We start from the raw sequence: 54,069 nt of genomic DNA, 5'->3' as shown, positions 1-54,069 counted from the left end.
CCTCGACCACCGGCCGTCCTCCCGGCACGCGGCGGCCGAACTCGGCTCCGCGCTGCGCGAGGCGGGCATCCGCGTCCCGCTCGCGAGGCACCATGGCGAACCACAGCCCGGCCGGGTCGAGTTGGGACCGCTGTCCCCCGGCGAGGCGAGCCAGTTGGCCCGGCTGGTCCGGACGGGTACGAAGCGCACGCTCAAGGCCGCGCGGGCCTTACGTGACATCGTCGACGCCTACCGCCTCGACCTGCCGGGAATCCAGGTCCGGGACGGTCACATCGCGCTCGGCAGCACCTCACCGGCCACCGCCGAACGCCTGGCCCGGCTGCTCGGGTGCCCTGTTCGAGGCAAGGTGCCACGCCCACGGCTGGTACGAGACGGACGTGACGCCCTTGGGCGGCGGCTACCTGGACCTGGCGACTCTGTGCCGCAATGTCGTCAAGGAACGGTCCTGCCGCCCTGAAGACGGCACGTTGCACGTCATGGTGAAGGGCGGCGACTGGGCGTTCGGCTGCCAGTTGGTGGACGGCGCACACGCGGCCATCGGCACATCTGCTGTCCCGGTGCCGCTTCGGATCTTCACCCCTCAGATCCTCGGCAGCGACGGCGGGAAGCTCTCCAAGAGCCTCCTGAACACGACTGTCGACGCCGGAGACCCGCCGGGAGGCAGCACCGCCGAGTGGCTGCTGAATCCGGCTGTGTGGCCCGGCACGCAAGCGGACTACGTGGAAGCGCTCACCGGTGTCGGGGAGCTGATGCTCAGCGATCCGAGGCACTTCTACCGGTCCTACACCACGACCGCATTGGAAACTCTGATGACCAGCCGCCGACCTGCCAGGAACCAGTCCCAGGCACATGGCCGTCCCCGCAGCATCCAGATCTACAAGCAGTACTTCGACCTGATCGCCGACGGTTCCAAGACCGTCGAAGTCCGGGTGGCCTACGACTCGATGAAACGGATCAAGGCCGGGGACCTGCTCAACTTCACCTGTCGCGGTGAAGAGTGCCTGACCCGAGTCAAGCGCATCGGCCGGTACGGGACGTTCAAGGAGATGTTCGGCACCGAGGACGTGAAGGCAGTCAACCCGAACGCCACCGCGGCCGAACAGTTGCGGGCGGTTCAGGCGATCTTCCCGCCTCACAAGGAAGCCCTCGGCGTCCTCACGTTCGAGATCGAGCGGGTGGACGCCGATGAATAGGCCCCGGCGGGTGCTGGTGGTCTGCAAGGGCAACCACTGCCGGTCCCCGATCGCGGCCGTGATCATCGCCGAGCGATCCGGGGGGACACTGGAGGTGCGCTCGGCCGGCACCCGCAACTGGCATGTCGGCAAGTCCGCCCATCCCCTGGCGGTGGAGGCCGCCGCCGCCTTCGGCTACGACCTCACCGAGCACCGGGGCCAGCTCCTGGACGAGGACCTTCTCTCCTGGGCTGACGACCTGATCGCAGTGGACGACGAAACCGCCCTGGCCGTCGAAGCGCCGGCCGGTCCGGGCCAACCGGTCTCCGTCCTCGGCGAGGGCATCACCGACCCCTGGGGAGGTGGCCCGGAGGACTTCGCCAGAACCGTCCTGAAGATCCAGGAAGCCACCGGGATGCCCCATACGGCCTGAACACCACCCCAAGCACTCCGGCCGTCCATTGTTCCTCGGGAAGAAGCGGTCAGCTGTTCCCCGTGAAAAAGCGGTCCGCGCTACGAGCCCTCAAAGATCACCGGTGTCCTGCTGGCACCCGGGCTGGTTCACCTCAGCTACGAGACCATGCTGGATGGAGACCGGGCACGGCGGAGTTCGCTCTGGCAGAAAATCAGGAGGCTGTCGGGGCGCCCGTGTCGTGATCCGCGTCGCCCTCCGGGTCGTCCCCGCCGGTCGCCGCGCTCTCCGGGGACGGGCTTCCCGGTGTTGCGGGGGCCGGCGGCAGGTTGTCCTCGTCCTCGTCGGCCTGTTCGTCCGGGGCGGCCTGGACGCCCACGCCCTGCGAGGAGGTCACGTTCTGGTCGATCGCGCCCCCGCCGCCGTCGTGGTCGCTGCCCGCCGTGCCCTTGCTGAAGGGGCCCAGCACGTTGAGCGTGCGATCCACCTCCAGCCAGGAGTCGGCGTTGGAGTTGTCGATGGTGATCAAGGAGGGCCCGTGGTGGGTCTCCATGCCGCCGTCCGGGGCGTCGGCCCAGGCGGTGCCGGTGGCCAACTGGCCCTGGCAGAGTGCCCCGAGTGCAATCACCAGGGCGGCCCGTGCCCTGGACTGGACGGTTCGTGCCATGTGTCCGTGTCCTTCTCTCGCTGTGGTTCACGTGGTGCCGGGGCCCCGTGGGGCGTGGGGGTGCGCCACGGGGCCCCGGCGTTCGGGCGGAGCGGATGCGGGCCGGGCGCTCCCCCCGCTCCCGGCGCGCAGTCCGCGTCAGGCGGTCACGGCCATGGGCTCGGGGGCCGGGTGATGCCTGCTGATGTTCTTCTCCAGCAGCTCCGTCGAACGCTGCACCCCGATCCCCTCGGCCGGGACGAACTCGGGGAGCCGCCCGTCGGACTGCTTGAGATCCGTCAGCGCGTTGTCGATCGCCACGTGCGCGGCGAAGAGGCAGGGGGTGCTGTAGATGGCCACCTGGCACTCCAGATCGGCCAGTTCGGAGAGCGAGAGCCGGGGCGACTTGCCGCCCGCGATCTGGTTGAAGAGCAGCGGCTTGTCACCGACCACCTTCCGGATCCGCTTGATCCATTCGACGCTGCGCACGCCGTCGACCAGGACGACATCGGCGTCCGTCTCTGCCAGCGCCTCGGCCCGGCGCAGGATCTCGTTCTCCTCCGTGGCGTCCGTGCGGGCGACGACCACCAGATCGCGCCTGCTCTCCAGTACGAGGTTGAGCTTCTCCAGGTACTCCTCCAGCGGAAGCACCTGCTTGCCGTCCGCGTGGCCGCAGCGGCGCGGACGCTTCTGGTCCTCCAGGATGACGCCGGAGGCGCCGATCCTCTCCAGCCGCTGGACCACGTGGCAGGCGACCTCGTGGTCGACGTAGCCGTCGTCGATGTCGACCAGCAGGTGGTGGGTGGGGAAGGCCAGCCGCAGCCGCTCGACGAAGGCCACCATGTCCGGCCACGCGATGAAACCGATGTCGGGGAGCCCGTAGTGGGAGGCTGCGAAGCCGAATCCGGATACGAAGAAACCGTCGTAGTGCCGGGCGACGACGGACGCCGAGTACATGTCGTAGATACCGATGAGCGGGGTGGTTCCCGGAGTTCGGACTTCTTCCCTCAACGCACTTCCGTAACGCACAGCGTCTCCTTGCCCATGGGTCGTTGGTTCGCGGATCGGTGCTCGGCGCATCGACGATGCGCCGAGTGACGGGTGATGTGGGCTCCGGTGATACCGGGACCGGACCGGAAGCCACCGGGCCACCGGAAGGTGGATCGGGGCTCGCGGGTGCCGGCGGTTCAGCAGCAAGCCGATGCGGCGAGTGCGGGAACACCGGAACGCAAAATCTTCCTCTGTACGAAGACGCGTATACCTATACAGACATGACCGTCTCTTTACCTATGGACACGCCGCACTTGACCTTGTGTACGACACTTCGCGGGCAAGTGCCGGACTTCGGTTGACGGTGTCAGGAAGCCGGGGCCGGTCTCCTCCGGATCATCCGGCACCGCCGGCGAACCGCACCTCCGGATACCGGGGCGACGGTCCGTCGAGGATCGGGGCACGGCGACCGCGCAGGTGGAGGTCGAAGAAGGCGAGCAGGAAGCGCCGCTGGATCTCGATGGCGCGCATCCCGTCGAGCGGCCCGACGACCTCGGCCAGTTGTTCGTCGGTCGCGCCGAGCCGGTCGGCGACCTGCGGCAGGAACGTCTCGTAGTCCGTGTACGAGAAGTGCCGGGTACCGGTCAGCCGGAGTCGGCGGCGCCAGCCCCGCAGCCGGGGCCAGATCTCGGACCAGCTCGGATTGTTGTCCGCGTCCTCGCTCATCAGGAGGAACGGTTTGCGCAGTCCCTCGGCCACCACCGGACCGAAGAGGCTGCCGTCGAGATTCGCGCCCGCCGCGATCGGTACCCCTGCCGCCATCGCCGACGCCGCGGTCGCCCCGCCCAGCGAGTGGCCGAACATGGCGGTCCTGGACAGGTCGAGGACGTCGCCGAGCCCGTGCGGCAGCGGATCCCGGCGGCCCCGTACGCGCCGCGACAGCTCCTCCAGTACGAAACGGGTGTCGGCCACCCGCACGTCGACCGCCTTGAGGATCGTCGGGTCGTCGTCCTCGTCCGTGAGGGGAGGCATCGCGTACTTCTCGACCCGGCCACCGGGGAACTCGACCTGCCCGGCGTCATAGGTGTGGTCGATGGTCACCACGATGTATCCGTGGCTGGCGAGTTCCTCGACCAGCGCCATGCTGGAACTGCGGTGCTGGCCGTGCCCGTGGGAGTAGAGGATCACCGGGCGCCGGCCCCCGCGCGGGTCCGCCGCCGCGCCGGTGCGGGCGTGGGTGTCCGGCAGCGTGGCGTACTGGGGAAGGAGGTAACCCGTCTGCTGGAAGACCTCGGCGGCCTGCCGGGTCATCCAGGGCGCCCTGGGCAGTCCGACGGCCGCACGGGCGGGGTACCAGAGCTGAACCATCAGTTCCCGTACCGGCCGCGCGGCGACCCAGGGGTCCCGACGGCTTCGGTCGCTGAAATGAAGCGCCACGGTACCCAGGCGGTGGGGACCGCTCGGCCGCGGAAGGACGAGCCGTACGGGCGGTTGGTCGTCACCCGGCACCCGGCGGGGCGATTTAGCGGCGGGGGAGGCGGCGGGGGCGGGGGCGGCGGCGGTCACGGCGAGACCCGCGGCGAGGGCGGTGCCCGCGGCCACCATCCGCCTCCTGCTGATCCCGGTGGTCCTGCTGGTCTCGCTGGTCCTGCTGGTCTTGGGAATGCTGCTCGGCAGGGACGGGGCCGGACGCTGCATGGCGGTCTCCTTCGTGGAAGGCGAGCCCGGGGCACGGGCTCATGGATGCCCTGCCGCAACGCTAGGAGCCGCACGGTCGGCGAACTGCTGTGATTTCTCACCGCTTTCGCTGACATTTGTCATCCGGCGGTCGAGGACCGGGGCCGGCCGGGGAGGTCCGGCCTCCCCCTCGAAACCCCTGCGGCTCAGCCGAACCGGTCGAGAAGGCACTCCGCATAGCCCTCCAGGCGCGCTGTGAGCACCTCGGGCGTCAGATCGGTCCGCCCGAGTTCCCGCCACGGGACCGCGACCTTCTCCGCGTCCGGCGCGTAGGCCAGCGCGTCCAGAAGCCGCCAGCAGAGGTGGTCGGCCCCGTTCCGGGCCAACCGGCCGCCCGCGCCCGCGTACTGCTCGGCGAAGCTCATGCCAACCGGAACGCCGTGCAGCAGCGCCAGCGCCGTCGAACAGTGGGCGACGTCCAGGTCCGCGGGGCCCCAGGAGGTCTCGACCCAGTCGACGACTCCGCTGATAAGCGGGTCCGCCCCGCCGCCGGTGAAGAGCACGTTGCCCGGGTGGAAGTCGCGGTGCAGGAACCGGGGCGTGTACGCCGGCGGCTCGCGGCGGATGACGTCGACCGCGCGCCGCCAGAGCCGCGTCCCTCCGCTCGTCCCGGGCACCCGCACCCGGTCCGGCGCGGTCCACGCCTCGTAGTCGCGCGGCCGGGTCGCGTCCGTCACCCGTACCCGGTGAGCCGGAGACCTGCCGTCCATTCCGACGCCCGCCTTTCACTCAATGGGTGACACGAGGGGCGTCGGAGGCTGGGCAGGATTCCCGGGCTTGGAACCGCCCCACACGGCCAGGCAGGTTCTCGTCCACGCACAAGAGAAGGAGCACACCTTGAAGCGCATGGAACTTCTGTCCACCCGCACGCTGATCGCGGCAGCCGCTTCGGTCCTGCTGATGGCCGGTACCGCACAGGCCGCCGCACCGGCGAAGTACGCGAAGCACACAGATGCCGCCGCCGTGCTCAAGAAGGCGGGAGTCACCTGGACGTCCAGCGGCAAGTGCTCCGACTGGAACAAGAAGTCGTGCACGTCGTTCACCCGGATCAACAAGGCGTCCGTCGCGGGCGTCATCGCCTTCAAGAAGATCAGCGGCTGCCAGGTGGTCATCACGGGAGGGACCGAGGTGGGCCACACCCCCGGTACGTACAGCCATCGCAACGGATACAAGACGGACATCTCCACCAAGGTCCCGTGCGTCAACAACTACATCAAGCGCAAGTTCGCGAAGGCGGGGAAGCGCAGTGACGGCGCCGCCCTGTACAAGTCCCCCGCAGGCAACGTGTATGCGAACGAGGGCAGCCACTGGGACATCACGCACCACAACAGCAAGGCATAGTTTCCGCTCCCGCCCCTGACGTGAGACGACGCCCGTCCGTCGGCGGGCTGACGGACGGGCGGACGGGCGTTGCGCGGCGGATGCGGATGCGGGGGTGCGGGGGGATCACCTAGATCGACTCCTGACTCGTGAGTAATCTTACTCAAAAGTAAATCCACGACCGCGCAGGGAGTCTGGACCATGGCCGATCGCTGTCTGCACTTCACCGGCACGGCACCCGGCCGCTTCCCGACCCGGCGGCTCGGCCTCCCGCGGCCCGCCCCGCTGCGCCGCCGGCCGCTGGAGACCCGATCGCCGGACGGGCCGCTGCTCCACCTCACCGCCGGGGACTCCGCCGTCACCGAGGAGTTCGGCGCACTGCTCGCGGACACCGGCCTGGAAGTCGCCACCCGCGCCGGACGTCCTGCGGGAATCGCGGTGGACGCGACGACCGCCTGGTTCGCCCAGCCCGCGTCGACGGCCGTCAACGGCCAGATCGTGCGGGTCTGCGGCCAGAACCTGCTCGGTGCGTGACCCCATGCCGCATACGAACATGACACTCGTACGGGCAGCTGTCACGTCTCCGTTCAAGAAGGCCGGCCGTCCGGGCGCCACCGTGCCCACCGACCGGGCGGTCCTCCCAGCCGCGCCGGCCGTCCCCGGCCGCCTCGCCTCGTACCGCCGGATCTGCGGGTTCTCCGAGCCGGACACCCTGCCGCTCACCTACCCGCACGTGCTGGGCTTTCCGCCGGCCATGCGGCTGATGGCGGCCCGGAGGTTCCCGCTGCCCGTCGTCGGGCTCGTCCACACCTGGATCGAGATCACCCGCCACCGGGTGCTCCGTCCGACCGATCGGCTCGAACTCACGGTGTACGCCGACGGGTTGGCCCCGCACCGGCGTGGCACGGAGGTCACGATGGTCACCGAGGCGCGGCTTGCGGGCGAACTGGTCTGGGAGTCCCGCAGCGGCTACCTCTCCCGGCACGCGACGGACGGAGCAGGCGGAGACGACGCGACGGACGGACCGAGCGGGACCGGTGCGACGGACGCACCGGGCAGACCCGAAACGGCAGACGGACCGGGCGGACCCGAAACGGCGGACGCACACGACCCGTCCCCGTCCCCAACACCGGACACATACCCGGCCCCGGAGCTGCCCGCCGTCGCCGAGTGGCGGCTGCCCGGTGATCTGGGACGCCGTTACGGCGCCGCGTCGGGCGACCGGAACCCCATCCACCTGTACCCGCTCACCGCCCGGCTCTTCGGCTTCCCCCGGGCCATCGCCCACGGCATGTGGACCGTCGCCCGCTGCCTGGCCGAGTCACCGCGCCCCGATGAAGTCCGGTGGGTGCGGGCCGACTTCAGGGCCCCCGTCCTGCTGCCCGCCACCGTCACCTACGCGGCGGGCCCCACCGGCTTCCAGCTGCGCGGTGCGGACCGCGTCCACCTCACCGGGAGGACGGTGACCGACGCGCCCGGACCGCAGGCGGGTTCGGGGGCTGCCACGGGCGGCCGTTCATAAGGTTCTCCAGACCCGCCCAGGCGAAGTTCATCAGGGTGGCCGCGGCTTCCTTCGCCGAGACGCCCGGGGTCTCGTTCGCCCACCCCGCGAGCGATTCCGCGGCCCCCACGAGCGCCTGTGCCAGCCCCGACACATCGCGGTCGGGGAGCGCCGGATCGTGGTGGGCCTCGCGCGCCGCGGCCCCGATCAGACCCGTCACGAACGCGACGATCTCGTCCCGCATCGCCGTGACCTCGGTGGCGAAGGGCTCCCCGTGCGTGCGCGCCTGGCGGTGCAGCACCGCCCAGCCGTCCGGATGCTCCGCGGTGTGCGTGAAGAACGCGCGCAGCCCCGACCACAGTTGCCGGTCGGCCGGAAGCCCCGGCTCCACACCCGACCGCACCGCGTCGGCAAGCGCTTTCGCCTCGCGCCGGATACAGGCGGTGAACAGCTCTTCCTTGGAGTTGAGGTACAGGTACACCAGCGGCTTGGACACCCCGGCCAGCTCGGCGATCTCGTCCATCGAGGCGGCACGGTATCCGCGCTGCCCGAAGGTCTGCACGGCGGCGTCCATCATCTGCTGCTCACGCACGGCACGCGGCATCCGTCTGCTCTTCACAGCACCCACGTCGACTTCCTCCCACCCCGCTGTGCCACTCCCCGGTAAGAGTACGGCGCGGGTCTCGCCGTCGTCGTACGGAGCGGGCAGCCGTCCCCGGCCACATGGCCGGTCGTCCCCGCGCCCGGCCCGTCGGCAAAGCACCAGCGGCAGCGCCCCGGAAAACGCGACGTGGCCTCCCCTCCCCCGATCGGAGGAGAGGAGGCCACATGGCGTCGGACTACGCGGCGACCGGCACGCGCTGCGGCTCGGTGTCATGCACCTCGGCGGCGTCGACCGGGGAGGACGAGGCCGAGTTGTACGCGTCGTGGTCGAGGATCTTCTCGCGGGCCGAGACGATCACCGGAACCAGCGCCTGGCCCGCCACGTTGGTGGCGGTGCGCATCATGTCCAGGATCGGGTCGATGGCCATGAGCAGACCGACGCCCTCCAGCGGAAGGCCCAGCGTCGACAGCGTGAGGGTCAGCATGACCGTGGCGCCGGTGAGACCGGCGGTGGCCGCCGAGCCGATCACCGAGACGAACGCGATCAGGACGTAGTCGCCGACACCCAGCTGGACGTCGAAGATCTGCGCGATGAAGATCGCCGCCAGCGCCGGGTAGATCGCGGCGCAGCCGTCCATCTTGGTGGTGGCGCCGAACGGGACCGAGAAGGACGCGTACTCCTTCGGGACGCCGAGGCGCTCGGTGACCTTCTGGGTGACCGGCATGGTGCCGACCGAGGAGCGGGAGACGAAGGCCAGCTGGATCGCCGGCCAGGCGCCCTTGTAGAACTGCAGCGGGCTGAGCTTGGCGACGGTGGCGAGCAGCAGCGGGTACACACCGAACAGCACCAGGGCGCAGCCGATGTAGATGTCGGCGGTGAACGTCGCGTACTTGCCGATCAGGTCCCAGCCGTAGTCGGCGATCGCGTAGCCGATGAGGCCGACGGTGCCGAGGGGGGCGAGGCGGATGACCCACCACAGGGCCTTCTGGAGGAGCTCCAGGACGGACTCGCTGAGGGTGAGGATCGGCTGGGCCTTCTCGCCGAGCTGAAGTGCGGCGATACCGGCGACGGCGGCCATGAAGACGATCTGGAGGACGTTCAGCTCGGTGAACGGGGTGATCACGTTGTCCGGGATGATGCCGGTGAGGAAGTCCAGCCAGGAGCCCGCGTGCTCCGGCAGCTTGCCGTCCTTCGGGGTCAGTCCCGTACCGGAGCCCGGATTGGTGATCAGGCCGATCGCGAGGCCGATGGCGACCGCGATCAGCGAGGTGATCATGAACCAGAGCAGGGTGCGGGTGGCCAGCCGGGCGGCGTTGTTGACCTTGCGCAGGTTGGTGATCGACACCAGGATCGCGAAGAAGACGAGCGGCGCGACGGCCAGCTTCAGCAGCTGGACGAAGATGTGGCCGACCTTGTCGAGCGTGGTGTAGAGCCAGTTGACGTCGTACGAACGGGCAAGCCACCCGAGGACGACGCCGAGGACGAGACCGGCGACTATCTGGGCCCAGAACGGGACCTTGGGTATACGGAAACCGGAGCCGGAGCCGGACGGGCTGTCGGTCGCGGCGGCGGACGCGGGATTCGCGGACACGGACACACTCCAGATGTGACGCATCGGGGCGCACGGGAACGCCGTGCGGGGGGACGGGGGTGCGGCGCCCGCGCCAGGGGCGGCGCCGCTGCATGGTGCCGGTTCAGACGTTGCGGCGACAGACCGCGGACATACAGCGGCAGAGATCGACGTGCAGGCGCTCCACGAGCGGGACGCTCGCGGCGAATCGATGGCGCACTGCTGTCTTCATGTCGAACACGTTAACACTTGAACTTTGAGATCCTCAAAGGTCTTCTTTGATCCCCGTTGAGCGCCGGCGCGGGCACCGAAGCGCCCGGCATGCCTGCGGGAACGACGAAACCCCAGCCCAGGAGCGGTAGCTCCGGCACTGGGGTTCGGTACGGAAACGGTGCGGGTGTGAGGAACCTTACGCAGCCCTTATGCGGCCACCACGTCGTTCCTCACCCGGTGAGCCCGGCAGGCCCGGTCAAGCCCGACACGCACGGTCAAGCCCGGCAGGCCCGGTCGTCACGGGGTGACGTGGTCCTCACGGGTCCGGTTCGCTTCGAGCCGCGCCTTGGTGCGGTCGACCGTGGACACGATCTGCTCGGACATCTCGTCACGCTGCTTACGCAGCAGCACGTAGCTGAGCGGCGCGGAAAGGACCAGGGCGAGGAGGATCACCCAGACGACGTTGGAGCCGTTCGTCCCGGAGGGCAGCAGGCCGAAGTGGACGGCCACGGCTGCGACGGCGAAGCAGCCGACGAAGATGCTGAGGCGCATCGCGGTGTACCGAATGGTCGCGCTCGGCTTGGCAGCGGACACAGTTGGCCCCTCTCTCTACGTACGACGGTCCTACGATCCTGCCCGACCAGTGAAGCATGCCCCGGAATCGATCACTTCGGAGGGCTGCGTCAAAAGGGGTCCGCCGGGTTCGCCGCGGACTCTCAGCCGAGCGGCAGCAGCATGATGATGTCGTCCCGGTCGTCCCCCTCGGCCACCCGGATCGCGTCGGGCACCCGCCCCACCTCCTTGTATCCGCACGAGCCGTAGAATCGGTCGACACCGGTGCCTCCGCGGCAGGTGAGCCGGATCGCCTCGATCCCGTCGATCCCCCGGGCGGCCTCCGCGGCGGCGTCCATCAGATCGCGTCCGTACCCCTTGCCCTGGTGGCGGGGATGGACCATCACCGTGTAGAGCCAGAGCCAGTGGGTCATCAGCCGGTGCGTGTTGAGGGCGAGGAAGGCCGTGGCGGCGACGGCACCCCCCTCGTCGTGGCCGACGAGGAGGCGGGTGCGGCCCTCGGCCATGGCGACGAGGTGATGGACCAGCTCGGGCCGGATGTCCTCGGTCGTGACGGGCGGCACGAAGCCGACCGCGCCGCCCGCGTTGGAGACATCGGTCCACAGCTCGGCGATACCGTCCCGCAGGTCGCGGTCGAACTTGGGGTCCAGCTCAAACGTAAGTGCCATACGGGAAGATTAACCATTACAGAACCGTCGCTACAAGGTCATGTCCAGCACACGGGAAAGCCCCGGCCGGCGGCCGGGGCTCTCGTACGGGGCGACGGGAGACGGAACGTCAGACGCGCATCGGCTGCGGCGACTCGCGCCGCTCGGCGTCCGGGCCCGGGTACTCGCGGATGATCTCGTACCGGGTGTTGCGCTCGACGGGCCTGAAGCCCGCGTCACGGATCAGGTCGAGCAGATCCTCGCGGCCGAGCTTGTTCGGCGTGCCGTAGTTGTCCGCGTCGTGCGTGATCTTGTACTCGACGACCGAGCCGTCCATGTCGTCGGCACCGTGCTGCAGCGCGAGCTGGGCGGTCTGCACCCCATGCATCACCCAGAAGACCTTGACGTGCGGGACGTTGTCGAAGAGGAGCCGCGAGACGGCGAAGGTCTTCAGCGCCTCGGCGCCGGTCGCCATCGTCGTCCGGGCCTGGAGCCTGTTGCGGACCTTGCCGTCCTTCATGTCCACGAAGTCGTGCTGGTAGCGCAGCGGGATGAAGACCTGGAAGCCACCGGTCTCGTCCTGCAGCTCACGCAGCCGCAGCACGTGGTCGACACGGTGCCGGGGCTCCTCGATGTGCCCGTACAGCATCGTCGCCGGGGTCTTGAGACCCTTCTCGTGCGCCAGGCGGTGGATGCGCGACCAGTCCTCCCAATGGGTGTCGTGGTCCACGATGTGCTGACGGACCTCCCAGTCGAAGATCTCCGCGCCGCCACCGGTCAGCGACTCCAGACCGGCCTCGATCAGCTCGTCGAGGATCTCGGAGGCGGAGAGTCCGGAGATGGTCTCGAAGTGGTGGATCTCGGTGGCGGTGAACGCCTTGAGGGAGACCTGCGGCAGGGCCTCCTTCAGCGCGCTGAGCGAGCGCGGGTAGTAACGCCACGGCAGGGTGGGGTGCAGCCCGTTGACGATGTGCAGCTCGGTGAGGTTCTCGCCCTCCATCGCCTTCGCGAGCCGGACGGCCTCCTCGATGCGCATGGTGTACGCGTCCTTCTCGCCCGGCTTGCGCTGGAACGAGCAGTACGCGCACGACGCGGTGCACACGTTGGTCATGTTGAGGTGCCGGTTGACGTTGAAGTGGACGACGTCGCCGTTCTTGCGCGTACGCACCTCATGGGCGAGGCCGCCGAGCCAGGCCAGGTCGTCCGACTCGTAGAGGGCGATGCCGTCCTCACGGGTCAGCCGCTCCCCTGCGCGGACCTTCTCCTCCAGCTCGCGCTTGAGCCCAACGTCCATGCGGCTGCCTCCCAGGTGTCGACGTGCTGTGCCGGTCCCGGCGATACCGGGCGAAACCCCCGGTCCCCCGGGGGCTCCACCACGTTACGCCTACGCCTCCTCGGGAAGTTCCCCGACCCGGTTCTCCCACTTGGTGGAGAGCACGATCGTGGTACGGGTGCGCGAGACACCCTTCGTACCGCTGAGCCGGCGAATGGTCCTCTCCAGGCCGTCCACGTCACCGACGCGCACCTTGAGCATGTACGAGTCGTCGCCCGCGATGAACCAGGCGTCCTCGATCTCCGCGAGGTCCTTCAGCCGGCGCGCCACGTCCTCGTGATCGGCCGCGTCGGAGAGCGAGATGCCGATCAGGGCCGTGACACCGAGTCCCAGCGCCGCGGCGTCGACGGTGGCGCGGTAGCCGGTGATGACACCGGCGGTTTCCAGCCGGTTGATGCGGTCGGTGACGCTGGGCCCGGAAAGCCCGACGAGCCGCCCCAGCTCGGCGTACGAGGCCCTGCCGTTCTCCCTGAGGGCCTGGATGAGCTGCCTGTCCACCGCGTCCATATGACTGAAACCTTCCATTGTTCAGCAGTATCGCGAGTCTACGTGTAGAATCTAAGGCATGCAGGCTTCATCGCCTGTAAATCTTCCCGAACATCCAAAAAATGCTTTCGAATCTTCAGGAGTGAGAACACCGTGTACACGATCGAGATGGCCTACGCCCGGATGCGCGAGCTGCAGGACCTGGCCAACCGCTCGCGTGCCCACCAGCCCGCCGCCGCGCACCGGGTCGACAAGGCCCGCAACCCGCGCGCCACGAAGAAGCGCTGACCACAGGCCCTTTCCGCCTGAGGTCCGCCTCAGCCGCGAGAGCCGCCACCGAGCTCTCCCTCCCACCGGCGGTACAGACCGTGCGGCACCCCCGCCGCGTCCAGCACCCGCCCCGCGACGAAGTCCACCAGATCCTGGATGTGCGTCGCCCCCGCGTAGAACGCCGGAGAGGCGGGCAGCACCACGGCGCCCGCCTCGTCCAGGCTCACCAGATGCTTCAGCGTCTGCCCGTTGAGCGGGGTCTCCCGCACCGCGACGACCAGCTTCCGCCGCTCCTTGAGCGTCACGCTCGCGGCCCGCTGGAGCAGATCCTTCGAGAGCCCGAGCGCCACCCCGGCCACACACGCCGTCGAGGCCGGGACGATCAGCATCCCCTTCGCCGGGTACGACCCCGAGGACGGCCCCGCGGCGAGATCACCGGCCGCCCAGTGCCGTACGCCCTCGATGTCCGCGTCGCCCACGTCGAAGGTGTGCGGCTTCCCGTCCGCCCCGCGCGCCAGCCAGCTGCGCAGGTCCTCCCGCCAGTGCGCGTCGCGGAACGCGATCCCGGTCTCGTCCAGCAGCGTCAGCCGCGACGCCCGGCTCACCACCAGGTCGACGCTCTCCCCCGCGGCCAGCAGACCACGCAGCACGGAGGCGGCGAATGGGGTGCCCGAAGCACCGGAAACCCCGACAATCCAAGGCTGTCGCTGGTGCTGACTCACTGAAGTCCCGGAATCCACACACCCGAGCCTATCCGGCTGCGCAAAACCGGAACCGCGTAAGGTGCCTCAGCCGTTTTGAGGGGTGGAACGAGGGACGACACGAGACCGGCAGGGGGGCCGCGATGGCCGCATGGTCAGATCGATCTGCACCGGCGTGGAGCACGGGCGACCGTGCGAAGGCCGCGGCCAAGCTGATGGTGGGCTGGGTCGCGTTCCTCTGGATCCTCGAAGCCGTCGACGCGGCGACCGGCCACTCGCTGGACACCTTCGGGATAGAGCCGCGCCGGCCCGGCGAACTGCTGGACGTCGTGCCCGCGTCGTTCATCCACTTCGGCTTCGGCCACGTCGCGTCCAACAGCGTGCCGCTGCTGGTCTTCGGTTTCCTGGCCGCGCTGGGCGGCCTGCGCAGATTCGCGGCCGTGGCCGCGCTGATCGTCGTGGTCGACGGCCTCGGCATCTGGCTGGTCGCGCCGGACCACTCCAACACGGCGGGCGCGTCCGGACTGGTCTTCGGCCTCTTCGGCTATCTGCTGGTCCGCGGCTTCGTGGACCGCAGACTCCTCGACATCGGCGCCGGCCTGGTGATCGGCGCGACCTGGGGCTCGTCGATCCTGCTCGGGATATCCCCCGCCAACACCTCGGTCAGCTGGCAGGGCCACCTGTTCGGACTGGCGGCGGGTGTGGCGGCGGCGTTCGTCTTCCGCCGCCCCGCGCGCGGCCGGAGCGCGGTGCCGCCCGCCCGGCCGCTCATACCGTAGAGCTCGGACGGAGCCCGTGGTGTCCGGGTCAGCCCTCGCCCTGACCGGCGCTCCCCATCGGGCCGACCTTCACCGGGGAGCCGGAGCCGTCCGTGGCGGGCAGCGTGGCGGCGCCCGGCCATTCGAGGGAGAACGACTTCGTCTCGTCCGGCGGGGTCACCACCAGGGCCGTGATGCGGACGCCGGAGCCGCCCGACTTGTTGATCGGGTAGTTGACGCCGAAGTACACCGACTTCCCGTCCTTGAGGATCATCGGGGTGGCCTTCTCGCCAGTGCGCTTCGCGGACAGCGACCCCGCGCTGGTCTTCAGGTCGACGCCCGCGTACCCGGAGAGCACGCAGTCCCGGCCGCCGCCGTTCTTCAGCTCCACCGCGACGGTGCCCTCGGTGTCGCCGCCGACGGTGCTGTCCGACGCGGTGATGTCCAGGTCGTCGGTGCGGCACTTGCCGACCTTGCCGTTCCCGTTGGACCCGGTCCCGGCGGCCGTGCCCTGCCCGCCGGACCCCTTCCCGGCCGAGTCCTTCCCGCCGTCCTGGTCCGAGCCACCCGAGCCCGAGCCGCCCGAGCCCGAACCGCCGCCCGCGGAAGAGGCGGAGGACGCGGACGACGGGGCGGTCTGTCCCAAGTCGTCCTCGCCGTTCTGGCAGGCCGTGAGCGAGAGACCGGCGACAACGACCAGGGCGGCGAAGGTGAGCTTCTGTACGCGCATCGATTCTTCCTCAGTGTCGGTGGGGGGTGTCGGCCGCTCGTCACGGTCGGTACGAGCGAGCGTTCCTGATCACATAGAGCCGCCCGGCCCGGCGGCCCGTTCCGCCCAACCACCCGCTAAGACACCCCTGTTACACGCACAGCCAGGCCCAACGCGCACCACCACCGGGCATGCCCCCGCCCGCACCCGCCCTGCCGCACCCGCTCCCTGCCGCCGTCCGGCAAGGGAAACAGGGGCCGGACACGGCGCGCCGCACCGTGGCGGGGCACGCCGCCGGCCGGCCGGGACGGCGGTTCCCACCACCGTTCCGCACCTGTTGGCGCCCGCAGCCCACTGAGACGGACCCGTGACGCGCCGGTCCTTGACCACAACAGGCGACCTGCCTCGTCGGGCAGGCTCAGACGGTCAGGCCCCGCACCAGCAGGTCCAGCAGCGCGCACGCGAAGAGCGCGATCCCGATGAAGCCGTTGACCGAGAAGAACGCCCGGTTCAGCCGGGACAGATCGTGCGGCCGCACCACCCGGTGCTCGTACACGAACGCGACGGCGACGATCACCATGCCGATCCAGTAGAAGAGACCCGCCTGAGTGGCCAGCCCGAACCAGACCAGCAGCCCGGTCGTCACGGCATGGCAGACCCGCGCCCCCCAGAGCGCGGCCGGAATCCCGAACCGGGCCGGCACCGACAGCACCCCGTGCGCCCGGTCCGCCTGGACGTCCTGGCAGCCGAAGATCAGGTCGAAGCCACCGATCCAGATCCCGACCGCGAGACCGAGGATCACCGCGTCCCACGACCAGCTGCCGGTCACCGCCAGCCAGGCACCGATCGGCCCTATGGCCTGCGCGATGCCGAGGATGGCGTGCGGGTAGTGGGTGAACCGCTTCCCGTAGGGATAGACCACCATCGGGACGACGGCGACCGGCGCGAGCGCCAGACAGAGCGGGTTCAGCAGGGCGGCCGCCCCGAGGAAGAAGACGACCGCGACGACCGCCCCCGTCCACGCCGACTTCACGGACACCGCCCCGGTGACCAGCTCCCGGCCCGCGGTGCGCGGGTTGTGGGCGTCGATCTCCCGGTCGATGATCCGGTTGCAGGCCATCGCGAACGTCCGCAGCCCGACCATGGCGATGGTGACCAGCAGCAGCGTGACCCAGTGGACGGACCCGTCCTCCCGGAACATCGCGGTCAGGGCGGCGATGTAGGCGAAGGGCAGCGCGAAGACCGAGTGCTCGATCATCACGAGCCGCAGGAACGCCTTCACCTTGCTGTTCGGCCGTACGGGCTCCGAGCCCAGTGCTGCTTCGGCGGCGCTCACAGTCCGTACTCCTTCCACCGACGGTCGACCTTCGCCGCCGTCCGAGGGTCGGACTCGACCATGTCCGGCCAGCCCCCGTCCCGGGTATAGCCCTCCTCGGGCCACTTCTTCGTCGCGTCGATACCCGCCTTGCCACCCCAGAACTGCTGGTAGGAGGCATGGTCGAGGTGGTCGACAGGGCCCTCGGTGACGGTCAGGTCCCGCGCGTAGTCCGTGTTGCCGAGCGCCCGCCACGCCACCTCGTGCAGATCGTGGACGTCGCAGTCGGAGTCCACGACCACGATCAGCTTGGTCAGCGACATCATGTGCGCGCCCCAGATGGCACTCATCACCTTCTGGGCGTGCTTCGGGTACTTCTTGTCGATCGAGACGATCGCGCAGTTGTGGAAGCCGCCCGCCTCCGGGAGGTGGTAGTCCACGATGTCCGGCACGATGATCTTGAGGAGCGGCAGGAAGAACCGCTCGGTGGCGCGTCCCAGCGGCCCGTCCTCGGTCGGCGGCCGGCCCACCACGATCGACTGGAGCAGCGGACGCTTCCGCATGGTCACGCAGTCGATGGTCAGTGCGGGGAACGGCTCCTGCGGCGTGTAGAAGCCGGTGTGGTCGCCGAACGGGCCCTCGGGAAGCATCTTCCCGGGCTCCAGCCATCCCTCGATGACCACTTCCGCCTGCGCCGGGACCTGGAGCGGCACGGTCTTGCAGTCGACCATCTCGATCCGCTTGCCCTGGATGAACCCGGCGAAGAGGTACTCGTCGATGTCCCCCGGCAGCGGCGCGGTGGAGGCGTACGTCACCGCGGGCGGCGCCCCGAACGCGATCGCGACCGGCAGCCGCTCGCCGCGCTTGGCGGCGACCTGGTAGTGGTTGCGGCTGTCCTTGTGGATCTGCCAGTGCATCCCGATGGTGCGCCGGTCGTGGCGCTGGAGCCGGTACAGCCCCAGGTTCCGTACGCCGGTCTCCGGGTGCTTGGTGTGCGTGAGCCCCAGGTTGAAGAACGAGCCGCCGTCCTCGGGCCAGGTGAAGAGCGCGGGCAGCCGGTCCAGGTCCACGTCGTCGCCGGTGAGCACCACCTCCTGCACGGGCGCACTCTCCGACTTCACCTTCTTCGGCGGCACGTGCACCATCGACCCGAGCTTGCCGAAGGCCTCCCGCACCCCGACGAAGCCGTGCGGCAGCTCCGGCCTGAGCAGCCCGCCGATCTTGTCGCTGATGTCGGCGTACGACTTCAGCCCGAGCGCCTTGAGCAGCCGTTTGTCGGTCCCGAACACATTCATGGCCAGGGGCATCGAGGACCCCTTGACGTTCTCGAAGAGCAACGCGGGCCCGCCCGCCTTGTTCACCCGGTCGACGATCTCGCCGACTTCGAGATACGGGTCGACCTCGGCCTTGATGCGCTTGAGCTCGCCCTCGCGCTCCAGGGCCCGGAGAAGGGAACGAAGATCGTCGTAAGCCATGCCGTCCAGTTTGTCATCACCCTTGGCGATCACCTGGGGTGCCCCACCTCGGCGCCCCTGACGGAACGCGAACGCGCTCGTATCCCCCTGGGACGGGACGGCGGGAGGTGGCCTGTGCCGTGTCGAGGAGGTGGCGCAGGTGAAGGCCGTCCGGCGCGACAGCGGTGACCAGCGCGGCGGGACCGGCGAGCGGCGTCAGCACTGCCTGGCCTTCTTCCGTGGCGCCGCCGAACAGCTGGACTTCGAGGGGCGTCTCCTCGAAGACCGGGTCGACGATCAGGAGCTGACCGGCCGCGCGGTGGCCGGCGAGGACCGCGGGGCCGTCCCAGCCGGGTGCGCCCGGTCCGTATTCGGCCTGTTGGCACAGCAGAGTGCGCCCACCCCGCCGAACGGTGAGACGGGTCGCCACGTGGCCGGGTGATTCGCCGGTGCGTCCCAGGATCTGTTCCTCACGCAGCACGAGCCGTGCGGTGGGTGCGAGGTCGACGGTCCAGGTCTGGCGCAGATCGCTGCCGCCCGCGCAGATCAACGGCTTGGGGAGCCAGTGGAGCTGGGCGTGCTCCCCCACGGTCAGATGCACGTCGTAGGTGGCGTGCTCGGAGGTCGGCCCCCGCAGGGCGAGGGTCGCTGCGGCAGAGGTGATGTGCAGCACCGCGCCCTGCTGGGCGGTGGCTTCGATGCTCAGTCGGTCACCGCCGAGGGGGGCGCTCATGGCGCCGACGACGCATACCCGCGCCTCGCTCCCGTGTGAGCGCAGGCGCCGCAGCTCGAAGGGCCCGTCGCCGTCGAGGACGGGCAGCGTGGTGGTGCCGCCCCTGGCGGTCGCCGTGATGCGAGCGGTGGCCCGTACGCCCACAACTGTCCGCCGAGGAGCCGGCACGGCCGGCGGGGGCACGAGAGTCATGCGGGGCCTGCGGTCCAGTCGGTGAGGCGTTCACGGACCCAGTCGGCGACCGGTTTCACACCGCCCTCGGTCTTGAGGGAGGTGAAGGCGACGGGGAGGTGGCCGCGCTGGACCTCGGCGTCGCGCGCCATGCTCTCCAGGTCGGAGCCGACGTACGGGGCGAGGTCGGTCTTGTTGATGACGAGAAGGTCGGATCTGGTGACGCCGGGGCCGCCCTTGCGCGGGATGTCGTCGCCGCCGGCGACATCGATGACGAAGATCTGGGCGTCGACCAGGCCCTTGGAGAAGGTGGCGGTGAGGTTGTCGCCGCCCGATTCCACCAGGACCAGGTCGAGGGGGCCGACGGCGGCCTCCAGGTCCTCGACGGCTTCGAGGTTCGCGGAGATGTCGTCACGGATGGCGGTGTGCGGGCAGGCACCGGTCTCCACCGCGGTGATCCGCTCGGCCGGCAGTACGGCTTCGCGAAGCAGGAATTCGGCGTCTTCGCGCGTGTAGATGTCGTTGGTGACCACCGCGATGGACAACTCGTCGCGCAGCGCCCGGCACAGAGCCGCGACGGTGGCGGTCTTGCCCGAACCGACCGGTCCGCCCAGGCCGATCCGCAGGGCACGCCTGGTGCCGTCGGGGCGCTGGGGGTCGGCACTGTAGGTGTGTCGCTCGGGGAACGTCTCTGCGTGGTCGAGGTGCATACGGGCTCCAGTCCTGTGTGGTGTTCAGTGGTCGTGGAGGTGTGGAGGTCAGGAGGCGAACAGGCGTACCGCCCAGGCGGCGTGCTGCTGCGCGGTGATGTCGAGCAGCGGCGCGGAGGCGGCGGGCAGGGTGTCGATCCCCTCCTCGGGGATGCGCTCGGCGGCCGCGGTCGCCGCGGCGGCGGTCCGGTCGAGGTCGGGGGCGAGGCGGGCGAGGACGGCGGTGGCGTCGAACGGGTCCAGGCTCAGCAGCCGGACCGCCGCCGTGGCCGGCCCGCTGACGGCTTCGTACGCCACCGCATACGCGGCATCCAGTGGTGCCAGTCCGGCCGACCGCACGGCCAGCCCCAGCACCACCGGCTGGTGCGCGCCGCGCGGCCGGGCCGCGGCCAGTGCGTCCAGCTCGGCCGACGGCCAGGTCGCGCGGGCAGCCCGCATCATCTGCCGCCCCAGCTTGCGGGCAGTGGTCCGCAGCGCCCGCACCGGAGTACGGGCGTCGGCGGCCTCGTCCAGCTCCAGCGGATCGTGGCCCGCGGCGGCCGCGGCGGCCAATGCCGCCGCGACCAGGCCCGCGGTGTGCAGCCGCCCCCGGCAGAATTCCTCCAGCGAGTCCGCATCCCTGATACGGCCCGCGGCCACGGCCGGCTCGGCTCCTCCGGAGTGCGCGTGCCCTCCGGCGGGGAAGCGGCCATCGGCCAGGACGAACAGCGCGGCGCGGCTCATTTTCCCAGGTCACCTTTCATCACTCATCGTCGAAGCTCACGCTTCACAGCTCGCCGCTCGGCATCTCAGAAGAGGAAGTACCGCTGCGCCATGGGAAGTTCACGGGGATAGTTCCGCTCGACGATCTGGCCATCGATGCAGGTCGTCACGTCCTCCACCTTTGCGCCCCCGACGATCACCTCGAAGGTGTCGGGGTCGATCCGGACATCGGGGGTGGCGCTGTTCTCCTTCATGTCCGCCTTGCCGATGTCACGTGTGCTGCTGATGGCCCTGAACTGCTTGCCCAGCGGGAGACGTTCGGGCAACCCGTTGTCGATGGCCCGTTGGGTGACGAAGTTGAACGAGGTGGAGCGGGGCGCCAGGCCCGTGGCGCCCCACATGGCGCGGGGCAGGACCGGCTGCGGGGTCGGGATGGACGCGTTGGCGTCGCCCACCTGCGCGTACGCGATCTGCCCGCCCTTGATCACCTGGTGCGGCCTGACCCCGAAGAACTTCGGCTCCCACAGCACCAGGTCGGCCAGCTTGCCGGGCTCCACGGACCCGACCACCGCGTCGATTCCCTGGGCGATCGCCGGGTTGATGGTGTACTTCGCGACGTACCGCCGGGCGCGCCTGTTGTCGGCTCCCACCGGCCGCCCGCCCTCCGGCTCTTCACCCTCCGGCCGCTTGTCACCCTCCAGGAGGCCCCGCCGCGTCTTCATGACGTGCGCGGTCTGCCAGGTACGCATGATCATCTCGCCGATGCGGCCCATGGCCTGGGCGTCCGACGACATGATCGAGATGGCACCGAGGTCGTGCAGGATGTCCTCGGCGGCCATCGTGGAGGGCCGGATGCGGGAGTCCGCGAAGGCCAGGTCCTCCTTGATCTTCGGATTGAGGTGATGGCAGACCATCACCATGTCGAAGTGCTCCTTGACCGTGTTGATGGTCAGTGGCCGGGTGGGGTTGGTGGAGGCGGGCAGCACATTGCCCTCATGCACCATCTTGATCATGTCGGGGGCATGGCCGCCTCCCGCGCCCTCGACGTGGAAGACATGGATGGAACGGCCGTCGATGGCCCGAATGGTGTCGTCGACAAAACCCGCTTCGTTCAACGAGTCGGCATGGAGCGCGAGTTGGACGCCAGTCTCCTGGCAGACCTTCAGGCACTTCTCGATGACCGCCGGTGTGGCGCCCCAGTCCTCGTGGATCTTGAAACCGATGACGCCCGCGTCCACCTGGTCGTACATCGACTTCTCCGACATGGTGGCGCCCTTGCCGAGCAGCCCGATGTTGACCGGAAAGGAGTCCAGCGCCTCGAATGTCCGGGCGAGATGCCAGGAACCGGGTGTGACGGTGGTGGCGGTGCTGCCCTCCGCCGGTCCCGTACCGCCCCCGATGAGCGTGGTCACGCCCGCGGACAGCGCCTCACCGACCTGCTCGGGGCAGATGAAGTGGACGTGCGTGTCGACCCCGCCCGCTGTGAGGATCTTCCCGTTGCCCGCGATGACCTCGGTGTCGGGACCGATGACGAAGTCCGTGGGAATCGGGCCGACGTCGTTGTGGCTGCCGGCCCCCTCGTGGAGGGGGTCCATGGTCTCGTCGTTGTACGCCTTGCCGAGCGCGGTGATACGGCCGTCGCGGATGGCGACATCGGCTTTGACGATGCCCCAGTGGTCCAGGACGACGGCGCCGGTGATCACTGTGTCGGGGGGCATGACGACCTCGCCGCCATCGGAGCCGTCGGACTCGCCGGGGCCCGCCTTCTCGTCGGCGTCGGCCGGGTCGCGCGGCGCGACGGACTGCCCCATCGACTCACGGATCACCTTGCCGCCGCCGAAGACCATCTCGTTCCCGCTGCGCCCGGGGCCGCCTGACCAGTCGTCCTCGATCTCGATCCGCAGCTCCGTGTCGGCGAGGCGGATGCGGTCGCGGGTGGTCGGGCCGAACCGGTCCGCGTATGCGGCGCGGGTCAGGGGGGCGGAGCGTTCGGGGGGCTCCGGGCAGCAAGGACACTCGGCGAAGTCAGTCATTGGACCCGCCCCCGACCTCGCCGAACGGGCCCTCGGTGTTGTCGAGTGAGCCGTCGATCTTTCCGGGCAGACCGTCGATCCTTTCGCGCAGTCCGTGGACCAGCCGCTTGCCCTCGATGGGTACGAGTTCGACTTCTTCGGTGATGCTGGGCTCGAAGCGTACGGAGCTGCCGGCCGGGACGTGCAGACGCTTGCCCCAAGCGGCCTCGCGGTCGAACTCCAGCCCGGAGTTGGCCTCGGCGAAGTGGAAGTGGGAACCGACCTGAATGGGACGGTCGCACGGGTTCTTGACGGTCAGGGACGTGATCTCAAGCCCCTCGTTGAAGCGCACCAACTTGTCTTCCGGCTTCGCGGAGTAATCGATTTTCCCCGGGTGGACCAGCCCCCCTTCCTCGTCGCCCGCCTCCGGGAAGGGGTCGTGGATGGTGACCAGTTTCGTACCGTCGGGGAACGTGGCCTCCACCTGCACGTTCTTGATCATCTCGGGGATGCCCTCCATGACCTCCTCGCGGGACAACAACTTCCGTCCCGAAGACATGAGTTCGGCTACGGTGCGGCCGTCCCGGGCCCCCTCAAGGACATGCACGGTCAACAGCGCCACCGTCTCGGGATAGTTGAGCAGCACCCCCCGAGACCGACGCCTCTCGGCGACGTCCGCCGCCAAATGAATCATCAGGCGCTCTTGTTCATGTGGAGTCAGGTGCACAGCCATTCCCCCTGCGTTCGCCCTGCCCAGAGCTTCTGCCCCGGGCGCTTGTGCTGGGGACCGGCCGCACACCATCGGCAGTGCGGGCGGAGTCTCCACGACTTCACGCCCGTGCCGTCGGCGCAGCACGGCTTCCTCGGCCGCCCCGGCCGCAGCCCCTCGCGGGACCAACGTGATCACGCCGACAGAACCGGAAACCCGAGCGCAGCCCGACCGCCGCCCATATGAGTGACGGTCGGGCCGATACGCCCGAACCTGAGACTTTCCTGTGGTTCAATCGCGGCCGCCTGGCCGCCCAGTGGCCATCAACGCTGCGAGCCGGACGGGCACTTCAGGCGGAAAACAGGGATACGACTACTGGAACTCGCCGTCCACCACACCACCCTCGAAGGCGGCCCACTCACGCCTGGTGAAGACGAGCGCGGGTCCGTCGCCCCGGTCCTTGCTGTCCCGCATGGCCACGCGTCCGCCGCCGAGGAAGGCGACTTCGACGCAGTTCGCGTCACCGTTGCTGCGGCTGCTCTTGCGCCAGACCGCGCCGGTCAGATCCGCACTGTTCACTTTCTTAGCTCCCTCGCTGCTTGCTTGAGAAGGCTCGTGCTGCCTGCTTCCATGACTTTGCCGCCGCCCACAGGGCGACGGAGTACAGCCTCATTGAGCGCCACGTCCACCGCGGGTGCGGCGGTCGCCCGGTTCAGCAGAACTTGACGCGTACTGCGGACGTGTACACGCCGCTCGACCTCCGCGTCATCGCGCTCAGGGCCCGACTCCCTGATCAGAGCGCGCGTAGTCCGGCGTCTGCAACAGACCAGGCACCAACTCCGCCTCGTACCAGGAGAATCGCGACGCCGCTTCTTCCAGCCCGATGTAGAGGTCGAAGCTCTCCGGGATCACGTCACCGTACGCGTGCCACCAACCGCGCCCCTTGGCCTCCTTGGCCAGGCCCATCAGCCCCTGGGTGAGGTCGGCACGCGCTCCGTACACCTTGCACATGGCTTCGACATCGAGACTGCGCAGCGCCGTCTGGCCCGTTTCGATGCGCCAGATCTTGGGTTCCGACCACTCCAACTGCTTGGCGGCCGCCCTCACGGTCGGTCTGGCCTGGTTGCGCAGATCGCGTAAATGCCGCCCGAGTTGGCGTCGCGGCACTGTCGTTCCCGTGGTCGTTCCGGTCATGCCCACCCCTGCTGTCCCTCCATACGACGACGATCAACGAGGCGGACCGGCTGTCCGTCCCCGCCGGCGGTGTCCTGGAGATGGTCCGCACCCAGGAACTCCTGCGCCGCCACCTCCCCCGGCACCGGCATCCGTGCTGGACGTCGGCGGCGGTCCGGGAACGCACGCCCGATGGCTCTGCGAGGACGGCTACCGGGTACACCTCGTGGACCCCGTGCCGCGTCACGTCACGGAGGCCGAGGGCGCCGGGTGCAGTGCCGAGCTGGGGGACGCGCGAGACCTGAGCGCCCAGGACGACTCGTACGACGTGGTCCTGCTCCTCGGCCCGCTCTACCACCTCGTCGCCCCCGCCGATCGCCGGGCCGCCCTCGCCGAGGCCCGCCGAGTGGTCCGGCCGGGCGGGCTCGTCGCCGCGGCGGGTATCAACCGGTACGCCTCGCTGTTCGAGCACACCGCCTTCGCACATCTGGACAGGACCTCGCTTCAGCGGAACATCGCCAAGATCCTGGCCACCGGTTCGCACGACGGGAAGAAGGGATTCACCGAGGCGCATTTCCACACCGGCCCAGAGCTGGAGGCGGAAATGCGCGAGGCGGGTCTCACCGACACCCGGGTGTACGGCGTCGAGGGCCCCGCCTGGGCCCTGCTGAAGGCGACCGAGCAGTACACCGGTGAGTCGCTCACCGGATCACGGATGTTCGCCTCCGCGCCGGCCGCGGCCCGCATGGCGGAGCCCTACCCCGACCTGCTCTCCGCCAGTTCCCACCTGCTCGCCGTGGGACGTAATTGACACCGGTTACTCTGGGCCCGTCACCGGGGCGGGACAAGCCCCGCCATCTCTCCGCAGGGGGACCTTTCCACCATGTTCCGGGCCCTGATCTATCTCCTGCCTCTGGCACTGACGATCTACGCGTTCATCGATTGCCTGAACACCCCCGAGGACGAGGCCAAGCACCTGCCGAAGATCGCCTGGGTCTTCATCATCCTGCTGTTCTGGATCGTGGGCCCGATCGTCTGGCTGGCCGCGGGCAAGCTGCGCCAGGCGCCCGCCGGGGGCCGTACGCCGTCCGAGTGGCACCGCAATCACCGCTCGCAGTGGGTGGCGCCGGACGACAACCCGGAGTTCCTCAACGCGCTGAAGGAAGAGAACAAGAAGGACGAGTCGCTCCTCAAGGACTGGGAGGCGGACCTGCGCCGCCGCGAGGAGGAGCTCAAGCGCCGCGAGAGCGGGGAGAGCCCGAGCCCCTCCGGCGAGTGAGCAGCGGGGGTCCGGGGACGCCGCCCCCGGCAACGGCGACCAGGAGCACACACGCATGAACGACCACGCCATGCTCGCCACCGCCCTCGCCGAGGCCCGTGCCGGTCTCGCCGAGGGCGGCATCCCCGTCGGGGCCGCGCTCTACGGGCCGGACGGCACGCTTCTGGGCCGTGGCCGCAACCGCCGCGTCCAGGAGGGCGATCCGTCCCTGCACGCGGAGACGGCCGCCTTCCGGGCGGCCGGGCGGCAGCGGTCCTACCGGGGCACGACGATGGTGACGACGCTCTCCCCGTGCTGGTACTGCTCCGGGCTGGTACGGCAGTTCGGGATCTCACGGGTGGTGATCGGCGAGGCGCGGACGTTCCGCGGCGGGCACGACTGGCTGGCCCGGCACGGGGTGGAGATCGTGCTGCTCGACGACGCCGAATGCGTCGCGCTCATGCGGGATTTCGTACGCGACCACCCCGCCCTCTGGAACGAGGACATCGGCGTCGGCTGATCCGCCGCCTCGCACTCCCAGATCGTTCGAAATTCCTCTCCACTGCCCAACACCCGGGCGATATCCTTGTGTTGACGGTGTGACAGATCGGATGGAGCGTCGACGCTGGGGGTGCTGTGGAGAGAGAGCTGTACGGGCGCGAGGCGATCTTCGGGAACGACGGACTTGCGGCGCGTCTGACCGGCCTCACTCCGTACGGCTCCGCCCGGGTCGCGTACGAGCACCGCGACGATCCGCCGGTCGCCGTGCTGACCGGTGGCCGCGGCATGGGCAAGACGGCCGTGCTCAAGCAGCTGCGCCATCTGTACCGGGAGACCACCCCGGTCGCCCTGGTCGACTGCGAGGCCGTCGTGCCGCCCGCGGACCCGGGGCCCGGCTGGACCCCGGTCACCGGGGCGCTGCCGGAGCTCGCCACCCAGCTGACGGCGAAGGTGCGTGCCGCGCGGCCGGTGCAGTTCCCCCGGCTGAGCCTGGGGCTCGTCGCCGTCGCCTCGATCTCCTGGACGCGGGAGGACGAGACGCGGGCGCAGCGGGACCTGCAGTCGCTGGGCCCGGTGCTGGCCACCGTCGACACCCGGGGGGACGCGGCCACGGGCTGGGTCACCAAGGTGCTGACGAAGCTGGCCGCCAGTGCCTTCGACTCGGTGGTGCCGCTGGCCGGGATGGTCGCGGAGGCCACGATCGAGACGGTGCTGGAGGAGTCGTTCAGCCGGTTCCAGCGGCGCGCGGCGGACTGGTACGGGAGCTATCCGCACGCGGGCGGCAACGGCAGGATCGGGCTGCGGCAGCTGGCGGTCGACTTCGAGCGCGGCGGTGATCTGCGCCGTCGTGCCGAGGACCATCTGGTGCTCGCGCTGGTCACGGATCTGGTGCGGGCGTACGGGGGGCTGGCGCGGGGTGCGCGCCGGGGCCGCCCGGTGCTGCTGCTGGACAACGCGCACACGCGGCTGGGCCGGCAGCTGGTCGAGCCGGTGCTGCGGCAGCGGGCCGCCGGGGTGCGCGATCAGATCGCCGTGTTCGCCTCCTCCCGCGCCCGTGGTCACGAGGGGCTGAGCCACGCGGTGCGCAGGCGGCTGCCCGAGGTGGCGCACGGTTCGCACTGGGTGCGCGGTGCGGAGGTGACGTCCGGGATCCTGGCCGTGGAGCTCACGGCGCTGAGCCCGGCGCATGTGCAGGCGGCGTTCGACCGGCACGACCCGGTGGGCCGTGCCCCGGCCGGGCTGGCCCGTGGGGTGCACCGGCTGACGGGTGGGCGTCCCTTGGGCGTGGCGCTGCTGGCGCAGGCGGCGGGCGAGGCGCTGGTACCGGGGGCCTTGCGGGTGGGTACGGCGCGGTCGGGGGCGCCGGCGCCCGAGTCGCTGGTGCCGGGGGCGCTGCTGGACCGGACGGTGGAGCTGCGGGAGGACCGGGCGCCGGTGCGGGTGGCGGACGAGCTGCTGGCACAGCTGCTGCCGGGGCAGCAGCTCGACGTGCTGAGCGTGCTGGCCGCCGCCCACGGTGAGGACTCGGCGCGGCTGCTGGCCACGGCCCGGCTGCGCGGCCGGTCGCTGGAGGGCGATGTGGCCCTGCAGGTACGGGATGTGCTGCGGGCGCAGGACTGGCCGGTCGGTCCCGACCACTTCGTCGCCGATCCGCTGCTGCGGTCGCTGCTGCTGCACCGGCTGCGGTTCCAGGACGACGACCATCCGTACTACGCGGTGTGGCGTGCGGTGCACGAGACGCTGCGCACCGCGTACGCGCCCGGGGGCCGCTGCCCGAGCGTCCCGCACCGGCTGCACCAGGAGCTGGTGCTGGGCAGGACGCGGGACTGTGTGACGCATCTGCGGGAGCGGTTCACCGACGGGGACGTGACGGCGTGGCTCGGCTCGCTGCGCTTCATCGCCTCGGCACCGTATCCGCGTCCGCCCGGCCATGCCGGTCCCGATCCGCGGCGCGCGGTCGCGCTCGGCCGGGAGGCGGCCGGTTCGCTGCCGGACGGGGAGACGGGGCTCGCGGGGCTCGGCGAGCGGGCCGTGGAGCTCCAGTTGCAGCTGCGCAGGCTGCTGCACGCCGTATGGCTGCTGTCCGATCCACTGGCTCTGCCGGACGAAGAGGTGATCGACAAGATGGCGCACGAACTGCGACAACTGTCCGGCAGGCATCCGACGGGCAACAGCGTGCTGTGGGACGCGGCGACGCACTGGCCGCGGGACATCAGGGCCTGGCGGTCGCTGTCCATGCCGCCGGGATCGCCGGGCACGGACGGATCACCGGGCACGGGCGGATCCCCCGGCACGGGCGGCAGCCCGCGCGGTCAGAGGCGGGGGGACGGTGGCTCGGATGCGTAATCCGCTGCGGTATCGCGTCTGGTATACGGCGCGGCAGAAGGCCGTCACCACGGTGGTGGTGGGCGCCCTGGTCGTCACGTCCGGCTGGTACGGCATCGGCCGGCTCACCGCTCCGCAGGACCGCTCCTGCGCGAAGGGGGTCGAGCGGCCGCAGGGCAGCGACGAGTGCGTGGGCGTCTCCGGTGACGGCTACGACTTCGGACGGTCGAAGCTGACCGAGGTCGCCGCGGCCATCGCCCGGGAGAACGCCACCCTGAAGCCGGGCCGCTACGCCACGGTGGCGCTGCTGCTGCCGCTGACGTCGACGGACGGGGCGATGCAGACGAAGATGCAGCGCGAGCTGCAGGGCGCGTTCGCCGAGCAGTACCGGGCCAACCACCTGTCGAACGAGCAGGTGCCCAAGATCCGCCTCGTGCTGGCCAACACGGGGAAGAACAACCTGCTGTGGCAGCCGACGGTGGACCGGCTGAAGGCGATGACCGGCGCCCCGGACCACCTGCGGGCCGTGTCGGGGGTCGCCACCAGCAGTACGCAGGTCAGGGAGGCGGTCCGGGAGCTGACCGCGGCGCACATCGCGGTCGTCGGCACCACGATCACCGCCGACGACATCGCCAACGGTCCGGCCGGCGACCCGTTCCCCGGGCTGGCACGCGTGTCGCCGACCAACCGGGACGAGGCGCGGGCACTGGCGCACTTCGGGCGGGTGAAGGCGGACAAGGCGCTGCTGGTGCAGGACACCCGTACTGGGGACCACTACACGGACACGCTGCGGGCGGCGTTCACCTCGCTGGTGAAGGGCACGCGGTACGAGCCGCAGCTGTTCACCTCGCGCCAGGACCCCAACGACGAGGGCACCACGGCCAATACGTTCCAGCAGATCACCCACCTCATCTGCGACACGGACGCGGAGACGGTGTTCTTCGCCGGACGCCACACCCAGCTGCGGCAGTTCATCAACGCGCTCGGCTCGCGAGGCTGCCAGAGCCGCCCGTTCACGATCCTGACCGGCGACGAGGGCTCGTACCTCGGCAGCGACCCCAAGCTCGACCGGGGCGCCCTGCGCCGCGGGGTCACGGTCCGCTACGCCTCGCTGGCGCATCCGGACGCCTGGACGGCGGCAGCGGCGAAGGGCAAGGGCTCCCCGGCGACCGGTGGTTCCGCCGCGGACTACCGGAGCTTCCTGGAGCTGCTGGCCACGGTCGCGAAGAAGCCCGTGGGCCCGATCGGTCCGACCCGTCACCAGGACCTGACCGACGGCCAGGTCATCATCGCGCACGACGCGATGTCCCTGGCCGTGCACGGCATCCGGCAGGCGACCCCGGACGGGAAGCGGCTGCCGCAGCTCGCGGACGTGGGTGAGCAGTGGCCGCGGGTGAAGGGATCGCTGCGGGTGTCGGGGGCCAGTGGCTGGATCTGCCTGGACAACCACGGGAACCCGTACAACAAGGCGGTGCCGGTGGTGGAACTGGCGCCCGAGGACGCCCGCCAGCGGTTCGTGGCGATCGCCTGGCCGGAGGGCGCGCCGCCGGACCCGAAGTGCCTGCCGCCGTCCTCGGCGCCCTGACGCCGCCTCACCGCTCGGCCGTCGCGTACTCCTCGCGCAGCTCCGCCCACCGCACCGGGGTCCACTTCGGCCAGTCGGCGGGGTATCCGTCGAGTGTGTCCACGAGGTAGTGGAAGTGGTCGTGCCAGCCGGCGAGGCAGTCCAGGCGCAGTCCGTCGTCGCCCCGGAACTCGTTCGTGAAGCGCAGCAGCACATGGTCGCCGCGCGGTGGCTCCAGGTGGAAGCGCATGCGGCCGTGGAGCCCTTCGAGGGTGTACTCGGCGATCCGCTCGACGTCCCAGGCGGTGACGGTGCCGGAGGCGACCGTGGCGTGCCCGTCCCGGTCGGTGTTCAGCCAGCGCAGCGTGATCGCGCCGCCGATGTGCGGTTCGAACGGGTCGGCGGCGGCGAGCCAGCCCGCCAGCCCCTCGGAACTGGCAACGGCTGCCCACACCCGTGGAACGGGGTGGGGCAGCCGTAGCAGGAACCGCAGGGTGTGCAGGTCACCGTGGGTCTCGCTGGTGCCACGCTCGATGACGGGGGTCGCATCGGTCATGGTTCCAGCGTGGCCCGGTGACCCGGGATCCGCACCCTTACGGGTGGGCGCCGGTCAGACGCCGGCGTAGGAGTGCTTGCCGACGACGAAGATGTTCACGCCGTAGTAGTTGAAGAGCCAGCAGCCGAAGGCGATCAGCGCCAGGTAGGCGGCCTTGCGGCCCTTCCACCCCGCGGTGGCGCGGGCGTGCAGGTAGCAGGCGTACGCGACCCAGGTGATGAAGGACCAGACCTCCTTGGGGTCCCAGCCCCAGTAGCGGCCCCACGCGTCGCCCGCCCAGATGGCGCCCGCGATGATCGTGAACGTCCACAGCGGGAAGACGGCGGCGTTGATGCGGTACGAGAACTTGTCGAGCGTCGAGGCGGCGGGCAGCCGGGAGAGCACGGACTGGGCGAACGAGCCGGGCTGCCCGCCGTTGGCGAGCTTGCTCTCGTAGCTGTCGCGGAAGAGGTACATCAGGGCGCCGACCCCGCCGATGTAGAAGACGGCGCCGCAGATGATGGCGGTGGAGACGTGGATCCACAGCCAGTACGAGTGCAGGGCGGGCACCAGCTGGTCGCTGGAGGTGTAGAGCACCGTGGTCGCGATGCCGAGGTCCAGCAGGACGGTGGTGACCAGGAGCAGCCCCATCCAGCGGACGTTCTTCTTCAGCGCGAGCAGGATCAGGTACGCGGCGACCGCCACCGTGGAGAAGGTGATGGAGAACTCGTACATGTTGCCCCAGGGGGCGCGCTGCACGGACAGTGCCCGGGTGACAACTCCACCGGCCTCCACGAGGAAGGCGAGCAGGGTCAGGGAGACCGCCATGCGCCCGTACAGGTCGCCCTTGAAGGTGCCGCCGGCCGCGCCGGGCCCGTCCGGGACGTCGCGGGAACCGGCCGCGGAGCGCGTGATGATCTTCGGGCGGTCCAGTACGGCGGTGCCGCCGCCCTGCTGCGCGACCTGCACCTTCACCGGTGCCCCGGCGCCCTCGGCCTCGGTCAGGGCGGCCGCGGTACGGCCGACCTTGCTGCGGCTGCCGAGCACCCATTCCGCGATGTGCGCGAAGAAGGCCAGGGTGTAGACGGCCATCGACGAATAGATCAGCACATTGCTGGTGTGCGCCAGGTTCTCGTTGGTTGCGGCGGCGAGATTCACTTCTCAGCCCCTTCGACAGGTTCTACGGAGGATTCTTCGACGGAGCCGGGATCGGATCCGGGGTCGGTGTCGGGCGCGGTGGGCGCCACGGCGTTGAGCGTGACCGCGAGATCGGCCAGCTCCTCGGGAAGCTTCGCGGACTCGCTGCGGCCGAGACCCGCCATTTCGACGACGGTGACGCCGTCCGCACCGCGTACGGCCCGCACCCAGACCCGGCGCCGCTGGATGAACAGCGAACCCGCGAGCCCGGCGATCGCGGCGACCGCTCCGGTCAGCGCCCAGCCGCTGGCGGGCTGCTCGGAGATCTGGAAGCTGGCCCACTCCCGGATGCCTTCGAAGGTGATGGAGCCCGCGCCGTCGGGCAGCTTCATCGTCTCGCCGACCAGCAGGCGCTGCTTGAGCTGCTTGCCCTTGCTGTCCTTGAACTCCGTCATCTTGGACTTGTCCAGCTGGTACACGTTCTGCGCCAGCCCGGAGTCGGGCCCGAGGTAGCCGTGGTAGCCGTTGAGGGCCAGTACGGGCATGTCGGGGGCCGGGAACTGCGAGAACATCGTGCCCTTGCCGTTGCCCGCGAAGGTCGGCACGAAGAACGCCTGGAAGCCCAGCTGGGTCTTCTTGCCGTTCTTGTCGCGGTAGCCGTCGAAGACCTTGATCGCACCGGTCGAGGTGACGTTGTTGTCGATGGGCAGCAGCGGCACGGCGTTCCGGTAGACCACCTTGCCGCTGCCGTCTTTGACGGAGACGACGGGCGCGTAGCCGTGCGCGTTCAGATAGACCTTGGTGCCGTCGACGACGAGCGGCTCGTTGACCCTGATGACGGTCTTCTGCGGCTTGCCGTACGCGCCCTTCTCGTACGTCACATGGGCTTCGTAGGTCCGGGGCGTACCGATCTGGGGGCCGCTGCGCTCGTACGTACCGGTGAACTTGTCGAGCTTGAAGCTGAACGGGGCGAACGATTCGGTGTCGAAGAGCGAACCCGACTTGAAGTCGTCGTACTGGGTGAGCGTGTTGGAGAAGCCGTCGCCCTCGACGATCAGCTTGCCGCCCTCGGACTTGAAGAGCTGCCCGAAGGCGAACGCCACCAGCATCACGATCAGGGCGATGTGGAAGACCAGGTTCCCGGCCTCGCGCAGATAGCCCTTCTCGGCGGCGACCGCGTCCCCCGCGGTGTGCGCGCGGTAGCGGCGCTTGCGCATCATGGCGAGCGCCGCCTCGCGGACCTGCTCGGGCTCGGCCTCGGTGCGCCAGGTGGTGTACGCGGGCAGCCGGGTCAGGCGCTTGGGGGCGCCCGGCGGGCGGCTGCGCAGCTGGCCGACGAACTGGCCGGTGCGCGGCACGATGCAGCCGATGAGCGAGATGAACAGCAGGATGTAGATCGCGGAGAACCACACCGAGCTGTAGACGTCGAAGAACTGGAGCTTCTCGTAGATCGGCGAGACGGTGGTGTGGGCGTCCTTGAAGGTCTGCACCTTCAGTTCGTCCACGCTGTTCTGCGGGATCAGCGAGCCGGGGATGGCACCGAGCGACAGCAGGAAGAGCAGGATCAGCGCGACCCGCATCGAGGTGAGCTGCCGCCAGAACCAGCGGATCCAGCCGATGACGCCCATGGCGGGCAGACCGGCCGCGCTCTCCTCGCTCGGGGCGGTGGAGAGCTGGGAGCCGGCCGCGCCCAGCTCGCGGGCGTTCTCCCGGTCCCGCTCGTCCTGCGCCTTCCGCTCGTCCTGACGCTCGCGCTCCGGGGCGGGGGGGGTGGACTTGGTGTTGCTCATGGAACTCAGATCCCCACCGTGAAGCCGTTGGACCAGCTCTGCAATTGCTGCATCATCGTGCCCCACGCCCCGGTCAGCAGGAGGAGACCGGTCACGATCATCATGACGCCGCCGATGCGCATGACCCATGCGTAGTGCCGCTTGACCCAGCCGAACGCGCCGAGCGCCTTGCGGAAGGCGACCGCGGCGAGCACGAAGGGGACGCCGAGACCGAGGCAGTACGCGATGGTCAGTATCGCCCCGCGTCCGGCGGTGCCCTGCTGCATCGCGAGCATGCTCACCGAGCTGAGCGTCGGGCCGAGGCAGGGGGTCCAGCCGATCCCGAAGAGGGCACCGAGCACGGGTGCGCCCGCCAGCCCGGTCACCGGCCTCTTGTGGATACGGAACTCGCGCTGGGTCATCCAGGGCATCAGGCCCATGAAGAAGATCCCCATCAGGATCATCAGCACGCCGAGGATCTTGGTGAGGATCCCGCTCTGCTCCTGGAGGGTCTGGCCGAAGAAGCCGAAGAGGGCGCCGCCGGAGACGAACACGGCGGTGAAGCCGAGCACGAAGAGCGAGGCACCCGCGACCATCCGCCCGCGCCGGGCCTGCGCCAGGTCCGTGCCGCTGACCCCGGTGACGTAGCTGAGGTAGCCGGGGACGAGCGGCAGGACGCACGGCGAGAAGAACGAGACGAGCCCGGCGAGCACGGCGAGGGGCAGGGCGACGATCAGCGCCCCGTCCACGATCGTCGAGTTCTCGCCCTGGAGCGCGGCAAGGGTGAGCACGGAATCACTTCTCCGCGATCAGCGGGTCGATCATCTTGTGCAGCTTGGTGGAGTCGAGCGCGGCGAGGGACCGGGCGGCGATCTTCCCGTCCCGGTCCAGGACCACGGTCGACGGAATGGCCTGCGGGCGGAGCGTGCCCTTGGGGAAGCGGAGCATGAGCTTGCCGGTCGGGTCGAAGAAGCTCGGGTAGGTGACCCCGTAGTCCTTCTCGAAGCTGACGGCGGGACCCTTCTGGGGGTCCCGGGTGTTGATCCCGACGAACTGGACGCCCTTGTCCTTCGTCTCCTTCGCCACCCTCGCGAAGTACTGGGCCTCCAGCCGGCAGGGGCCGCACCACGAGCCCCACACGTTCAGCACGACGACCTTGCCCTTGTAGTCGGCCACGTCGAGCTGCTTGCCGTCGAGCGTCTCGCCGTCGAGCTTGGGGGCGGCCTTGCGGTCGCCCTTGTCGATGGTCGAGATTCCGCCACTGCCCGTGACGAAGTTCGTGTTGCCACCCCCGCCGGCCTTGTTGCCGTCCCCGCTGCACGCCGTCAGCGTGAGCGCGAGTGCGGCGGCCGCTGCGGGGGCGGCGAGCAGGGTGAAGCGGCGTCGAGATGCGCGGCTATAGCTCATGTGAAAAGTTTCGCATGGCGGTTCCGGCGATCTCGGGCACCCCCCTCGGTGCCCGTAAAGCCCGATGTCAGGACTGTTTAAAGAAGGCGTTCCAGCCGCCCTCGGGCGACTGTCCTACGCCCAGCGTACGGAGTTTGTCGAGCACGGCCGGGGTCTGGACGTCGAGCCAGTCGACGTACTGCTTGAACGAGACGAGCCGCACATCCGGCTTCCCCGCGATCTTCTTGATCGTCTCCTCGACGGCGTCCATATAGATGCCGCCGTTCCACTCCTCGAAGTGGTTTCCGACGTAGAAGGGCGCGCGATTCGTCGTGTACGCGCGGTTGAAACCGGCGAGGTACGACTCGGTGGCCTGCTTCCGCCAGCCCGGATAACGCGAGGGCATGCCCTTGGTCGAATTCTGCGACTGGTTGGCGAGGATGTTGTAGTCCATCGAGAGGACTTCGAAGGTGTGCCCGGGGAACGGCATGCCCTGCAACGGCAGGTCCCAGACGCCCTCGCGCTTCTGGGGCCACACCTGCGTGCCACCGGGCGAACTGGCGTCGTAGCGCCAGCCCAGCTTGCTCGCCGTGGGCAGCAGATTGTCCTGGCCGAGCAGGCAGGGGGCGCGGCCGCCGATCAGTTCCTTGCGGTAGTCGAAAGGCAGCGGATCGAGGTCGGTCCAGCCGGTGTTCGTGCGCCATTCCGTGACGAAGGAGACCGCCTGATCGATTTCGCTCCGCCACTGGGCGGGCGACCAGTTCGCGACCGATCCGGAACCGCCGCAGAAATGCCCGTTGAAGTGGGTGCCGATCTCGTGGCCGTCGAGCCAGGCCTGGCGGACGTACTTCAGCGTCTGCTTGATGTGATCATCGGTCAGATATCCGATGTCGGAAGCACCGATCGGGTTGTTGGGCGGCCGGTACATGGACTTCTTCGACTCGGGCAGCAGATAGAGGCCGGAGAGGAAGAAGGTCATCGCCGCGTCGTGGTCCTTGGCGAGTTCCAGAAAGCGCGGGAAGAGCCCGTTGCCGACCTCGCCCGCCCCGTCCCAGGAGAAGATCACGAACTGCGGCGGCGTCTGCCCGGGTTCGAGCGGAACCGGCGCGGCGGGCTGATGCGGCTGCTTCCCGGTGTCCGCGGTGGAACCGTCCCCGATCTTCCGGACGTCCTTCTTCGCGGGGCCGGCCCCCCGGGTGTGGCCGTCGGCCCCCTTCTCCCCGGTGGTCCCCGTGCCCGACCCCGACCCGGAGAAACTGCACCCGCCCAGACCGATCGCGGCCGTAGCCCCGAGCCCGGCTCCGAGCAAGCCCCTTCGGCTGATCTCGCGCATGCGTTCCCCATCTGCGGTCGTTTTGCCTCAAGTCCATACAAACTGGCGATGGCTTAGATGAGGGAATCAACACGGGGGTTCCGCGATTTAGCACATCTTTCTTTGCGTGACCAGACCAGGTACGCGCCCGAACGTATGACCCATGGTCGGGTCGACTGCGTTCCCCGGCCCCGGAACGCCGGGGCCGGATCCGGGGGCCGGGACCGAAGGCCGGGGCCCGGGGCCGGGACCGAAGGCCGGGGCCGGGGGCCGGGGTGCGGCACGGGGCGCCGCACCCCCGTCGGCCGGGGGCCGGCTACGCGCCGAACGCCTTCGACTTCCCCTTCACCGGCTTCGCCCCGGCCCGCAGGTGCGCCGGGACCAGATCCCGCGCCGGCTCCGTGTACCCGACCGACACGATCTTGTCGCCCTGGTACGTGAAGCTGGTCAGCGACGCGAGCGTGCACTGCCGCTTGCGCGGGTCGTGCCACAGCCGCCGCCGCTCCACGAAGCTCCGCACGATCCAGATCGGCAGCTGGTGGCTGACGCACACCGCCTCGTGACCGCGCGCCGCGTCGCGCGCGGCGTCCAGGGCGCCCACCATCCGCACGACCTGCTCGATGTACGGCTCGCCCCACGACGGCCGGAACGGATTCGTCAGGTGCTTCCAGTTGTCCGGCTTGCGCAGCGCCCCGTCGCCGACCCCGAAGGTCTTGCCCTCGAAGACGTTGGCGGCCTCGATGAGCCGCTCGTCGGTGGCCAGGTCGAGACCGTGCGTCGTGGCGATCGGCGTGGCGGTCTCCTGGGCGCGCTCCAGCGGGGAGGCGACGACATGGGTGACGTCGCGGTCCTTCAGGTGCTCGGCCACCCGGTCGGCCATCTGCCGGCCGAGCTCGGAGAGGTGGTAGCCGGGACGGCGTCCGTAGAGCACGCCCTCCGGGTTGTGCACCTCTCCGTGCCGCATCAGATGGACGACGGTGATGTCCCTGCGGCTTCCGTTCCCGCTCATGCGGTGGCCTCCGATGCGGCACGGGCGGCGGCGGGCAGGGCGGCGGCGATGCGCTCGACGGCCCGCGTGTCGTGCGCGGTGGAGACGAACCAGGACTCGAAGGCGGACGGCGGCAGGTAGACGCCCTGCGACAGCAGCGAGTGGAAGAAGGCGGTGAAGCGGAAAGCTTCCTGCTGCTTCGCGTCCTCGTAGTTCCGCACCGGCCGGTCGGTGAAGAAGACGGAGAACATGTTGCTCGCCGCCTGCACGGTGTGCGCCACGCCTTCCTTGGCGAGCGCCTCGCTGACCAGGCCGCGGATCTCCGCGGAGACCGCGTCCACCTTCGCGTACGCGGCGTCGTCGAGCAGCCGCAGCTGGGCGAGACCGGCGGCGGTGGCGACCGGGTTCCCGGAGAGGGTGCCCGCCTGGTAGACGGGGCCGGCCGGGGCGAGGTGCGCCATCACGTCCGCGCGCCCGCCGAAGGCCGCGGCCGGGAAGCCGCCGCCCATGACCTTGCCGAAGGTCATCAGGTCGGGCCGCACCCCGTCGACGCCGAACCAGCCGGCCTTCGAGGTACGGAAACCGGTCATGACCTCGTCGGAGATGTAGAGCGCCCCGTTGGCGGCGCAGATCTCCTTGAGCCCGGCGTTGAAGCCGTCCAGCGGCGGTACGACACCCATGTTGCCCGGCGACGCCTCGGTGATCACACAGGCGATCTCGCCGGGCTGCGCGGCGAACGCCTCCCGTACGGCGTCCAGGTCGTTGTACGGCAGCACGATCGTGTCGCCGGCCTGGGCGCCGGTGACCCCCGGGGTGTCCGGAAGGCCGAAGGTCGCGACCCCGGACCCGGCGGCGGCGAGCAGCGCGTCGACGTGGCCGTGGTAGCAGCCGGCGAACTTCACCACCTTGGCCCGGCCGGTGAACCCGCGGGCGAGACGGATGGCGGACATGGTCGCCTCGGTGCCGGACGACACCAGCCGTACCTGCTCCACGGGCTCGACCCGGGCCACGATCTCCTCGGCGAGCGCGACCTCGCCCTCACCGGGCGTACCGAACGAGGTGCCGCGGGCGACAGCCTCCTGGACTGCGGCGATGACCTCGGGGTGGGAGTGGCCGAGGATCATCGGCCCCCACGAGCACACGAGGTCGACATACTCACGGCCGTCGGCGTCGGTGAGGTAGGGACCGGTGCCGGACACCATGAAGCGGGGCGTCCCGCCCACGGCCCGGAAGGCACGGACGGGAGAGTTCACGCCGCCGGGCGTCACGAGGGACGCGCGGTCGAAAAGCGTCTGCGAAACTGGGGCGTCATAGGGAAAGCTCACACAAGCCATGGTGTCAGAGCCACGGACGGGCTTGCGGACAGGTGTTTCACCGCACGTCCGCGGGGGAGGTCACTGACACGATGATCGGGTTGCGCGGCGGGGGCTGTGTCTCCTTAAGTAGTAGTCGGGTGGATGAGATATGCATCGCGGTGGCGGAGTGGGCGAAGGGACCGACGACCTGGGGCCCGAGCCTGCCCGGCGGGGTCGGCACCGGCGTGAGGCAGAGCGCAGACAGGGCATGCAGGCCGGTGGTGCGCAGGGTGGCGGAGCCGGAAGCAGGAGTGGTGGCCGGGTGGGGGTGACCTACAAGTACTTCGGTGCCCCGGACGGGGCCACCGCGGCCCGGGTACCCATTTCGATGCGCCCGGAGGAACTCGGCGGCGACGAACTGGGCATGGGCGGCATGTTCACCAAGATCAAGCCGGAGACGGTGGCGGCGATGGTCCTCACCGGAATCCAGGGCATACCCCTGCACAAGGTCCCCCCGCTCGAACTGGTCGTACTGCACCCCGACTACGCGGTGGTCAAGCTTCCGATGACGGTCGTCGATCCCTTGCGCGGTGTCGGCGAGGAGTCGGTGGGCGCCGCGGCCTTCATCTGGTCCACGGTCCCGGACCGGGGCGGCCCGCGCGACGCCTTCAATGTCTACCAACTGCTGCACGAGTGGCAGGACTTCAGCCACCGCCTGCACGACGCGGGGCATCAGGCGTACTGCCTGGTGTGGCCCTGACCCGGGATTTCATGGGGAGCGGGCGGGGGTTTCCGGACCACCGCATGCTGGACCCGGGCCCAGCGGCTCTTCACCTCGTGCGGCATCACCGTCGAACGAGTCCTGGCCGGCAACGGAGCCTGCTACAAGTCACACGTCCGGCGCGATGCCCCGACAGCGGCCGGGATCGCTCACAGGCGAACCCGGCCCTGCCGGCCACAGACCAACGGCAAGGCCGAAGGCCTCAACCGCACAGCGGACACGCGTGTGGCGGGCTCGCGCTGCGGCTCGGCGCCCCATGGCCGCGCGCGGCTGCGGAAGTTCTCCCTGCCGCGATGGGGCGTGTGGAACGGGTGTCAGCCGTGTGGCGCATGCCACTCGCGTGCCGGGGAACTCGCGGGCGGGTACGGCCGACATCTGGAGCGTAAAGCCCGCACTCTCGCCGGAGCCTCTTCATGGACCACTCGGTGACGCCCCCCGCCGGCCGGCGTTCCGCCTCCTCAGTGCCATACGTGCTGTTCGGGGGCTTCCTGCTCCTGCTCGTGACCCTCTTCGCCGTCTCGTACGGCGTAGGCGGACTCGCCGGGCCGGCCGCTCCCGACATGCGCGGGGTCTCGCACCACGAGGACGACCCCGGCACGGGTGACATGGGCGGCATGGGCCATGGAGGCGGTCACTGATGCCCCAGGAGACCGCGCCGCAGCCGCTCGCCACGACCGATCTCGTCGTCGGCGGCATGACCTGCGCGGCCTGTGTGCGCCGGGTGGAGAAGAAGCTCGGGGCACTGGAGGGCGTGACCGCCTCCGTCAACCTCGCCACCGGCACGGCCCGGGTCCAGTACCCGGTCCACCTCGGTACCGGGTCGCTGGTCGAGGCTGTCGAGAAGGCCGGCTACACGGCCCGCCTGCCGGAGCCGCCCTCGGTGGAGAGGACGCGGGAGGACGAGGACGCCGAGCCGGGCGTCCCGCGACGACTCGTCGTGACCGCGCTCCTTGCCGTCCCCGTCCTGGTGCTGTCGATGGTGCCCGCGCTCCAATTCCGGAACTGGCAGTGGCTGTGCTTCGTACTCGCCGCTCCCGTGGCCTTCTGGAGCGCGTGGCCCTTCCACCAGCGCGCACTGCGTGGACTGCGCCACGGGGCGGCCACGATGGACACGCTCGTCTCGCTCGGCGTGCTCGCCTCCTTCTGCTGGTCCGCGTACGCACTGTTCCTCGGTGGTGCGGGCCATCCGGGGATGCGGATGCCGTTCACCCTGCTGCCGGCCGCCTCGAACGGGGTCGCACACGTCTACCTGGAGGCGGCGGTCGGCGTCCCGCTCTTCGTGCTGCTCGGCCGCCACCTGGAGGCACGCGCCCGGCACGGCACCTCGGCCGCGCTGCGCGCGCTCGCCGAGCTGGGCGTGAAGGAGGTGACCGTACGGAGCGGGGCCGTCGACCACACCATCCCCGCCGCCCGCCTCGCGGTGGGCCAGGTCTTCCTGGTACGGCCCGGGGAGCGCGTCGCCACGGACGGCGAGGTCGTCGAGGGCACGTCCGCCGTGGACCTGTCCCTGGTGACCGGCGAGACCCAACCGGTCGAGGTGGCAGCCGGTTCGGCCGTCACGGGGGGCGCCGTCAACGCGGGCGGGCTCCTCCTCGTACGAGCCACCGCCGTCGGCGCCGACACCCAGCTCGCCCGTATCACCGCGCTCGTCGCCGAGGCCCAGTCCGGGAAGGCGCGCGCGCAACGGCTCGCCGACTCCGTCGCCGGGGTCTTCGTACCCGTCGTCCTCACCCTCGCCGTCACCGTCCTCGGCTTCTGGCTCGGCGCCGGCGCCGACCCGCAGCCCGCCCTCACGGCCTGCGTCGCGGTCCTCGTCGTCGCCTGCCCCTGCGCCCTCGGCCTCGCCACGCCCACCGCCCTCATGGCCGCGACCGGACGCGGCTCCCAGCTCGGCATCCTCGTCAAAGGGCCGCAGGCACTCGAATCGCTGCGCCGGATCGACACCGTCGTCCTCGACAAGACCGGCACCCTCACCTCGGGCCACCTCACCGTCACCGCCGTCACCTCGCGCGAGAACGGCATCGGCGCCGAGGAGACCCTGCGTCTGGCCGCGACCGTCGAGACGGGCTCCGAACACCCCCTGGGCCGTGCCGTCGTGCTCCACGCCGAACGCGTCCTCGCCGAAGGCGCCGTACGGACCGACGCGCTCGACGGCTTCGCCGCGACCCCGGGCCACGGCGTGCGCGGGCACGTGGACGGGCGGCTGGTCGAGGTCCGCGCCCCAGAGGGCGAGCTGCCCGGGGAGCTGGGCTCGGGGCTCGCCGCCGCGCTGGGCGCGGCGCACACCCCGGTCGTCGTGTACGTGGACGGACGGCCCGAGGCCGTTCTCGCGCTCGGGGACGTGGTGCGCCCCGGCAGCTACCACGCGGTCGACCGTCTGCGTCGCCTCGGAGTGCGCCCCGTCCTCGCCACCGGCGACCAGGAGGAACCCGCGCGCGCCGTCGCCTCCGCACTCGGCATCCAGGAGGTACACGCCCGCTGCGCCCCCGAGCGCAAGGCGGAACTTGTCAGGGAGCTGCGGGAGAAGGGCCTCCGGGTCGCCGTCGTGGGCGACGGGGTCAACGATGCAGCAGCGCTCGCCGAGGCCGACCTCGGCATCGCGATGGGCACCGGCACCGACGTCGCCATCGGCGCCGCCGACATCACCCTCGTCCGCGACGACATCGAGGCCCTCGCCGATGCCGTACGCCTCGCCCGCCGCACCCTCGCCACCATCCGCGGCAACCTCCTGTGGGCCTTCGGCTACAACGTCGTGACGATTCCGCTCGCGATGGTCGGCCTGCTCAACCCGATGCTCGCCGCCGCCGCGATGTCCCTCAGCTCTGTCCTCGTCGTCCTCAGCAGCCTCCGCCTGCGCCGCTGGCAGCCCTCCGCTGCCGCCGCCGTCGCCGGGCGTCGTCGTCCTTCTCCCAGGGCTGCCTTCTGATGCCGCGCTGTTCGCTGCCGACGACCACTGACACCTACCGCCATGCACCGGCACACGCCGCCACGCACCGCCACGAGGGAGAACGGTGAGAATGGGTCTGCCGCCCACCCGGTTCCACGCCCCCATCGCCGCTGTCGGCGTTCCCGTCCTCGCGTGCGGTCTCGCGCTCGCGGGACTCGGCGCCTGGACGGCGGGCGGGCGCGCGGGTACCCCGCCGCACGTCGCCGTCACCAGGGCGTACGTCTTCCAGCCGCTCGGCACGACCCCGGAGACCGCCGCCTTCTTCACCCTTACCAACGACGGCGGCTCCGCCGACCGGCTCCTCACGGTCACCTCACCGGACACTGCCGTACGCCCCGCACTGAGTCGGCACCGCATGACGCCCTCGGGCGCCGCGTACCGGCAGCCAGTGGACTCCGCCGCCGTCCCGGCCCGGGACGGGCTGACCATGGCACCGCACGGAATCGACGTGACCGTTCGGCCCCGGAAGACGTGGCGACCCGGCGAACGCGTCTCCTTCACCCTGCATTTCGCGCACCGCGCCCCCGTGACCATCGAGGCGACTGTCGTCCGGCCGGGCACGGTGACGGCGTGAGAGCGCGGCCGAGGCGCGGGTAGCACCATGCGCGCCTCGGCAGGCGGCATCCTCCGCATATGCCGGATTCCGCTACCGGCAGGGGCTTTTCCGGCATGGGAAGCGAGTCGGACACCGCGCCATCTCCACCGGCGCCCCGCGATGGGAGGATGAATCGCCATGGAGGCGGGACCGGTCGGACGGGCGGTGAGGGCGGCGATGTTCGCCGTCGTCTCCGTCACACTCGCCGCGACCGGACACGTCCTCATGTCCGAGAGCCCCCTGCCCTTCTGGGTGCTCACCGCCGGTTTCCTGGCGCTCGCGGTCCCCGGCTGGTGGTTCGCCGCCCGGGAGCGCGGCCCCTGGCTCGTCACCGGCCTCGCCGTGGCGACACAGTCTTTGCTGCACAGTGCCTTCGCTGCCGCGCAGACCTCTCTCGGTTCCGTCAGCGGCTCCCTCGCCGCGACTTCACCCGTACGCCTCCTCTTCGACAACCTCTGCTCGACGGACGGCAGGACGTACGCCTCCCGGGCGGGCACCGGCGTCTCCGCCACAAGCAGTACGGGCGGGATGAACGCGGGCGGGACGGACCACTCCGCTGCCATGGACCACATGGCCGGCATGGACCACTCCGGCACGATGGACCACATGGCCGGCATGGACCACCCCGGCACGATGGACCACATGGGCTCGATGGGGCACCTGGGCCACGACATGGCCGGGATGTCCTCGACCGGGATGCTCGCCGCACACCTCCTCGCCGCGCTCATCTGCGGCCTGTGGCTCGCCCAGGGCGAACGGGCTGCCTTCCAGATCCTGCGCGCCGTCGCGGGCCGGCTCCTCGGCCCCCTTCACCCTCTCCTCACCGCGCCTCTCCCGCCCCCGCGCCGCCGTCTGCGCCCCCGCCGGGGTCTCAGCGACCGGCTGCCGCAAGGGCTCCGGTGCGCCCGCGCGCTTGACCGGCGCGGGCCTCCGGCGGTGCTCGCCGCGTTCTGACTACGCGGCAGGCATTCCGGAGGACGTACTTCCATGGCACGCGGCCCGTCGACGACTGGCCGCCGGCCATCGTGCCCGCGCGAAGCGGGCGTCCTCCGGCACACCCGGCCCCCGAAGGGTGCGGGTGCCCCCATTCACCGGAGACCCCGGGACCGTTCCCGCGACGTGCGACGTGCGACGTGCCCGAACCGCGTACGGCGTCCGCACGCCCGCCATGACCGGATGCCCGGGCGCCGGACAGATCCGTGAAGGACACACCTGGCGATGAACACCATGCTGCCCGCCCGCCGCGGGCCACAACGCACCTCCGCCCCCAGAGACTGGACCCAGGAGGACACCGCCTCCACCGGCTGGGCGCTCGCCGCCCGCGCCGGGGACGCGGAAGCGGCCGACGCTTTCGTACGGGCGCTGCACCGCGACGTCGTGCGCTACGTCGCGCACCTCTCCGCCGATCCGCAGAGGGCCGAGGACCTGGCGCAGGACACGTTCCTGCGAGCCCTGCGAAGCCTGCACCGTTTCGAAGGCCGTTCCTCGGCCCGTACCTGGCTGCTCGCCATCGCGCGCCGCGCCGTCGTCGACGACTTCCGCAGGGCTGCCGCGCGCCCCCTGCTCGCCGACACGGACAACTGGCGCGTGACCGTCGAGTGCACACAGTCGCTAGCCCTGCCCGGCTTCGAGGAGGGGGTGGCGCTGGAGGAACTCCTCGCCGCCCTCCCCCACGACCGTCGGCAGGCGTTCGTGCTCACCCAGGTCCTCGGGCTCTCCTACGCCGAGGCCGCCCGCGCGGCGGGCTGCCCGGTGGGAACGGTGCGCTCGCGAGTAGCTCGCGCCCGGACCGCACTGACCGCGCAACTGACCGAGGCCGAGGATCCGAGCGGGGCGAGCCTCGCGTCGGCACGCCCCGGCGCCACGGCTTCGTGCGGCGGCGGCGCGGCATCCTCGGCGGGCCGCCACCGCACGTGACGGGTCAGGCAGCGGCGGGCGCGGCCTGGGCGGTGACCTGGCGGACGACCTCGGTGATCGCGGTCACGACCTCGGCGTCGTCGGCGGGGTGGGTCTCGGCGAAGCGCGTCACGGAGCCGGGGATGGACAGCTTGACGTCCTCCAGGACCACGCCGCCCGCGATCCCGGCGGACTTGCGGGCATCGTCCTGCGCCCAGACGCCGCCGTACTGGCCGAAGGCGGTACCGACCACGGCGACCGGCTTGCCGGAGATGGCACCGGCGCCGAACGGGCGGGACAGCCAGTCGATGGCGTTCTTCAGGACGGCCGGCATGGTGCCGTTGTACTCGGGCGAGAACAGCAGGAACGCGTCGGCGCGGCCGGCCGCCTCGCGCAGCTGGGCGGCAGCGGCCGGGACGCCTGCCTCGACGTCGGTGTCCTCGTTGTAGAAGGGCACGTTGGCCAGGCCCTCGTACAGCTCGATGTCGACTCCCTCGGGGGCGTGCTTGGCGGCGGCTTCGGCGAGCTGGCGGTTGTGCGAGCCGGCGCGGAGGCTGCCGACGAGCGCGAGGATGCGTACAGACATGGGGGAACTCCCGGAAGGCGGATGCTTCGGATACTTCGGAAAGAAACAAGCGGACCGTAGTCCGTTGAAATTTGTACCACCTAACCGGACCGGGGTCCACTTTTCCTGTTCAGGCGCTACGCTGAGCCCATGACCGGTCCCGTTGTTCCGCCGCTCAGGCCCTCCGACCCCGGCGAGGCGCGGACGAATCTCCCGCTCGCCCCGACCGGTGAGCCGCCGCAGCTACGGGCGGACGCCGCGCGCAATCGCACGCGCCTGCTGGACGCGGCTTCCCGGCTCATGGCCGGGTGCGGAGCGGCGAACCTGACCATGGAGTCGGTGGCCGCCGCCGCGGGGGTGGGCAAGGGCACCGTGTTCCGGCGCTTCGGCGACCGGGCCGGGCTTCTGATCGCGCTCCTGGACCATCGGGAGGAGCAGTTTCAGGCCGCCTTCCTCTCGGGCCCGCCGCCCCTGGGCCCCGACGCCGCGGCGACGGAGCGGCTGCATGCCTTCGGGCCCGCCGTCCTGCGCCACGAACGCGATCACCACCCCCTGATCCTGGCCGCCCGGACCGACCCGCTGCGCAGTTACGCCGTCCCCGCGAGCCGTCTGCGGCTCAGCCACATCACGATGCTGCTGCGCGGGGCGCAGGTGTCCGGCGACCCCGAACTGCTCGCGCACACCCTGCTCGCGTCCGTGGACACCGCTCTCGTCCACCACCTCACCGAGGAGCGCGGCATACCGCTGGAGCGCCTGGAGGAAGGCTGGCACCACCTGGTCACACGGCTCGTGGCGGCTCCGTAGCCGGGCCCTGAGGACTCGCGGGGCGGCCGGACGGGGAGTGGCCGGGCGGGACGGGGGCGGGCGGAGTGTGAGCGGACGGGGCGCGGCCGGAGGGGGCGGGCGAAGGGGAGGGGTGCCGGGTCGGGGGCAGCGGGGGCAGGTCGAGCCATCGGGCCGTACCGGGTGCGATCACATGGGTGTGGCCTCCCAGGACGACCCGGACGGCCGGGTGGCGCGAGTCCGGTACGGCGATCCGGAGCCGCCCGGCACGGAAGCGCAGGTCCACGTCCCAGTGCCGGCGGAACCGGATCCGCACCCCGAACTTCGAGAGCTGCGGCAGCGTGGCCGGCGCGAGCCACAGTGCGTCGTCGCGGGTCTCCAGCCCCGTCATCCCGCGCTGCACGAAGTCCAGGGTGCCCGCCATCGCCCCCAGGTGGATGCCTTCCTCGGTGGTGCCGCCCTGGATGTCGGCCACGTCCCCGATCAGCGCCTCCTCGCAGAACTTCCACGCCTCCTCGCGGCGCACCCGGGCCAGAACCCAGGTATGGACCAGGGAACTGAGTGTGGAGCCGTGGCTCGTACGCGCGAGGTAGTAGTCGACGGTGGCGTGCCAGAGGTCGTCGTCCAGCGGTTGCCCGAGCCGCCGGAAGAGGCCCGCGAGTTCTTCCGGTGAGAAGAGGTAACCGAGCATCAGGACATCGGCCTGCTTGGACGCCTGGTAGCGGTTGACGGTGTCACCCTCCGCCTCCAGGATCCGGTCCAGCCGCCGGATGTCCCCGTACCGCTTCCGGTAGCCGTCCCAGTCGAGCTCGTCCAGTTCCCCGTAGCCGGCGAACTGGCTGATGACGCCCCGGTGGTACGGCACATGCAGCCGACGGGAGATGTCCTCCCAGCGTTCCGGTTCGACGGGGTCGAGGCGCAGCCGGTCGAACAGCCGGTGACGCCGTGTCTCGGGCAGGGCCTGGTACAGCTCCGTCGAACGTGACAGAACCCAGGACGCTGTCACGTTCGTGTACGTGTTGTCGTCGAGGCCCGCCGCCCCGGTTCCCGGATAGGCGTCGTGGTACTCGTCCGGTCCGACGACACCACGGATGCGGTAGCGGGCCAGGGACTCGTCCCATTCGGCGCTGTCCGCCCAGAACCTGGCGATCTGCAGCAGCATTTCCGCACCCCTGGAGTACAGGTACTCCGTGTCCCCGGTGGCCTGGCAGTACTGCCAGACGTTGTACGCGACGGCCGAGCCGACATGGTGCTGCAACCGGGAGCGGTCGGGCAGCCAGCGCCCCGAGTGCGGGTTGAGATGGAGCTCCTGGGTCTCCTCGCGCCCACCGGCCGCGCTCTGCCAGGGGTACATGGCCCCCGCCCGGCCGGCCTCGCGCGCCGCCCGGCAGGCCGCGGGCAGCCGACGGTAGCGGTAGTCGAGAAGCCCTCGGGAGACCTCCGGGAGATGCAGGTTCAGGAACGGCAGCACGAACAGCTCGTCCCAGAAGACATGGCCCCGGTACGCCTCGCCGTGCAGCCCTCTCGCCGGTACGCCGACATCGAGTTCGGCGGTGTGCGGGGAGAGCGTCTGCAGGACGTGGAAGAGGTGCAGCCGCAGAACGCGGCCCGCTTCGCCCGGGACGTCCATCCGTACCTGCCGCCACAGGTCGGCCCAGGCCCGCCGGTGCGAGGACAGCAGCTGTGAGAAGTCCGGGGCCCTTCGCACCGCGTCCACGGCGGCCCGCAGAGGGTTGCCGATCGCGGGGTCGCGCGTGGTGTGGAGGGCCACCGTCTTGTCGACGGCGACGGCAGCGGTGGCATCGGAGTCCGAACTCAGCGGCAGCACCAGCCGTTGGAAGACCGCCTTCTCGGTCTGCCGGGGGGATGGATGGAGATCGGGGGCGGGGTCGGATCCCGGGGCGGAGTGGAATCCCGGGGCGGAGTGGAATCCCGGGGCGGCGTCGGAGGCGGGGCCGGCGTCGGAGGCGGCGTCGGAGGCGGGGCCGGGGCCGGAGTGGGGCCGTTGTTCTCCCTCTTGCCGTTCTCCCCCTTCACCGCCGTACACCGCCAGCGTGCGGGCCGCCAGCGCGATGCCGATGTCCGACTCCACCGTGCGGCATCTCAGCGACACCACGCCGTCGTCCGCCGCGCCGGTCACCCAGCCGGTGAGGTGCCGGTTCGACAGCTCCCGGTACCGCGCGACGCCGGAGTTGCGGACATCGCCGTCGATCCCCGCCTCCACCTCGATCACGCCGGTCCACCCCTCCGCCCGGAACACCGTGTGCAGGGCGGCGAGATGCGGATCGCCCATGTGCACGAGCCGGCACTGCTCCACATGCAGCCGCCGCCCGGCCTCGTCCTCGTAGACGGACCGGCGGGTCAGCGTGCCGCCGCTCAGGTCGAGTGACTGGCCGTGTTCCACGAGGTGTTCGTGGTCCGGGGTGAGCCACGGTCCCGGGGCGGTGCCGGCCGGGTGGATGCGGTAGTGCAGCGGCAGCCAGTTCGGGAGGTTGACCAGGTCCTCGTTCTCCACCCGGTGGCCCCGGACCGTGGAGGTCAGCCGGTTGTAGCAGCCGGCCACGTAGGTGCCGGGGTAGTGCGGCCGGTCCTCGGGCGTCACGGGCGTGTCGGACGCCACAGGTGTCTCGGATGCGGCTCCGCGGGTGGCGAAGTACCCGTTGCCGAGCGTGCACAGCGCCTCCCGCAGCCGTTCCTCCCGCGGGTCATATCCCTCGTACGACCAGGTCCAGGCCCGCGCCATCAGTCGTCACCGGCCGTCAGCAGATCCCCCGGATCGGACACCACGAGGTCCGCGCCGTGGCGGCGCAACTCGGCGGCGCCGACGGGGCTGCCCGTACGGTCCACTCCGACCACGAGTCCGAAACCGCCCCGCCGCCCGGCCTCGACCCCGGCCAGCGCGTCCTCCACCACGGCGGTGTCCGGGACCGGGACCCGTAGACGTTGGGCCGCTTCGACGAAGAGCGCGGGGTCCGGCTTCCCCGGCAGTCGCAGCCGACGCACCTCGTTCCCGTCGATCACGGCGTCGAACCGGTCGATGAGGCCGGCCCGCGACAACAGTTCCGTCGCGTGCCGGGACGCGGATACCGCGGCGCAGGGCGTCCGCTCGCCGCGCAGCACATCGAGGAGGCGGACGGTGCCGGGCCAGACGTCGATCGGCTCGGTCCGCAGACTGCGGGTGAACAACTCGTCCTTGCGGGCCGCGACCGCCCACACGGTCGCGGTTCCGGGTGGGTCGTCGGGGCTGCCTTCGGGAAGGTCCAGCCCCCTCGACGCCAGGAACGCCGCCGCGCCGTCCCGCCGGGAACGGCCGTCGACATGGCGCAGGTAGTCGTCGACGGGGTCGAAGGGCCGCTGCCCCTCGACGCCCGACAGACAGGCGTCGAACGCCTTCTTCCAGGCGGCGGCATGGCGCCGGGCGGAGTCGGTGATCACTCCGTCCGTATCGAAGACCACGGCCCGCACCGAGCGCAGGCACGGTGCCAGGGACGGCGCGGCTGCCATGACCGGGGTCCCTCCGTCAGGGGTTCTTCGTCGGGGGTTCTTCGTCAGGGGTTCTTCGTCAGGGGTTCTTCGTCAGGGGCTCTTCTTCATGGCACCACGGTTCCGGCGCACGGGCGCGGCGTGGGCTCCCGTCCACCGTCCGCCCGCCCGAAGCCCGCCGTCCGCCCCTCCTGATCCGGGGGAGGGCCGAACGGCCCATCCCACCGGGACGAGATCTGTTCCATGCTGGAGGGACATCGACCGTTCCCGACCTTCCGGGAGTTCCGATGCTCAGCCAGTCACTCGACGACCCGACGCTGACCGGTCTCGTCGCCGACGCCACCACCGCCCCGTCCATGCACAACGCCCAGCCCTGGCAGTTCCGCTACACCCGGGCCGCCCGGACCCTCACTCTTCTGGCGGATCTCGACCGCATGATGCCGGAGGCCGACCCTGCCGCCCGTGCGCTGCACATCGGCTGCGGCGCGGCCCTGCTGAATCTGCGGGTGTCCGCCGCCCACCGGGGCCTGGAGGCGGTCACCACGCTGCTGCCCGAGCCGTCGGACTCGGCCGTGCTGGCCACCGTACGGCTCGGCATCCGCCCCGACGCCCCACGAGAGCCCGCGGACGAGGCGCTTGCCGCTCTCCATCCCGCGATACGGGAACGGCACACCAGCCGCTACCCGTTCGACGAGCAGGCGGTCCCCGAGGACGTCCGCGCGCACCTCACCGACGCGGCCCGAGCCGAGGGCGCGGATTTCACGTTCCTGGCCTCGCCGCATCTGGAGACCGTGCTCGAACTGATCCGGGACGCCGAGGGATACGACCGCGGGGACCCCGCGCGGGTGGCGGAAGAGCGCCGCTGGACCCGGGACACGAAGGCCGAGGCGCCCGTCGACGGCATACCGGACTACGCCTTCGGCCCCCGGGACGCCTCCGAAGGGGCGGCCACCCGCGACTTCGCGGGAACCGGCGTGCTCCCGGGCCGGCCACGCATCCCGTTCGAGAAGCGGCCGCAGCTGGCCCTGCTGACCACCCCGGGCGACCGGGCCGTGGACTGGCTGCGCGCCGGCCAGGCACTGGAACGCGTCCTGCTCGCCGCCACGCTCCGCCAGGTGTCCACCTCGTTCGCGACCCAGCCCGTCGAGTGGCCGGACCTGCGCTGGCTGCTGCGCGATCCGGTCTCCGGCACGGGACACACGCAGATGATCGTGCGCCTGGGGTACGGGCCCACAGGACCACGTACGCCACGCCGCCCCCTGGCCCAGGTGCTGACCATCGAACCGTAGGAACACCCGTACGGAAGGCGGTGGGAGCGATGCGGCTCCCCGTAGTCGTCGGAGTGGACGGGTCGGAGGGCAGTCTGCGCGCCCTGGACTGGGCGGCGGCGGAAGCGGCGCGCTCGGGGCACCCCCTGCGCGTCGTCCACGCGTCGCTGTGGGAACACTACGAAGGCATGCGCCCCGCCTCCGACACCGAGCGTCCCAGCGAACAGGTCCTCGCCGAGCATCTCGTCGCCGGCGCCCGGGAACGCGCGCTGCGGCTCGGTCCCGAGGTGGCCGTGGCGGCGTCCGTGGAACCCGAGGACCCCGTGGCCGCACTCGTCAGGGAGAGCCACGAGGCAGCCATGGTCGTCCTCGGCTCCCGCGGCCGGGGCCGGATCGCGGGGATGCTCCTGGGGTCCGTCAGCCTCGCGCTCGCCGGCCGGTCCCACTGCCCGGTCGTGGTGATCCCGGCGCGGAAGCCGGACACCCCGCCACGGCCCGGCCGTGTCGTCGTCGGGATCAGCGACGCCGCGGAACCGTCGGCGGCCCTCGTCTTCGCACTCGCCCAGGCCGTATCGCGCCACGGCGAGCTGGTCGCCGTACGGGCCTGGCGCAGCCCCGCCCACCAGCCCCGGCCCCATCCGCTCATCTCGGGATCCCCGGCTTCCGCACACCACCAGCAGGCCGAGGAGCACCTCGAAGAGGTGCTGACAAAGCTGGACCGGACCGCTGCCCCCGACATCACCGTCCACAGGTCGGTGGTGCAGGGGCCGGTGCACCATGAACTGATCGAAGCCGCCGAGGGCGCGGAACTGCTGGTCGTCGGCGCGCGCCGGCCCAGCGGATGGCACGGAAGCCACTTGGGCCCGGTGAACCACGCGATGCTGCACTACGCACCCTGCCCGGTCGCGGTCGTCCCCGATGCCCACCGGCGTCCCGAGCCCGGGGCGGACTGAACCCGGGACGGACCGCGAAAGAGTCGTGCCCAGGCCGGCAGCGGCCTCCCCGGCTGCCGTGGCTCCCCGGCCCGGTTCGCCCCATCCGCCCCATCCGCCCCCTCGACCGCCGTACGCGCGCCCCACGCGCTCAGGACGGGGACGCGAACCTCTTGCGCCAGGCCAGCGATACGTACACCAGGGCAATCAGGACCGGTACCTCGATCAACGGCCCGACCACACCCGACAGCGCCTGACCGGATGTCACACCGAACGTGGCGATGGCGACCGCGATGGCCAGCTCGAAATTGTTTCCGGCGGCCGTGAAGGCCAGCGTCGCGGTGCGTTCGTAGCCGAGACCGATGGCCTTGCCGAACAGGAACGTGCCGAACCACATCACCGCGAAGTAGGCCAGCAGCGGCAGCGCGATGCGGGCGACGTCCAGCGGCCGGGAGGTGATGGTTCCGCCCTGGAGCGCGAAGAGGACGACAATCGTGAAGAGCAGCCCGTACAGGGCCCAGGGGCCGATCCTCGGCAGGAACCTCGCCTCGTAGCCGTCATGTCCCATCCTCTTCTCGCCGATGCGGCGCGTGAGGAAGCCGGCCACCAGCGGGACGCCGAGGAAGACGGCGACATTGAGGGCGATCTTCGCCATGGAGATGTCGAGATCCTGGCCGTCACCGAGCCCCAGCAGGCCGGGCAGCAGGTCGAGGTAGAACCAGCCCAGCACCCCGAACGCGACGACCTGGAAGACCGAGTTGAGCGCCACGAGCACGGCGGCTGCTTCGCGGTCGCCGCAGGCCAGGTCGTTCCAGATGATGACCATGGCGATGCACCGGGCCAGGCCGACGACGATCAGACCGGTGCGGTACTCGGGCAGGTCGGGAAGGAGGATCCAGGCCAGCGCGAACATGACGGCGGGGCCGACGATCCAGTTGACGACCAGGGACGACACCATGAGCCTGCGGTCCCCGGTGACGGCGTCGAACCTGTCGTAGCGCACCTTGGCCAGGACCGGATACATCATGACCAGCAGGCCGACGGCGATCGGCAGCGAGACACCGGCGATCTCGACCTCGGCGAGAACGTCGTCGAGCCCCGGGATCAGTCGGCCGAGACCCAGCCCGAGCCCCATGGCGATCAGGATCCACACGGCCAGGAACCGGTCCAGCGTGGACAGTCCGGCGACGATCGCGCCATCGCCATCGCCATCACCGTCACCGCTCTGCGACGGCGCGGCGGTGGCGCCCGGCCCGGTCGCGGCCATCAGCAGGCCCGCTTCCGGCCGGTCTCGACGGTCGTGCGGGCGGCTGCGGCCAGCTCGCCGAAGGAGCCGGCGAGCGCCTCGATGACCTCGGGGCGCAACTTGTAGTACGTGAACCGGCCGCACGGCTCCGTCTCCACCACACCCGCCTCGCGCAGGATCTTCAGATGGTTGGAGAGGTTCGTCTGCCGCGCCCCCGTCTCGTGCACGAGGTGCGTGGTGCACAGGGTCTCGTGGGCGAGCAGGGTCACGATCTGCAGCCTGAGCGGGTCGGCGAGGACCCGGATCAGATCAGTGGTGGCTGACGTCATCATGGACTGATACTTTCACATCAGCGGCGAATGACATCAGTGAATGCTGATACGCCACTTCCTCGCTTATACGCCGACTCCCCTCCCGAGGCCCCTCACTCACCCCGACACGTCTCACTCGCTCCAGCACGTCACTCACCCCCGCGTGCCGTCCACTCCCGCACGTCACTACCTCCGCGTGCCGTCCACTCCCACACGTCGCTACCTCCGCGCGTCGTCGGCTTCCGCACGTCGCTCACTCCTGATACCGCTCCCCCCCTCATCCCACTCACCACCGATTCCGCCGTGTGACACGCAACAGGAGAGATGCCCAATGCCCGACAAGCCTTCCGTGCTGTTCGTCTGCGTCCACAACGCCGGCCGCTCCCAGATGGCCGCCGCCTGGCTGACCCACCTCGCCGGGGACCGCGTCGAGGTCCGCTCGGCGGGGTCGCACCCCGGCGACACCGTGAACCCGGCCGCGGTCGAGGCGATGCGCGAGGTCGGCATCGACATCTCCGCCGAGACCCCGAAGGTCCTCACGGCCGAGGCGGTCCGCGAGTCGGACGTCTGC

Annotated in this window: 53 protein-coding genes and 6 pseudogenes (2 of these 59 running past the window's edge); 25 read left to right on the top strand and 34 right to left on the bottom strand. The window is 70.5% G+C overall.

Annotated features, from left to right (window positions below; translation table 11 throughout):
• The 4 genes and pseudogenes from ACIOMQ_RS25300 to ACIOMQ_RS25285 all read left to right on the top strand — a co-directional run.
• On the top strand, positions 1–457 hold the 3' portion of the coding sequence (locus tag ACIOMQ_RS25300) for a hypothetical protein (RefSeq protein ID WP_402190436.1). 29 nt of this gene lie to the left of the window's left edge; 457 of the gene's 486 nt are visible here — the last part of the coding sequence; its start codon lies beyond the left edge, outside the window; its stop codon occupies positions 455–457.
• Positions 378–1,193, top strand: a complete 816-nt coding sequence (locus tag ACIOMQ_RS25295; RefSeq protein WP_401987092.1) for an ASCH domain-containing protein — start codon at positions 378–380, stop codon at positions 1,191–1,193. Before ACIOMQ_RS25300 ends, ACIOMQ_RS25295 begins: the two co-directional genes overlap by 80 nt.
• Positions 1,186–1,605 carry a low molecular weight phosphatase family protein gene (locus ACIOMQ_RS25290; RefSeq protein WP_401266211.1) on the top strand — a complete coding sequence of 140 codons (420 nt, stop codon included), beginning with the start codon at positions 1,186–1,188 and terminating at the stop codon, positions 1,603–1,605. The genes ACIOMQ_RS25295 and ACIOMQ_RS25290 overlap by 8 nt, the downstream gene beginning before the upstream one ends.
• Before the next feature lie 66 nt (positions 1,606–1,671).
• A pseudogene (locus tag ACIOMQ_RS25285) lies at positions 1,672–1,797 on the top strand (DUF4440 domain-containing protein); the annotation flags it as partial.
• A gap of 1 nt (position 1,798) precedes the next feature.
• Here the strand turns inward: ACIOMQ_RS25285 and ACIOMQ_RS25280 are convergent.
• From ACIOMQ_RS25280 to ACIOMQ_RS25265, 4 genes and pseudogenes are all read right to left on the bottom strand, one after another.
• Positions 1,799–2,251: a hypothetical protein gene (locus ACIOMQ_RS25280; protein ID WP_362199366.1), complete on the bottom strand. Its 453-nt coding sequence runs from the start codon at positions 2,249–2,251 to the stop codon at positions 1,799–1,801.
• Positions 2,252–2,389: 138 nt separating this feature from the next.
• Entirely contained in the window at positions 2,390–3,259 is an 870-nt protein-coding gene (locus ACIOMQ_RS25275) for an isocitrate lyase/PEP mutase family protein (protein ID WP_362199363.1), read from the bottom strand.
• Positions 3,260–3,616: 357 nt separating this feature from the next.
• Entirely contained in the window at positions 3,617–4,918 is a 1,302-nt protein-coding gene (locus tag ACIOMQ_RS25270; protein ID WP_402190433.1) for an alpha/beta hydrolase family protein, read from the bottom strand.
• Between the two features lie 185 nt (positions 4,919–5,103).
• Positions 5,104–5,646 (bottom strand): annotated as a pseudogene (locus tag ACIOMQ_RS25265) (aminoglycoside phosphotransferase family protein); the annotation flags it as partial.
• A gap of 157 nt (positions 5,647–5,803) precedes the next feature.
• Between ACIOMQ_RS25265 and ACIOMQ_RS25260 the strand changes: the two are divergent.
• From ACIOMQ_RS25260 to ACIOMQ_RS25250, 3 genes and pseudogenes are all read left to right on the top strand, one after another.
• Entirely contained in the window at positions 5,804–6,298 is a 495-nt protein-coding gene (locus ACIOMQ_RS25260; RefSeq protein WP_362199354.1) for a hypothetical protein, read from the top strand.
• Positions 6,299–6,478: 180 nt separating this feature from the next.
• Positions 6,479–6,727 (top strand): annotated as a pseudogene (locus ACIOMQ_RS25255) (short chain dehydrogenase); the annotation flags it as partial.
• Positions 6,728–6,815: 88 nt separating this feature from the next.
• Complete coding sequence (locus tag ACIOMQ_RS25250; RefSeq protein WP_402190430.1) at positions 6,816–7,799, top strand: MaoC family dehydratase; 984 nt, start codon at positions 6,816–6,818, stop codon at positions 7,797–7,799.
• Here the strand turns inward: ACIOMQ_RS25250 and ACIOMQ_RS25245 are convergent.
• From ACIOMQ_RS25245 to ACIOMQ_RS25220, 6 genes are all read right to left on the bottom strand, one after another.
• Positions 7,726–8,382 (bottom strand): TetR/AcrR family transcriptional regulator, encoded by a 657-nt coding sequence (locus tag ACIOMQ_RS25245; RefSeq protein WP_362199971.1) that lies wholly within the window; start codon positions 8,380–8,382, stop codon positions 7,726–7,728. The genes ACIOMQ_RS25250 and ACIOMQ_RS25245 overlap by 74 nt on opposite strands.
• 235 nt (positions 8,383–8,617) lie before the next feature.
• Positions 8,618–9,973 carry a dicarboxylate/amino acid:cation symporter gene (locus ACIOMQ_RS25240; protein WP_362199348.1) on the bottom strand — a complete coding sequence of 452 codons (1,356 nt, stop codon included), beginning with the start codon at positions 9,971–9,973 and terminating at the stop codon, positions 8,618–8,620.
• Positions 9,974–10,462: 489 nt separating this feature from the next.
• Positions 10,463–10,717, bottom strand: coding sequence for a DUF4229 domain-containing protein (locus tag ACIOMQ_RS25235; RefSeq protein WP_362199968.1), 255 nt, complete (start codon positions 10,715–10,717; stop codon positions 10,463–10,465).
• A 164-nt stretch (positions 10,718–10,881) separates the two neighbouring features.
• Positions 10,882–11,406 (bottom strand): GNAT family N-acetyltransferase, encoded by a 525-nt coding sequence (locus ACIOMQ_RS25230; protein WP_401266202.1) that lies wholly within the window; start codon positions 11,404–11,406, stop codon positions 10,882–10,884.
• A gap of 109 nt (positions 11,407–11,515) precedes the next feature.
• Positions 11,516–12,679 (bottom strand): aminofutalosine synthase MqnE, encoded by a 1,164-nt coding sequence (gene mqnE, locus ACIOMQ_RS25225; protein ID WP_351080106.1) that lies wholly within the window; start codon positions 12,677–12,679, stop codon positions 11,516–11,518.
• 90 nt (positions 12,680–12,769) lie between these two features.
• Positions 12,770–13,225 (bottom strand): Lrp/AsnC family transcriptional regulator, encoded by a 456-nt coding sequence (locus ACIOMQ_RS25220; RefSeq protein ID WP_362199341.1) that lies wholly within the window; start codon positions 13,223–13,225, stop codon positions 12,770–12,772.
• Positions 13,226–13,357: 132 nt separating this feature from the next.
• Between ACIOMQ_RS25220 and ACIOMQ_RS25215 the strand changes: the two genes are divergently transcribed.
• Positions 13,358–13,492 carry a hypothetical protein gene (locus ACIOMQ_RS25215; protein WP_362199338.1) on the top strand — a complete coding sequence of 45 codons (135 nt, stop codon included), beginning with the start codon at positions 13,358–13,360 and terminating at the stop codon, positions 13,490–13,492.
• Positions 13,493–13,521: 29 nt separating this feature from the next.
• On the opposite strand, the gene ACIOMQ_RS25210 is transcribed toward ACIOMQ_RS25215, so the two are convergent.
• Positions 13,522–14,196 carry a UbiX family flavin prenyltransferase gene (locus ACIOMQ_RS25210; protein ID WP_362199335.1) on the bottom strand — a complete coding sequence of 225 codons (675 nt, stop codon included), beginning with the start codon at positions 14,194–14,196 and terminating at the stop codon, positions 13,522–13,524.
• 122 nt (positions 14,197–14,318) lie between these two features.
• Here ACIOMQ_RS25210 and ACIOMQ_RS25205 point away from each other — a divergent pair, with 122 nt between their 5' ends.
• Positions 14,319–14,954, top strand: coding sequence for a rhomboid family intramembrane serine protease (locus tag ACIOMQ_RS25205; RefSeq protein WP_362199332.1), 636 nt, complete (start codon positions 14,319–14,321; stop codon positions 14,952–14,954).
• Between the two features lie 28 nt (positions 14,955–14,982).
• On the opposite strand, the gene ACIOMQ_RS25200 is transcribed toward ACIOMQ_RS25205, so the two are convergent.
• The 10 genes and pseudogenes from ACIOMQ_RS25200 to ACIOMQ_RS25155 all read right to left on the bottom strand — a co-directional run bounded on the left by ACIOMQ_RS25200 (position 14,983) and on the right by ACIOMQ_RS25155 (position 24,642).
• Complete coding sequence (locus ACIOMQ_RS25200) at positions 14,983–15,663, bottom strand: DUF4232 domain-containing protein (protein WP_401943481.1); 681 nt, start codon at positions 15,661–15,663, stop codon at positions 14,983–14,985.
• A 397-nt stretch (positions 15,664–16,060) separates the two neighbouring features.
• On the bottom strand, positions 16,061–16,978 hold the full coding sequence (gene mqnP, locus ACIOMQ_RS25195) for a menaquinone biosynthesis prenyltransferase MqnP (protein WP_401266192.1): 918 nt from the start codon (positions 16,976–16,978) through the stop codon (positions 16,061–16,063).
• On the bottom strand, positions 16,975–18,432 hold the full coding sequence (locus tag ACIOMQ_RS25190) for a menaquinone biosynthesis decarboxylase (protein ID WP_362199323.1): 1,458 nt from the start codon (positions 18,430–18,432) through the stop codon (positions 16,975–16,977). Before ACIOMQ_RS25190 ends, mqnP begins: the two co-directional genes overlap by 4 nt.
• A gap of 16 nt (positions 18,433–18,448) precedes the next feature.
• A complete protein-coding gene (locus ACIOMQ_RS25185) occupies positions 18,449–19,336 on the bottom strand; it encodes an urease accessory protein UreD (RefSeq protein WP_402190428.1) in 888 nt (295 codons plus the stop codon).
• On the bottom strand, positions 19,333–20,025 hold the full coding sequence (gene ureG / locus ACIOMQ_RS25180; RefSeq protein ID WP_402190423.1) for an urease accessory protein UreG: 693 nt from the start codon (positions 20,023–20,025) through the stop codon (positions 19,333–19,335). Before ureG ends, ACIOMQ_RS25185 begins: the two co-directional genes overlap by 4 nt.
• Before the next feature lie 48 nt (positions 20,026–20,073).
• Positions 20,074–20,748, bottom strand: coding sequence for an urease accessory UreF family protein (locus ACIOMQ_RS25175; protein ID WP_362199314.1), 675 nt, complete (start codon positions 20,746–20,748; stop codon positions 20,074–20,076).
• A 65-nt stretch (positions 20,749–20,813) separates the two neighbouring features.
• Positions 20,814–22,760 (bottom strand): urease subunit alpha, encoded by a 1,947-nt coding sequence (locus ACIOMQ_RS25170; RefSeq protein ID WP_362199311.1) that lies wholly within the window; start codon positions 22,758–22,760, stop codon positions 20,814–20,816.
• Positions 22,753–23,433, bottom strand: a complete 681-nt coding sequence (locus ACIOMQ_RS25165; RefSeq protein ID WP_401757820.1) for an urease subunit gamma — start codon at positions 23,431–23,433, stop codon at positions 22,753–22,755. Before ACIOMQ_RS25165 ends, ACIOMQ_RS25170 begins: the two co-directional genes overlap by 8 nt.
• 387 nt (positions 23,434–23,820) lie before the next feature.
• Positions 23,821–24,027 (bottom strand): DUF397 domain-containing protein, encoded by a 207-nt coding sequence (locus ACIOMQ_RS25160; protein WP_362199305.1) that lies wholly within the window; start codon positions 24,025–24,027, stop codon positions 23,821–23,823.
• Positions 24,024–24,642, bottom strand: a pseudogene (locus ACIOMQ_RS25155) (Scr1 family TA system antitoxin-like transcriptional regulator). Before ACIOMQ_RS25155 ends, ACIOMQ_RS25160 begins: the two are co-directional and overlap by 4 nt.
• A gap of 11 nt (positions 24,643–24,653) precedes the next feature.
• On the opposite strand from ACIOMQ_RS25155, the pseudogene ACIOMQ_RS25150 reads away from it, so the two are divergent.
• From ACIOMQ_RS25150 to ACIOMQ_RS25130, 5 genes and pseudogenes are all read left to right on the top strand, one after another.
• A pseudogene (locus ACIOMQ_RS25150) lies at positions 24,654–25,432 on the top strand (class I SAM-dependent methyltransferase).
• A gap of 72 nt (positions 25,433–25,504) precedes the next feature.
• Positions 25,505–25,900, top strand: a complete 396-nt coding sequence (locus tag ACIOMQ_RS25145) for a PLD nuclease N-terminal domain-containing protein (protein WP_362199299.1) — start codon at positions 25,505–25,507, stop codon at positions 25,898–25,900.
• Between the two features lie 55 nt (positions 25,901–25,955).
• On the top strand, positions 25,956–26,399 hold the full coding sequence (locus ACIOMQ_RS25140; RefSeq protein WP_401757817.1) for a nucleoside deaminase: 444 nt from the start codon (positions 25,956–25,958) through the stop codon (positions 26,397–26,399).
• Positions 26,400–26,515: 116 nt separating this feature from the next.
• Positions 26,516–28,726, top strand: coding sequence for a hypothetical protein (locus ACIOMQ_RS25135; RefSeq protein WP_401757815.1), 2,211 nt, complete (start codon positions 26,516–26,518; stop codon positions 28,724–28,726).
• The gene (locus tag ACIOMQ_RS25130) at positions 28,719–30,290 is read left to right on the top strand and encodes a hypothetical protein (RefSeq protein WP_402190419.1); all 1,572 of its coding nucleotides are present in this window, start codon (positions 28,719–28,721) and stop codon (positions 30,288–30,290) included. Before ACIOMQ_RS25135 ends, ACIOMQ_RS25130 begins: the two co-directional genes overlap by 8 nt.
• 7 nt (positions 30,291–30,297) lie before the next feature.
• Here the strand turns inward: ACIOMQ_RS25130 and ACIOMQ_RS25125 are convergent, their stop codons facing one another.
• From ACIOMQ_RS25125 to hemL, 8 genes are all read right to left on the bottom strand, one after another.
• Positions 30,298–30,825, bottom strand: a complete 528-nt coding sequence (locus ACIOMQ_RS25125; RefSeq protein WP_401987104.1) for an SRPBCC domain-containing protein — start codon at positions 30,823–30,825, stop codon at positions 30,298–30,300.
• A 54-nt stretch (positions 30,826–30,879) separates the two neighbouring features.
• Positions 30,880–31,962: a c-type cytochrome biogenesis protein CcsB gene (gene ccsB / locus ACIOMQ_RS25120; protein WP_402190417.1), complete on the bottom strand. Its 1,083-nt coding sequence runs from the start codon at positions 31,960–31,962 to the stop codon at positions 30,880–30,882.
• Positions 31,959–33,731: a cytochrome c biogenesis protein ResB gene (locus ACIOMQ_RS25115; protein ID WP_401757811.1), complete on the bottom strand. Its 1,773-nt coding sequence runs from the start codon at positions 33,729–33,731 to the stop codon at positions 31,959–31,961. Before ACIOMQ_RS25115 ends, ccsB begins: the two co-directional genes overlap by 4 nt.
• Before the next feature lie 5 nt (positions 33,732–33,736).
• On the bottom strand, positions 33,737–34,501 hold the full coding sequence (locus ACIOMQ_RS25110; protein ID WP_362199277.1) for a cytochrome c biogenesis protein CcdA: 765 nt from the start codon (positions 34,499–34,501) through the stop codon (positions 33,737–33,739).
• A 4-nt stretch (positions 34,502–34,505) separates the two neighbouring features.
• Positions 34,506–35,117 (bottom strand): TlpA family protein disulfide reductase, encoded by a 612-nt coding sequence (locus ACIOMQ_RS25105; RefSeq protein ID WP_401266170.1) that lies wholly within the window; start codon positions 35,115–35,117, stop codon positions 34,506–34,508.
• Positions 35,118–35,184: 67 nt separating this feature from the next.
• Positions 35,185–36,429: a hypothetical protein gene (locus ACIOMQ_RS25100; protein ID WP_401266167.1), complete on the bottom strand. Its 1,245-nt coding sequence runs from the start codon at positions 36,427–36,429 to the stop codon at positions 35,185–35,187.
• A gap of 295 nt (positions 36,430–36,724) precedes the next feature.
• Positions 36,725–37,417, bottom strand: coding sequence for a histidine phosphatase family protein (locus ACIOMQ_RS25095; protein WP_362199268.1), 693 nt, complete (start codon positions 37,415–37,417; stop codon positions 36,725–36,727).
• A complete protein-coding gene (hemL, locus tag ACIOMQ_RS25090) occupies positions 37,414–38,730 on the bottom strand; it encodes a glutamate-1-semialdehyde 2,1-aminomutase (protein ID WP_401266164.1) in 1,317 nt (438 codons plus the stop codon). Before hemL ends, ACIOMQ_RS25095 begins: the two co-directional genes overlap by 4 nt.
• Positions 38,731–38,860: 130 nt before the next feature.
• Here hemL and ACIOMQ_RS25085 point away from each other — a divergent pair, with 130 nt between their 5' ends.
• From ACIOMQ_RS25085 to ACIOMQ_RS25055, 7 genes and pseudogenes are all read left to right on the top strand, one after another.
• A complete protein-coding gene (locus ACIOMQ_RS25085) occupies positions 38,861–39,451 on the top strand; it encodes a hypothetical protein (RefSeq protein WP_362199262.1) in 591 nt (196 codons plus the stop codon).
• A gap of 48 nt (positions 39,452–39,499) precedes the next feature.
• Positions 39,500–39,685, top strand: a pseudogene (locus tag ACIOMQ_RS25080) (IS481 family transposase); the annotation flags it as partial.
• A gap of 257 nt (positions 39,686–39,942) precedes the next feature.
• The gene (locus ACIOMQ_RS25075; protein ID WP_362199259.1) at positions 39,943–40,110 is read left to right on the top strand and encodes a hypothetical protein; all 168 of its coding nucleotides are present in this window, start codon (positions 39,943–39,945) and stop codon (positions 40,108–40,110) included.
• Positions 40,110–42,398: a heavy metal translocating P-type ATPase gene (locus ACIOMQ_RS25070; RefSeq protein WP_402190412.1), complete on the top strand. Its 2,289-nt coding sequence runs from the start codon at positions 40,110–40,112 to the stop codon at positions 42,396–42,398. Before ACIOMQ_RS25075 ends, ACIOMQ_RS25070 begins: the two co-directional genes overlap by 1 nt.
• Positions 42,399–42,489: 91 nt before the next feature.
• On the top strand, positions 42,490–42,993 hold the full coding sequence (locus tag ACIOMQ_RS25065) for a copper chaperone PCu(A)C (protein ID WP_401266158.1): 504 nt from the start codon (positions 42,490–42,492) through the stop codon (positions 42,991–42,993).
• Positions 42,994–43,152: 159 nt separating this feature from the next.
• The gene (locus ACIOMQ_RS25060) at positions 43,153–43,968 is read left to right on the top strand and encodes a hypothetical protein (RefSeq protein WP_401266155.1); all 816 of its coding nucleotides are present in this window, start codon (positions 43,153–43,155) and stop codon (positions 43,966–43,968) included.
• A gap of 264 nt (positions 43,969–44,232) precedes the next feature.
• Complete coding sequence (locus ACIOMQ_RS25055; protein ID WP_402190410.1) at positions 44,233–44,931, top strand: sigma-70 family RNA polymerase sigma factor; 699 nt, start codon at positions 44,233–44,235, stop codon at positions 44,929–44,931.
• 4 nt (positions 44,932–44,935) lie between these two features.
• Here ACIOMQ_RS25055 and ACIOMQ_RS25050 read toward each other — a convergent pair whose 3' ends face one another.
• The gene (locus ACIOMQ_RS25050) at positions 44,936–45,496 is read right to left on the bottom strand and encodes an NAD(P)H-dependent oxidoreductase (protein ID WP_402190407.1); all 561 of its coding nucleotides are present in this window, start codon (positions 45,494–45,496) and stop codon (positions 44,936–44,938) included.
• A gap of 129 nt (positions 45,497–45,625) precedes the next feature.
• Between ACIOMQ_RS25050 and ACIOMQ_RS25045 the strand changes: the two genes are divergently transcribed.
• Positions 45,626–46,279 (top strand): TetR/AcrR family transcriptional regulator, encoded by a 654-nt coding sequence (locus ACIOMQ_RS25045; protein WP_362199241.1) that lies wholly within the window; start codon positions 45,626–45,628, stop codon positions 46,277–46,279.
• Here ACIOMQ_RS25045 and ACIOMQ_RS25040 read toward each other — a convergent pair.
• Complete coding sequence (locus ACIOMQ_RS25040) at positions 46,254–49,001, bottom strand: glycosyl hydrolase family 65 protein (RefSeq protein WP_402190404.1); 2,748 nt, start codon at positions 48,999–49,001, stop codon at positions 46,254–46,256. The genes ACIOMQ_RS25045 and ACIOMQ_RS25040 overlap by 26 nt on opposite strands.
• A complete protein-coding gene (locus ACIOMQ_RS25035) occupies positions 49,001–49,762 on the bottom strand; it encodes an HAD family hydrolase (RefSeq protein WP_401266149.1) in 762 nt (253 codons plus the stop codon). Before ACIOMQ_RS25035 ends, ACIOMQ_RS25040 begins: the two co-directional genes overlap by 1 nt.
• A 266-nt stretch (positions 49,763–50,028) precedes the next feature.
• On the opposite strand from ACIOMQ_RS25035, the gene ACIOMQ_RS25030 reads away from it, so the two are divergent.
• Together ACIOMQ_RS25030 and ACIOMQ_RS25025 are read left to right on the top strand one after the other, a co-directional pair.
• Positions 50,029–51,030 carry an Acg family FMN-binding oxidoreductase gene (locus ACIOMQ_RS25030; RefSeq protein WP_402190401.1) on the top strand — a complete coding sequence of 334 codons (1,002 nt, stop codon included), beginning with the start codon at positions 50,029–50,031 and terminating at the stop codon, positions 51,028–51,030.
• 29 nt (positions 51,031–51,059) lie between these two features.
• Positions 51,060–51,962 (top strand): universal stress protein, encoded by a 903-nt coding sequence (locus ACIOMQ_RS25025; RefSeq protein ID WP_362199229.1) that lies wholly within the window; start codon positions 51,060–51,062, stop codon positions 51,960–51,962.
• Positions 51,963–52,092: 130 nt separating this feature from the next.
• On the opposite strand, the gene arsB is transcribed toward ACIOMQ_RS25025, so the two are convergent.
• Together arsB and ACIOMQ_RS25015 are read right to left on the bottom strand one after the other, a co-directional pair.
• Positions 52,093–53,208, bottom strand: coding sequence for an ACR3 family arsenite efflux transporter (gene arsB, locus ACIOMQ_RS25020; RefSeq protein WP_402190397.1), 1,116 nt, complete (start codon positions 53,206–53,208; stop codon positions 52,093–52,095).
• Positions 53,208–53,519, bottom strand: coding sequence for a metalloregulator ArsR/SmtB family transcription factor (locus ACIOMQ_RS25015; RefSeq protein ID WP_362199223.1), 312 nt, complete (start codon positions 53,517–53,519; stop codon positions 53,208–53,210). Before ACIOMQ_RS25015 ends, arsB begins: the two co-directional genes overlap by 1 nt.
• A 310-nt stretch (positions 53,520–53,829) precedes the next feature.
• On the opposite strand from ACIOMQ_RS25015, the gene ACIOMQ_RS25010 reads away from it, so the two are divergent.
• Positions 53,830–54,069, top strand: partial view of an arsenate reductase ArsC gene (locus ACIOMQ_RS25010; RefSeq protein WP_401266140.1) — the 5' portion only. The gene runs 174 nt beyond the window's last position; 240 of the gene's 414 nt are visible here — the first part of the coding sequence; the start codon lies at positions 53,830–53,832; its stop codon lies off the right edge, out of view.

This window comes from Streptomyces sp. NPDC087845, from assembly GCF_044742755.1.
Lineage (GTDB): Bacteria > Actinomycetota > Actinomycetes > Streptomycetales > Streptomycetaceae > Streptomyces.
Note: the sequence above shows the minus strand (reverse complement) of the source record. Positions and strands in the feature narration are given on the sequence as shown.

Bases quoted from the DNA above. Each gene is read 5' to 3' on its own strand.
- ACIOMQ_RS25290 (WP_401266211.1), top strand. From the start codon at position 1,186: ATGAATAGGCCCCGGCGGGTGCTGGTGGTCTGCAAGGGCAACCACTGC.
- ACIOMQ_RS25280 (WP_362199366.1), bottom strand. From the start codon at position 2,251: ATGGCACGAACCGTCCAGTCCAGGGCACGGGCCGCCCTGGTGATTGCA.
- ACIOMQ_RS25270 (WP_402190433.1), bottom strand. From the start codon at position 4,918: ATGCAGCGTCCGGCCCCGTCCCTGCCGAGCAGCATTCCCAAGACCAGC.
- ACIOMQ_RS25260 (WP_362199354.1), top strand. From the start codon at position 5,804: ATGGAACTTCTGTCCACCCGCACGCTGATCGCGGCAGCCGCTTCGGTC.
- ACIOMQ_RS25250 (WP_402190430.1), top strand. From the start codon at position 6,816: ATGCCGCATACGAACATGACACTCGTACGGGCAGCTGTCACGTCTCCG.
- ACIOMQ_RS25245 (WP_362199971.1), bottom strand. From the start codon at position 8,382: ATGCCGCGTGCCGTGCGTGAGCAGCAGATGATGGACGCCGCCGTGCAG.
- ACIOMQ_RS25235 (WP_362199968.1), bottom strand. From the start codon at position 10,717: ATGCGCCTCAGCATCTTCGTCGGCTGCTTCGCCGTCGCAGCCGTGGCC.
- ACIOMQ_RS25230 (WP_401266202.1), bottom strand. From the start codon at position 11,406: ATGGCACTTACGTTTGAGCTGGACCCCAAGTTCGACCGCGACCTGCGG.
- mqnE (WP_351080106.1), bottom strand. From the start codon at position 12,679: ATGGACGTTGGGCTCAAGCGCGAGCTGGAGGAGAAGGTCCGCGCAGGG.
- ACIOMQ_RS25220 (WP_362199341.1), bottom strand. From the start codon at position 13,225: ATGGACGCGGTGGACAGGCAGCTCATCCAGGCCCTCAGGGAGAACGGC.
- ACIOMQ_RS25205 (WP_362199332.1), top strand. From the start codon at position 14,319: ATGGCCGCATGGTCAGATCGATCTGCACCGGCGTGGAGCACGGGCGAC.
- ACIOMQ_RS25200 (WP_401943481.1), bottom strand. From the start codon at position 15,663: ATGCGCGTACAGAAGCTCACCTTCGCCGCCCTGGTCGTTGTCGCCGGT.
- ACIOMQ_RS25190 (WP_362199323.1), bottom strand. From the start codon at position 18,432: ATGGCTTACGACGATCTTCGTTCCCTTCTCCGGGCCCTGGAGCGCGAG.
- ACIOMQ_RS25185 (WP_402190428.1), bottom strand. From the start codon at position 19,336: ATGACTCTCGTGCCCCCGCCGGCCGTGCCGGCTCCTCGGCGGACAGTT.
- ureG (WP_402190423.1), bottom strand. From the start codon at position 20,025: ATGCACCTCGACCACGCAGAGACGTTCCCCGAGCGACACACCTACAGT.
- ACIOMQ_RS25175 (WP_362199314.1), bottom strand. From the start codon at position 20,748: ATGAGCCGCGCCGCGCTGTTCGTCCTGGCCGATGGCCGCTTCCCCGCC.
- ACIOMQ_RS25170 (WP_362199311.1), bottom strand. From the start codon at position 22,760: ATGACTGACTTCGCCGAGTGTCCTTGCTGCCCGGAGCCCCCCGAACGC.
- ACIOMQ_RS25165 (WP_401757820.1), bottom strand. From the start codon at position 23,433: ATGATTCATTTGGCGGCGGACGTCGCCGAGAGGCGTCGGTCTCGGGGG.
- ACIOMQ_RS25145 (WP_362199299.1), top strand. From the start codon at position 25,505: ATGTTCCGGGCCCTGATCTATCTCCTGCCTCTGGCACTGACGATCTAC.
- ACIOMQ_RS25140 (WP_401757817.1), top strand. From the start codon at position 25,956: ATGAACGACCACGCCATGCTCGCCACCGCCCTCGCCGAGGCCCGTGCC.
- ACIOMQ_RS25130 (WP_402190419.1), top strand. From the start codon at position 28,719: ATGCGTAATCCGCTGCGGTATCGCGTCTGGTATACGGCGCGGCAGAAG.
- ACIOMQ_RS25125 (WP_401987104.1), bottom strand. From the start codon at position 30,825: ATGACCGATGCGACCCCCGTCATCGAGCGTGGCACCAGCGAGACCCAC.
- ACIOMQ_RS25115 (WP_401757811.1), bottom strand. From the start codon at position 33,731: ATGAGCAACACCAAGTCCACCCCCCCCGCCCCGGAGCGCGAGCGTCAG.
- ACIOMQ_RS25105 (WP_401266170.1), bottom strand. From the start codon at position 35,117: ATGAGCTATAGCCGCGCATCTCGACGCCGCTTCACCCTGCTCGCCGCC.
- ACIOMQ_RS25100 (WP_401266167.1), bottom strand. From the start codon at position 36,429: ATGCGCGAGATCAGCCGAAGGGGCTTGCTCGGAGCCGGGCTCGGGGCT.
- ACIOMQ_RS25095 (WP_362199268.1), bottom strand. From the start codon at position 37,417: ATGAGCGGGAACGGAAGCCGCAGGGACATCACCGTCGTCCATCTGATG.
- hemL (WP_401266164.1), bottom strand. From the start codon at position 38,730: ATGGCTTGTGTGAGCTTTCCCTATGACGCCCCAGTTTCGCAGACGCTT.
- ACIOMQ_RS25085 (WP_362199262.1), top strand. From the start codon at position 38,861: ATGCATCGCGGTGGCGGAGTGGGCGAAGGGACCGACGACCTGGGGCCC.
- ACIOMQ_RS25070 (WP_402190412.1), top strand. From the start codon at position 40,110: ATGCCCCAGGAGACCGCGCCGCAGCCGCTCGCCACGACCGATCTCGTC.
- ACIOMQ_RS25065 (WP_401266158.1), top strand. From the start codon at position 42,490: ATGGGTCTGCCGCCCACCCGGTTCCACGCCCCCATCGCCGCTGTCGGC.
- ACIOMQ_RS25060 (WP_401266155.1), top strand. From the start codon at position 43,153: ATGGAGGCGGGACCGGTCGGACGGGCGGTGAGGGCGGCGATGTTCGCC.
- ACIOMQ_RS25055 (WP_402190410.1), top strand. From the start codon at position 44,233: ATGAACACCATGCTGCCCGCCCGCCGCGGGCCACAACGCACCTCCGCC.
- ACIOMQ_RS25050 (WP_402190407.1), bottom strand. From the start codon at position 45,496: ATGTCTGTACGCATCCTCGCGCTCGTCGGCAGCCTCCGCGCCGGCTCG.
- ACIOMQ_RS25045 (WP_362199241.1), top strand. From the start codon at position 45,626: ATGACCGGTCCCGTTGTTCCGCCGCTCAGGCCCTCCGACCCCGGCGAG.
- ACIOMQ_RS25040 (WP_402190404.1), bottom strand. From the start codon at position 49,001: ATGGCGCGGGCCTGGACCTGGTCGTACGAGGGATATGACCCGCGGGAG.
- ACIOMQ_RS25035 (WP_401266149.1), bottom strand. From the start codon at position 49,762: ATGGCAGCCGCGCCGTCCCTGGCACCGTGCCTGCGCTCGGTGCGGGCC.
- ACIOMQ_RS25030 (WP_402190401.1), top strand. From the start codon at position 50,029: ATGCTCAGCCAGTCACTCGACGACCCGACGCTGACCGGTCTCGTCGCC.
- ACIOMQ_RS25025 (WP_362199229.1), top strand. From the start codon at position 51,060: ATGCGGCTCCCCGTAGTCGTCGGAGTGGACGGGTCGGAGGGCAGTCTG.
- arsB (WP_402190397.1), bottom strand. From the start codon at position 53,208: ATGGCCGCGACCGGGCCGGGCGCCACCGCCGCGCCGTCGCAGAGCGGT.
- ACIOMQ_RS25015 (WP_362199223.1), bottom strand. From the start codon at position 53,519: ATGATGACGTCAGCCACCACTGATCTGATCCGGGTCCTCGCCGACCCG.